General features: G+C 41.0%; 48 protein-coding genes, 1 tRNA gene and 3 rRNA genes (2 of these 52 cut by a window edge). 46 read left to right on the top strand and 6 right to left on the bottom strand.

The genetic code is table 11. The features are described 5' to 3' along the window. The 35 genes from C7E02_RS16865 to C7E02_RS16690 all read left to right on the top strand — a co-directional run. Nucleotides 1-469, top strand: partial view of a transposase gene (locus tag C7E02_RS16865; protein WP_005337336.1) — the 3' portion only. It extends 317 nt beyond the left edge of the window; the window shows 469 of its 786 coding nt (coding positions 318-786); its start codon lies beyond the left edge, outside the window; it ends in the stop codon at nucleotides 467-469. Nucleotides 470-561: 92 nt separating this feature from the next. Continuing rightward, nucleotides 562-1,893, top strand: coding sequence for a CCA tRNA nucleotidyltransferase (locus C7E02_RS16860; RefSeq protein ID WP_005337334.1), 1,332 nt, complete (start codon nucleotides 562-564; stop codon nucleotides 1,891-1,893). A 126-nt stretch (nucleotides 1,894-2,019) separates the two neighbouring features. Continuing rightward, nucleotides 2,020-3,042 carry a MarR family transcriptional regulator gene (locus C7E02_RS16855; RefSeq protein WP_105310218.1) on the top strand — a complete coding sequence of 341 codons (1,023 nt, stop codon included), beginning with the start codon at nucleotides 2,020-2,022 and terminating at the stop codon, nucleotides 3,040-3,042. A gap of 131 nt (nucleotides 3,043-3,173) precedes the next feature. Next, nucleotides 3,174-3,449: an HU family DNA-binding protein gene (locus tag C7E02_RS16850; RefSeq protein ID WP_005335218.1), complete on the top strand. Its 276-nt coding sequence runs from the start codon at nucleotides 3,174-3,176 to the stop codon at nucleotides 3,447-3,449. 155 nt (nucleotides 3,450-3,604) lie between these two features. Continuing rightward, complete coding sequence (locus tag C7E02_RS16845) at nucleotides 3,605-3,844, top strand: RNA-binding S4 domain-containing protein (RefSeq protein ID WP_005335220.1); 240 nt, start codon at nucleotides 3,605-3,607, stop codon at nucleotides 3,842-3,844. A gap of 49 nt (nucleotides 3,845-3,893) precedes the next feature. Next, nucleotides 3,894-4,190 carry a sporulation protein YabP gene (gene yabP, locus C7E02_RS16840; protein WP_029732347.1) on the top strand — a complete coding sequence of 99 codons (297 nt, stop codon included), beginning with the start codon at nucleotides 3,894-3,896 and terminating at the stop codon, nucleotides 4,188-4,190. A gap of 27 nt (nucleotides 4,191-4,217) precedes the next feature. After that, nucleotides 4,218-4,529 (top strand): spore cortex biosynthesis protein YabQ, encoded by a 312-nt coding sequence (gene yabQ / locus C7E02_RS20585; protein ID WP_005337326.1) that lies wholly within the window; start codon nucleotides 4,218-4,220, stop codon nucleotides 4,527-4,529. A 77-nt stretch (nucleotides 4,530-4,606) separates the two neighbouring features. After that, nucleotides 4,607-4,930 carry an FtsB family cell division protein gene (locus C7E02_RS16830; protein ID WP_022279681.1) on the top strand — a complete coding sequence of 108 codons (324 nt, stop codon included), beginning with the start codon at nucleotides 4,607-4,609 and terminating at the stop codon, nucleotides 4,928-4,930. Nucleotides 4,931-5,447: 517 nt separating this feature from the next. Next, a complete protein-coding gene (locus C7E02_RS16820; protein WP_029732348.1) occupies nucleotides 5,448-6,857 on the top strand; it encodes a SpoIIE family protein phosphatase in 1,410 nt (469 codons plus the stop codon). Nucleotides 6,858-7,070: 213 nt separating this feature from the next. Beyond that, nucleotides 7,071-8,621 (top strand): tRNA lysidine(34) synthetase TilS, encoded by a 1,551-nt coding sequence (gene tilS / locus C7E02_RS16815; RefSeq protein ID WP_105310216.1) that lies wholly within the window; start codon nucleotides 7,071-7,073, stop codon nucleotides 8,619-8,621. Further along, a complete protein-coding gene (gene hpt, locus C7E02_RS16810; RefSeq protein ID WP_005337320.1) occupies nucleotides 8,593-9,120 on the top strand; it encodes a hypoxanthine phosphoribosyltransferase in 528 nt (175 codons plus the stop codon). Before tilS ends, hpt begins: the two co-directional genes overlap by 29 nt. 15 nt (nucleotides 9,121-9,135) lie before the next feature. After that, nucleotides 9,136-10,974, top strand: coding sequence for an ATP-dependent zinc metalloprotease FtsH (gene ftsH / locus C7E02_RS16805; protein ID WP_022279683.1), 1,839 nt, complete (start codon nucleotides 9,136-9,138; stop codon nucleotides 10,972-10,974). Then, nucleotides 10,975-13,026 (top strand): glycoside hydrolase family 13 protein, encoded by a 2,052-nt coding sequence (locus C7E02_RS16800; protein WP_022279684.1) that lies wholly within the window; start codon nucleotides 10,975-10,977, stop codon nucleotides 13,024-13,026. After that, complete coding sequence (map, locus tag C7E02_RS16795) at nucleotides 13,019-13,828, top strand: type I methionyl aminopeptidase (RefSeq protein WP_022279685.1); 810 nt, start codon at nucleotides 13,019-13,021, stop codon at nucleotides 13,826-13,828. The genes C7E02_RS16800 and map overlap by 8 nt, the downstream gene beginning before the upstream one ends. A gap of 121 nt (nucleotides 13,829-13,949) precedes the next feature. Beyond that, complete coding sequence (locus C7E02_RS16790) at nucleotides 13,950-15,026, top strand: 6-phosphofructokinase (RefSeq protein WP_029732351.1); 1,077 nt, start codon at nucleotides 13,950-13,952, stop codon at nucleotides 15,024-15,026. A gap of 5 nt (nucleotides 15,027-15,031) precedes the next feature. Beyond that, complete coding sequence (gene dnaX / locus C7E02_RS16785) at nucleotides 15,032-16,609, top strand: DNA polymerase III subunit gamma/tau (protein WP_105310215.1); 1,578 nt, start codon at nucleotides 15,032-15,034, stop codon at nucleotides 16,607-16,609. Between the two features lie 2 nt (nucleotides 16,610-16,611). Further along, a complete protein-coding gene (locus tag C7E02_RS16780; protein WP_005335276.1) occupies nucleotides 16,612-16,953 on the top strand; it encodes a YbaB/EbfC family nucleoid-associated protein in 342 nt (113 codons plus the stop codon). Continuing rightward, nucleotides 16,940-17,536 carry a recombination mediator RecR gene (recR, locus tag C7E02_RS16775; RefSeq protein ID WP_005335277.1) on the top strand — a complete coding sequence of 199 codons (597 nt, stop codon included), beginning with the start codon at nucleotides 16,940-16,942 and terminating at the stop codon, nucleotides 17,534-17,536. The genes C7E02_RS16780 and recR overlap by 14 nt, the downstream gene beginning before the upstream one ends. Nucleotides 17,537-17,775: 239 nt before the next feature. Beyond that, entirely contained in the window at nucleotides 17,776-18,429 is a 654-nt protein-coding gene (fsa, locus tag C7E02_RS16770; RefSeq protein ID WP_005335290.1) for a fructose-6-phosphate aldolase, read from the top strand. Between the two features lie 101 nt (nucleotides 18,430-18,530). Further along, nucleotides 18,531-19,598 carry a C45 family autoproteolytic acyltransferase/hydolase gene (locus tag C7E02_RS16765; protein WP_105310214.1) on the top strand — a complete coding sequence of 356 codons (1,068 nt, stop codon included), beginning with the start codon at nucleotides 18,531-18,533 and terminating at the stop codon, nucleotides 19,596-19,598. 16 nt (nucleotides 19,599-19,614) lie between these two features. Then, entirely contained in the window at nucleotides 19,615-20,175 is a 561-nt protein-coding gene (locus C7E02_RS16760; RefSeq protein WP_105310213.1) for a TetR/AcrR family transcriptional regulator, read from the top strand. Nucleotides 20,176-20,296: 121 nt separating this feature from the next. Continuing rightward, the gene (locus tag C7E02_RS16755; protein ID WP_105310212.1) at nucleotides 20,297-21,868 is read left to right on the top strand and encodes a YfcC family protein; all 1,572 of its coding nucleotides are present in this window, start codon (nucleotides 20,297-20,299) and stop codon (nucleotides 21,866-21,868) included. Nucleotides 21,869-21,901: 33 nt separating this feature from the next. Further along, entirely contained in the window at nucleotides 21,902-22,963 is a 1,062-nt protein-coding gene (locus tag C7E02_RS16750) for a C45 family autoproteolytic acyltransferase/hydolase (RefSeq protein ID WP_105310211.1), read from the top strand. A 128-nt stretch (nucleotides 22,964-23,091) separates the two neighbouring features. Next, complete coding sequence (locus C7E02_RS16745) at nucleotides 23,092-23,553, top strand: hypothetical protein (protein ID WP_005337308.1); 462 nt, start codon at nucleotides 23,092-23,094, stop codon at nucleotides 23,551-23,553. A 117-nt stretch (nucleotides 23,554-23,670) separates the two neighbouring features. Further along, nucleotides 23,671-24,837, top strand: a complete 1,167-nt coding sequence (locus C7E02_RS16740) for a LysM peptidoglycan-binding domain-containing protein (RefSeq protein WP_022279687.1) — start codon at nucleotides 23,671-23,673, stop codon at nucleotides 24,835-24,837. A 53-nt stretch (nucleotides 24,838-24,890) separates the two neighbouring features. Next, complete coding sequence (locus tag C7E02_RS16735) at nucleotides 24,891-26,138, top strand: DUF5711 family protein (protein WP_105310210.1); 1,248 nt, start codon at nucleotides 24,891-24,893, stop codon at nucleotides 26,136-26,138. A 9-nt stretch (nucleotides 26,139-26,147) separates the two neighbouring features. Then, nucleotides 26,148-27,083, top strand: a complete 936-nt coding sequence (locus C7E02_RS16730) for a CvpA family protein (protein ID WP_105310209.1) — start codon at nucleotides 26,148-26,150, stop codon at nucleotides 27,081-27,083. Between the two features lie 651 nt (nucleotides 27,084-27,734). After that, nucleotides 27,735-29,265, top strand: a 16S ribosomal RNA gene (locus C7E02_RS16725). A 220-nt stretch (nucleotides 29,266-29,485) separates the two neighbouring features. Next, nucleotides 29,486-29,603 (top strand): 5S ribosomal RNA (gene rrf / locus C7E02_RS16720). A 533-nt stretch (nucleotides 29,604-30,136) separates the two neighbouring features. Then, nucleotides 30,137-33,025: ribosomal RNA gene (locus C7E02_RS16715) — 23S ribosomal RNA — on the top strand. The 16S, 23S and 5S rRNA genes sit together here with 1 tRNA gene alongside, the layout of an rRNA operon. A gap of 107 nt (nucleotides 33,026-33,132) precedes the next feature. Then, nucleotides 33,133-33,204 (top strand) — tRNA-Asn (locus tag C7E02_RS16710). A gap of 206 nt (nucleotides 33,205-33,410) precedes the next feature. Beyond that, on the top strand, nucleotides 33,411-34,580 hold the full coding sequence (locus C7E02_RS16705; protein WP_105310208.1) for a MalY/PatB family protein: 1,170 nt from the start codon (nucleotides 33,411-33,413) through the stop codon (nucleotides 34,578-34,580). A gap of 163 nt (nucleotides 34,581-34,743) precedes the next feature. Further along, nucleotides 34,744-35,526 carry an ABC transporter ATP-binding protein gene (locus C7E02_RS16700; protein ID WP_105310207.1) on the top strand — a complete coding sequence of 261 codons (783 nt, stop codon included), beginning with the start codon at nucleotides 34,744-34,746 and terminating at the stop codon, nucleotides 35,524-35,526. Between the two features lie 158 nt (nucleotides 35,527-35,684). Further along, nucleotides 35,685-36,788 (top strand): ABC transporter substrate-binding protein, encoded by a 1,104-nt coding sequence (locus C7E02_RS16695; protein ID WP_105310206.1) that lies wholly within the window; start codon nucleotides 35,685-35,687, stop codon nucleotides 36,786-36,788. Nucleotides 36,789-36,809: 21 nt separating this feature from the next. Beyond that, nucleotides 36,810-37,571 carry an ABC transporter permease gene (locus C7E02_RS16690; protein ID WP_105310205.1) on the top strand — a complete coding sequence of 254 codons (762 nt, stop codon included), beginning with the start codon at nucleotides 36,810-36,812 and terminating at the stop codon, nucleotides 37,569-37,571. Nucleotides 37,572-37,666: 95 nt separating this feature from the next. Here the strand turns inward: C7E02_RS16690 and C7E02_RS16685 are convergent, their stop codons facing one another. Next, entirely contained in the window at nucleotides 37,667-37,918 is a 252-nt protein-coding gene (locus C7E02_RS16685; RefSeq protein ID WP_029731039.1) for a hypothetical protein, read from the bottom strand. 11 nt (nucleotides 37,919-37,929) lie between these two features. Then, nucleotides 37,930-38,787 (bottom strand): MurR/RpiR family transcriptional regulator, encoded by an 858-nt coding sequence (locus C7E02_RS16680; protein ID WP_005340685.1) that lies wholly within the window; start codon nucleotides 38,785-38,787, stop codon nucleotides 37,930-37,932. Between the two features lie 251 nt (nucleotides 38,788-39,038). On the opposite strand from C7E02_RS16680, the gene C7E02_RS16675 reads away from it, so the two are divergent. The 10 genes from C7E02_RS16675 (at nucleotide 39,039) to C7E02_RS16630 (ending at nucleotide 52,282) form a co-directional block, all read left to right on the top strand. Then, nucleotides 39,039-40,340: an ABC transporter substrate-binding protein gene (locus tag C7E02_RS16675; RefSeq protein ID WP_105310204.1), complete on the top strand. Its 1,302-nt coding sequence runs from the start codon at nucleotides 39,039-39,041 to the stop codon at nucleotides 40,338-40,340. A gap of 85 nt (nucleotides 40,341-40,425) precedes the next feature. Beyond that, nucleotides 40,426-41,334, top strand: a complete 909-nt coding sequence (locus C7E02_RS16670; RefSeq protein WP_105310203.1) for a carbohydrate ABC transporter permease — start codon at nucleotides 40,426-40,428, stop codon at nucleotides 41,332-41,334. Nucleotides 41,335-41,337: 3 nt separating this feature from the next. Further along, the gene (locus tag C7E02_RS16665) at nucleotides 41,338-42,210 is read left to right on the top strand and encodes a carbohydrate ABC transporter permease (protein ID WP_005340679.1); all 873 of its coding nucleotides are present in this window, start codon (nucleotides 41,338-41,340) and stop codon (nucleotides 42,208-42,210) included. A 24-nt stretch (nucleotides 42,211-42,234) separates the two neighbouring features. Next, on the top strand, nucleotides 42,235-42,867 hold the full coding sequence (locus tag C7E02_RS16660) for an SGNH/GDSL hydrolase family protein (RefSeq protein ID WP_022279015.1): 633 nt from the start codon (nucleotides 42,235-42,237) through the stop codon (nucleotides 42,865-42,867). Beyond that, the gene (locus C7E02_RS16655; RefSeq protein WP_438368359.1) at nucleotides 42,864-43,556 is read left to right on the top strand and encodes an N-acetylmannosamine-6-phosphate 2-epimerase; all 693 of its coding nucleotides are present in this window, start codon (nucleotides 42,864-42,866) and stop codon (nucleotides 43,554-43,556) included. Before C7E02_RS16660 ends, C7E02_RS16655 begins: the two co-directional genes overlap by 4 nt. A 13-nt stretch (nucleotides 43,557-43,569) precedes the next feature. Next, a complete protein-coding gene (locus C7E02_RS16650) occupies nucleotides 43,570-44,463 on the top strand; it encodes an ROK family protein (protein ID WP_105310202.1) in 894 nt (297 codons plus the stop codon). A gap of 3 nt (nucleotides 44,464-44,466) precedes the next feature. Then, nucleotides 44,467-45,204, top strand: a complete 738-nt coding sequence (nagB, locus tag C7E02_RS16645; protein ID WP_022279013.1) for a glucosamine-6-phosphate deaminase — start codon at nucleotides 44,467-44,469, stop codon at nucleotides 45,202-45,204. A gap of 96 nt (nucleotides 45,205-45,300) precedes the next feature. Continuing rightward, on the top strand, nucleotides 45,301-46,455 hold the full coding sequence (nagA, locus tag C7E02_RS16640) for an N-acetylglucosamine-6-phosphate deacetylase (RefSeq protein ID WP_022279012.1): 1,155 nt from the start codon (nucleotides 45,301-45,303) through the stop codon (nucleotides 46,453-46,455). A gap of 403 nt (nucleotides 46,456-46,858) precedes the next feature. Continuing rightward, on the top strand, nucleotides 46,859-48,319 hold the full coding sequence (locus tag C7E02_RS16635; RefSeq protein ID WP_105310201.1) for an extracellular solute-binding protein: 1,461 nt from the start codon (nucleotides 46,859-46,861) through the stop codon (nucleotides 48,317-48,319). A gap of 72 nt (nucleotides 48,320-48,391) precedes the next feature. Continuing rightward, the gene (locus tag C7E02_RS16630; RefSeq protein ID WP_105310200.1) at nucleotides 48,392-52,282 is read left to right on the top strand and encodes a response regulator; all 3,891 of its coding nucleotides are present in this window, start codon (nucleotides 48,392-48,394) and stop codon (nucleotides 52,280-52,282) included. Here C7E02_RS16630 and C7E02_RS20760 read toward each other — a convergent pair. The 3 genes from C7E02_RS20760 to C7E02_RS16615 form a co-directional block, all read right to left on the bottom strand. After that, the gene (locus C7E02_RS20760) at nucleotides 52,279-52,554 is read right to left on the bottom strand and encodes a GHKL domain-containing protein (RefSeq protein ID WP_442873157.1); all 276 of its coding nucleotides are present in this window, start codon (nucleotides 52,552-52,554) and stop codon (nucleotides 52,279-52,281) included. The genes C7E02_RS16630 and C7E02_RS20760 overlap by 4 nt on opposite strands. A gap of 717 nt (nucleotides 52,555-53,271) precedes the next feature. Beyond that, nucleotides 53,272-54,540 carry a sensor histidine kinase gene (locus tag C7E02_RS16620; RefSeq protein ID WP_005340659.1) on the bottom strand — a complete coding sequence of 423 codons (1,269 nt, stop codon included), beginning with the start codon at nucleotides 54,538-54,540 and terminating at the stop codon, nucleotides 53,272-53,274. Between the two features lie 79 nt (nucleotides 54,541-54,619). Continuing rightward, entirely contained in the window at nucleotides 54,620-55,336 is a 717-nt protein-coding gene (locus tag C7E02_RS16615; protein WP_242978964.1) for a LytR/AlgR family response regulator transcription factor, read from the bottom strand. Nucleotides 55,337-55,758: 422 nt separating this feature from the next. Here C7E02_RS16615 and C7E02_RS16610 point away from each other — a divergent pair, with 422 nt between their 5' ends. Next, nucleotides 55,759-56,661 (top strand): Rpn family recombination-promoting nuclease/putative transposase, encoded by a 903-nt coding sequence (locus tag C7E02_RS16610; protein WP_105310198.1) that lies wholly within the window; start codon nucleotides 55,759-55,761, stop codon nucleotides 56,659-56,661. Nucleotides 56,662-56,776: 115 nt separating this feature from the next. Here the strand turns inward: C7E02_RS16610 and C7E02_RS16605 are convergent, their stop codons facing one another. Further along, on the bottom strand, nucleotides 56,777-57,671 hold the final stretch of the coding sequence (locus C7E02_RS16605) for a serine hydrolase domain-containing protein (RefSeq protein ID WP_105310197.1). The gene runs 920 nt beyond the window's last position; only the last 895 of its 1,815 coding nucleotides appear in the window; the start codon falls outside the window, past its right edge; it ends in the stop codon at nucleotides 56,777-56,779.

Here is a 57,671-nt window from a genome sequence, read left to right as displayed (position 1 = left end):
TATAGAAGATGAAAGGTATTTTTGGAGCTGCTTGCGTTATATTCATATGAATCCAGTAAAAGCAAAAATATGTAATAACATAATGCAATATGAACATAGCAGTATGAGGGAATATACTGGGAAAAGAAAGAATAGAGAAGTATTATGTGAAAAAGCATTAAAGTTATATGAGGAAAAATTTAAAGATGGGACATCAATTGGAACTTTTCATCAGGAAAAGGATGAAAATGTGTTTTTAGATACAGAAGAGGAAGAGTATAGGCAGTATGTAGAATTGGCGTGGGAAATACTTTGGAACATGCAAGAACAAAGACAACTTCAAGGATTGGAGATTTTACAGTTCGTAGAAAGTAGAGTGCAATTCGAAAATGCAGTAAAAGAAAAGCTAGGAGTCTCGAAAAGTTATGTAAAGAGGATTAGAAAACAAATTGAAGGTGAACTTTACACAATTCAAAAGGGGACAGGATAAGATTCAATTGGGGACGGAGTTTTTTTGAAAAAAACACGTCCCCAATTGAAAGTGTGTTATAATAATACAGATTAATAAGGAGGCATATGAGAATGGAAAACCGGAAAATTGTATTACCTGAGAATGTGAAAAAGATTATAGAGACGCTTCAGACACATGGTTATGAGGCTTATGCGGTCGGAGGATGTGTACGGGATTCCGTATTGGGACGAATTCCTCAAGATTGGGATATTACAACTTCTGCGATGCCTCAGGAAACAAAAACATTGTTTGATAAGACATTTGATACAGGGATTGAGCATGGAACAATTACAGTTTTGCTCGATCATGAAGGATACGAGGTGACGACCTATCGAATTGATGGGAAATATGAAGATAACAGACATCCGAAGGAGGTTACATTTACTAGGTCGTTAAAAGAGGATCTTCTCCGTCGAGATTTTACAATCAATGCGATGGCATATAATGATGCAGATGGACTTGTAGATATTTTTGGCGGAATGGAAGATTTGAAAAAAGGAGTTATTCGCTGTGTGGGAGATGCAACGGCAAGATTTTCGGAAGATGCTTTGCGTATATTAAGAGGAATACGGTTTGCGGCACAGCTTGGATTTGAAATTGATGACGAGGCGAGAATGGCTATGAAAGAGCTGGCTCCAACGCTTCGAAAAATTAGTGCAGAGCGAATTCAGGTGGAACTGGTAAAAACGTTAGTTTCTGATAGACCGGATATGTTACGGACAGCTTATGAGCTTGGAATTACAAAGCAGTTTTTGCCGGAATTTGATCTTCTTATGAAGACGGAACAGGAGACGCCACACCATATGTACAATGTAGGGGAGCATACATTACATGCATTAATGAGGGTGCGTCCGGATAGAATATTACGTATTACAATGTTGCTTCATGACATGGGAAAACCTGAGTACAAGACTATGGATGAGACGGGACAGGCACATTTTAAAAAACATGCAATTGGTAGTGAGCATATTGCCAAAGAAATTTTAAAAAGATTAAAATTTGATAATGAGACAATCCGAATTGTCACAAGGCTGGTGCTTTGTCATGATTATCGTATGCCGGCAGAAGCGAAAAATGTAAGGAAAGCCATGAATAAAATTGGTGAAGACATTTTTGAATATTATATGGAAGTGAGACGTGCGGATGTGTTAGCACAGAGTACATATTTGCGGGAACGAAAACTAAAAAATCTAGATGATATAGAAACACTGTATGCAAAAATTAAAGAGGCGAAGCAATGTGTTTCATTGAAAGAACTGGCTGTAAGTGGTAGCGATTTGATAGCTATTGGAATTAAGCCAGGAAAAGAAATTGGTGAAATATTGAATCGATTACTGGAAATGGTTATAGAAGATCCAGAATTGAATCAGAAAGAAATTTTATTGAAAAAAGCTACAATTTAAAAAGGGACAGGTTGAAGTTCAAATGGGGACGGGGTTCTTTTGAAAAAACCCCGTCCCCATTTGCATATTTTCGCAATTGTTTTCATAGGATAGAGAGAATATGTAGTAGAGTGCAGGGGGCTGAATATGCAAGATTATGAACGGGATAATATATTAGAACAATATGAAATTGCCGTAAATAGCACCCGGAAGACCAGGGGTGCTATTTTATGCAGCACAGATAAGGGTGTGTTTTTAATGAGAGAGGTAGGGGTATCTGAAAAGAGGCTTCCTGCGCTTATCGAATTGTATGAGTATTTTATGGATTATGATTATCAAACTATAGATATGCCAGTGAAAAACCGGGAAGGAGATTATGTAACAAAGGGGGTTGATGGAAGTATTTACATGCTTAGACGAATGCCGCCGGGGCGGGAATGCGATGTAAGAAGAGCGGCAGAACTTTTTGAGGCAGCAGGTAATTTGGCGAAGATACATTTGTTGATGAGAAAAAAAATAATGGAAAATGTGTCGGAAGCGGAGAATTTGGAGGAGGGGTATATAAGACATAATCGAGAATTACGTAAAGTGCGGGCATACATCAGAAATGTTTCTCCGAAAGGGGAGTTTGAATATTTGTTCCTGGAGTATTTTGATCAGATGGAAGCATGGGCAGACGCAGCGGTTAAAAGCCTGAAAGCTTCGGGATATAAACAGCTTTATCAACAAAGTATTGATGCAGGATATATGGTACATGGTGAATACAATTACCACAATATTTTGTTTGATGCGACTTCTGAAAAAGATAATTATGGGCATAGAAAGTTAAATGTTTACACGGTGAATTTTGATCATTTTAAAAAGAATGTTCAAGTAGAGGATTTGTATTATTTCTTAAGAAAGGCAATGGAAAAACAAGGTTTCAAAGAATGGATCAGCGATGGAATACTCAATGCATATTCAGCAATTATACCGTTGGGGAAAAATGAATTGGAGTATTTGAAAAATAGATTGATGTATCCAGAAAAATTTTTTAAAGTTGCAAATTCATATTATCATTCAAATAAAGCATGGATATCAATAAAAAATGTTGAAAAAATGCAGATGGCAGTCAGACAAATGAAGGAAAAAGAACATTTTTTAAATCACTTTTTTGATGCTCGGATTTAAATCTTAAAAATGCCTAAAAAGCCTATAAATACGCGGTAAAAAGGGTAAATATCCTTGACAAATATAGGGAAAACAGGTATAACAATATCTAGAGGCAGGGTGCCTAGATAAACAGGAGGAGGAAATTATCCATGAACAAAACAGAATTAGTAGCAGCTATTGCTGACAAAGCAGAGATTTCTAAGAAAGATTCTGAAAAAGCTTTAAAAGCTTTTGTTGATGTAGTTACAGAAGAACTTAAGAAAGGTCATAAGATTCAGTTAGTTGGATTCGGAACATTCGAGACAAGCGAGAGAGCTGCAAGAGAGGGAAGAAATCCGTCTACAGGGGAGACAATGAAGATTGAAGCTTGCAAAGCACCTAAGTTCAAAGCTGGTAAAGCATTAAAAGACGCTGTTAACGAGTAATGGATTAGTTCTAGATAAGTGTACGGGCGGGGAGTTGTTGGCTCCTCGTTCTTTTTGGTATATGGAAATTGTGTGTAAGAAGCATACAATTTAATTGGGGACGGGGTTTTTTTGAAAAAACCCCGTCCCCAATTGGAAGAAAATGGAGAAATATTATGAGATTAGATAAATTTTTGAAGGTGTCGCGTTTAATCAAGCGCAGAACGGTTGCAAATGAAGCTTGTGATGCTGGGCGAGTGCTGGTCAATGGTAGTGTTGCGAAGGCTTCGGTCAAGGTTAAAGTCGGAGATATTATTGAAATTCAGTTTGGTACAAGAACTGTGAAAGTCGAAGTCCTGGATATTCAGGAGACGACGAAGAAGGAAGAGGCGAAAGACTTGTTCAAATATCTGTAATAAATGCAGGGTACCTTTCATATGATTACTAAGAAAGGTTGTGATGTGCATGGATGAGAGAAATGTATCAAAACCAGCTATGCGGGGGCATAAACTGGTTTTGAATAACCGGACCGCAAGTCTGGTGACGGGTGTGAAGGATGTATTATCTTTTGATTTGAATGAAGTTCTACTGGAAACGGAGCAGGGAATGTTGATGGTGAAGGGGACGGACCTTCATGTAAACCGGCTGAGTCTGGAAAAAGGAGAAGTGGATCTGTCCGGAAATATTGACAGTATTGCTTATTCGGATGTGCATGCAGAACAAAAACAGGGAGAGAATTTCTTTGCACGTTTGTTTCGTTAATGTGTGCGGAAAGTTGCAGGAAAGTCAATGATTGGGATTGAAAAAGAATTATTAATTTTTCTGACTGCATTTTCATCTGGATTATTTTTAAGAGGAACATACAGATGCCTGGAATGCTTCCGGGATATTGTGAAACATTCGTTTCTCGCAGTCGGAATAGAGGACTTGTTTTACTGGATTTTTGTGGAAATGTATCTGTTTGTGCAAATTTACCACACTAGTAGTGGTAGTGTGCGCTGGTATTATATACTAGGTGTTGTAGTTGGAGCGTGCTTGATGTCATGGCTTTTGCATAAAGTTAAAAAAGTGTGTAAAAAAATCTACACCCGTAAAACTTGATAAATTTCAGGGAAAAAGTTATTATTATAAAAAAGTATAAATCGGTGTGGGAACCGAAGACAAGGGTGAGTATTAATATGAAAGATACGAGGCGTAATAGCCGTAAGAGAAGGTCCAGGAGGCGGACAAATCAACACAAGTTGAGTGTGCTTGTAATTACAGGTGTAATTTTTTTGATGACAGCACTTGTAGTGGTCGGTGGAATTTCTCTTCGGGCGAAGGAGAAAAGTTATTTGGCTCAGGAGACGGAGCTTAAGAAACAGATAGATGAAGAGAAAGCCAGATCACAGGAGATAGACGATATGGAAGCATACGTTGGAACTGACGAGTATGTGGAAGAGATTGCGAAGGAAAAGCTTGGTCTGGTGAATGAAAATGAGATCATATTAAAAGCAAAGTAACGAATGAAAAAGCTTTGGGCGAAAGCCCGAAGCTTTTTTGTATAATAGGATTAGGGTGTCAAAAGACACGTTAATTAATATATGATTTTATTTGTACCTTGAAAATTTAACACGAATTGCGTTTGAGTTTTGCCTTAGACTTGTGGACTAACGATATTGAAGATGACTTCCACCTCTATAGGTGGTGAGAAACAAGCTGGTATCAGTGGCGGGAGTCAATCCCCCAGCTGATATAGCCTCCGGCAGGGCGCACATTGTCCGGTGGACAATGGTTTTGCGCCGACCGAAACGGAGTGNTCCCCCAGCTGATATAGCCTCCGGCAGGGCGCACATTGTCCGGTGGACAATGGTTTTGCGCCGACCGAAACGGAGTGTAGACTTGCAGAGGTGCGCAGTAGAAGTATGTCATGCAATTGCATGACGCGCACCTCGCAACAAGAATGCCGAGGCATTCTTGAAAAAAAGCGGAGCAGGAATACGAAAGCTGAGATAGAAGAATTAGTAAGGGGAGATTTTTATGCAGGAATTGAAAGAGCGGGGAGCACAGATTTTCACGAATCCGTATGTGATTCAAGTAGACAAGTTTGCGGGATCTTTAAAGAAGCTGTCAGATACATTTTCAAAGCTGGAGGATTATCGCGCTACATTTACAAATGAGGAAAATGACGACATTTTTGAGCGTGTGACTCAGAAGGTGTGCCGGGAGTGCGAAAATCGAGAAAAATGTCTGGGGGAGAGACGGCAGCAAACGTATCATATGATGCGGGAAATTCTGTGTGCGGTTCAGGACTACGGTGCCGAGCTAAATGTGGAATTAAAACGCAGGCTTATGAAGCAGTGCCTTTTGGCACCGAGATTTTTGAGAGAGACACTGGAAAATTATGAAAATGTGAGACAGAAGTTGATATGGAATAATAAAATGGTACAGAACCGGGAGGGCTTTGCTGCGCAGTTAAATGACCTGGCGAAGACTTTGTGCTATACGACTCACGAGCTGGATGCCGGGATATTTGAAGATGAGCATTTGAAAAAGAAAATCCGAAATCAGTTAAAAAAGTCCGGAATCAAGATTTTGTCCTCGGTTTTTTATATGACCGCCCAGGGGAAATATGAGATACATTTGACGTTAAAGGCGTCCAAGGGGCATATTGTCGCTATGAAAGAACTGGCGTCAGAAGTTGGGAAAATGGCAGGCCGGATCATGGTTCCCGGGAGGGGAGAACGCCCAATTATCGGGGACGAGTACTGCACAGTTGCCTGTGTGGAAGGAGCAAGATTTCACACGATCCAGGGTGTGGCCAAAATAGGAAAAGGCAGCGAGAAAATTTCCGGAGATACATTTTTGACCTCGGACTTGCCGGGAGGAAGAAAAGGTGTGGCACTGTCAGACGGCATGGGTTCAGGTGAGCGCGCATTTCGGGAGAGTACGATGGTAGTGGAAATGTTAGAAGAGCTTTTAAACGCTGGATTCCCGGTAAAAACGGCAGTTCAGATTATGAATACAGCCCTCGTGACCGGTCGGGAAGAAGTAATGTTTTCCACGATTGATGTGGCGATTATTGATCTGTACGATGCAAGCTGTGAGATAGTAAAAGCAGGAGCAGCCACTACATATATAAAACGAAAAGATGAGGTGGAGGAAGTGCATTCTATTTCCCTTCCGATTGGTGCGCTGGCAAGGCTTGATATAGAACCGGAGCGGCGACAACTTGAAGATGGAGACTTTCTTATTATGGTGACAGACGGTGTATTGGACACCTTGCCGACGGGGAAACAGGACAGCCTCATGGAAGAATTCATTTGTCAGGTGGAGTCCCAGAATCCGGGAGAAATGGCACATCACATTTTGAACCGGGTCATGGAATATGCAGGCGCAGCGCCTCTTGATGATATGACAATTCTTGTGACAGGAATCTGGAAGCTTTAGAATATCATTGTAGTTGAAGTATTTGCCTCTAAGAATAAAAAAGGAATATGGTCTATATGTAAATAGTGAAATAGAGAAAATATATGGAAAACTTGCAATTTGCGGGCAAATTTTATATATTGATATCAGAGATCAAAGCCATTCTTGAATAACAAATAAGCGAGGAAATGTTTGGGCAGATGATTAGAGAGCCGTCCTAACAGGATAAAGCAGATGTATCAGAGAGTAAAAGCTTATGTAGAAGAACAGCATATGCTGGAGAAAAAGGACAGAGTAATTGTAGGCGTATCGGGAGGTGCAGATTCCGTATGCCTGCTTTTTGTGCTTACAAAGCTTCGGGATGAACGACAAAAAAGCGGAAATGGAACGTTGGAAATTACGGCGGTGCATGTACATCATGGCCTTCGCGGAGACAGTGCTGACACAGACGAGCGTTATGTGCGGAAAATTTGTGATGCGTGGAATGTTCCGCTTGTTGTTTATCATAAGAATATAAGAGAACTTGCAAAATGCTGGAATATGTCTGAAGAGGAAGCGGGCAGAAAGGCCAGGAGAGAGGCATTTCTGGAAGTAAGAAACCAGTATAGTGATGTTCCATGTGACAATGTTCAATATGGTGATATCCAGTCTCACCATGCTGAGTGTGCCAATGGCAGACAAGAGAACGCGCAAGGTTTTGGAAAAATTGCGCTGGCACACCACAGAAATGATGAGGCCGAGACCGTGTTATTTCATTTGTGCCGGGGAACAGATGTCCGGGGACTTGGCGGGATTGCGCCGGTGTCCGGATTTTGGATTCGTCCACTTCTTAATATAGGAAGAAATGAGATTGAATCATATCTAGAAAAAGTGGGAATATCTTATTGTACAGACGAGACGAATGCAGAAAATGTTTATGCAAGAAATAAGCTTCGTAATCAGGTTATTCCACAACTGGAGGAAATAAATGAACAGGCAGTCTGGCACATTTCCAGAACAGCTCAGAGCGTGCGTGAACTTTGGAGTTATGTGGATATGCAGATTGAGGAGTATAAGAAAAAAGTGTTGCAGATAGAACCACAATCATGTCGGAAAGAAACAAATCTTGCTACAGGAGCTATTAGTCTGATTCTGAATAAAAATGAATATGACAAAGTCCCGGTACCGTTAAAAAGTTATGTGATCCACCGGATCATCTGTGAAGCTGCGGGGCACGAGAAGGATATCAGTGCAGTACATGTACAGGCGGTAGAGGAGCTTTTGAACCGGCAGGTGGGTCGGAAAATAGATTTGCCTTATGCTGTGACTGCGAGCCGCATTTATGGAGGAGTGAAGTTTGAAAAGAAACCAGTCATTTCTACAAAAATGATTGATCCAAACCATTTAAATGATGAAAATATAGAAGATCCAGAGGCTTTGTTTCAGTTCCGCATTTTCGAAAGACCGCCTGGAATGAAAGCATTTCCTGAAAAAACCTACACGAAATGGTTCGATTATGATATAATTAATAACACTGTGGAAATCAGACACAGACAGGCCGGAGATGTCCTTGCAATTAATAAAAATGGAGGAACGCAAAGGCTGAAAAAGTATTTTATTAATGAGAAAATTTCGCAGGAAGAGCGGGAGAAGGTCTGGCTGGTGGCAGATGGGCACGATATTATGTGGGTGGTCGGTCACAGACAGAGCCAGCGTTATCAGATTACAGAATCTACAAAAAAGATTTTAGAAATTCACTTTTGCAAAGGAGAAAATTATGGCAGAGACAGTAAGAGTATTAGTTGAGGAAGAAGAAGTTGATAAGAGGATCCGTGATCTTGGAGAGCAGATCAGTAAAGATTATGAAGGAAAAGAAGTGCATCTCATCTGTGTATTAAAAGGTGGCGTATTCTTTATGTGCGAACTGGCAAAGAGAATTACCGTGCCGGTGTCCATGGACTTTATGAGTGTCAGCAGTTATGGTGACGGAACAGCTTCAAGCGGTGTAGTTAAGATTGCAAAAGACCTTGATGAGACACTGGAAGGAAAAGATGTTCTGATCGTAGAAGATATCATTGATTCAGGAAGAACGCTTTCTTATCTGATTGAAATTCTTAAAAAACGTGGACCAAAGAGCCTGAGACTTTGTACATTATTAGATAAACCGGAAAGACGTGTCAAAGACGTGAAGGTTGATTATGTTGGATTTAACATTCCAGATGAATTTGTTGTGGGCTACGGTCTGGATTATGCCCAGAAATATAGAAATCTTCCATACATCGGAGTTGTAGAAGGTGTGGAGTAGAAGGGAGCAAAAAGCTTGGACACTAGAAAAAATAAAGGAATCAGCGGAGCCGGTCTTTTAGTTCTTGTTGTATTTCTGTTTGCAGTGCTCTGGTTTACGAACATGTTCGAGAACCAGAGTGACAGACTTACCTGGAGTGAGTTTCAGACACTGGTTACAGGAGACAATGTAGACAGCATTTCTGTGATTCAGAATAAAAATGTGCCGACCGGGCATGTGGAAATCAAACTGAAGAAGAAAGATAAAGACGGTAAGCAGGTGCGGTATCTGTATGTTTCAGATATTAATGAAGTGCAGGATTATCTGAAAGAGAATAAGCTGGACTATGATATGGCAGATGTTCCGCAGGACACATTATTTTCAACAACAATTCTGCCGGTGCTTCTTACACTTGCAGGTGTGATGTTCATTTTTATGATGATGAACCGTCAGGGAGGAAATGCCGGAAGCAAAGCCATGAGCTTTGGAAAGAGCCGTGCAAAGTTAAGCACAGACAGCGACAAGAAGGTTACATTTGATCATGTTGCAGGACTGAAAGAAGAGAAAGAGGAGCTGGAGGAGATCGTTGATTTCCTGAAAGAACCTAAGAAATATATCCAGGTTGGAGCGCGTATCCCGAAAGGAGTTCTCCTTGTGGGACCTCCGGGAACCGGAAAGACACTACTGGCCAAGGCAGTAGCCGGAGAGGCAGGAGTTCCGTTCTTTACTATTTCCGGATCTGATTTTGTGGAAATGTTTGTCGGAGTCGGAGCTTCCAGAGTCCGTGACTTATTCGAAGAGGCTAAGAAAAATGCACCGTGCATCATTTTTATCGATGAGATTGATGCAGTCGCAAGACGAAGAGGAACCGGTATGGGCGGCGGTCATGATGAGCGTGAGCAGACATTGAACCAGTTACTTGTTGAGATGGACGGATTCGGTGTCAATGAAGGGATCATTGTCATGGCAGCAACGAACCGTGTCGACATTCTGGATCCTGCAATCCTTCGTCCGGGACGTTTTGACCGTAAAGTCGTAGTCGGAAGACCGGATGTACAGGGAAGAGAAGAAATTTTAAAAGTTCACGCAAAGGGAAAACCGCTCAGTGAGGAGATCGATCTGAAACAGATCGCGCAGACAACTGCAGGATTTGCAGGAGCAGATCTTGAGAACTTATTAAATGAAGCGGCAATTCTGGCAGCAAAAGCAGGACGCCTCTTCTTAAAGCAGGAAGACATCCAGAAAGCATTTATCAAAGTCGGAATCGGAGCAGAGAAAAAGAGCCGTATTATTTCTGAAAAAGAAAGAAGAATCACAGCTTTCCACGAGGCTGGTCATGCAATTTTGTTCCATGTCCTTCCAGACGTGGGACCGGTGTACAGTGTATCTATCATTCCGACCGGAAGTGCCGGCGGATATACGATGCCGCTTCCGGAGCAGGACGAAATGTTCAATACAAAAGGCAAGATGCTGCAGGATATCACAGTGGCACTTGGCGGCCGTGTTGCGGAAGAAATCATTTTTGATGATATTACGACAGGAGCTTCTCAGGACATTAAACAGGCGACTGGTATTGCGAAATCCATGGTAACGAAGTTCGGTATGTCTGAGAAAGTCGGACTGATCAATTACGACGATGACAGCGATGAAGTTTTCATCGGAAGAGATCTTGCCCATGCTTCCAGGGGTTACGGTGAGAATGTTGCCGGTGTGATCGACCAGGAAGTAAAACGAATCATAGATGAGTGCTATGCAAAAGCGAAGAGTATTATTCATGAGTACGATCATGTACTTCATGCATGTGCAGAACTGCTTTTGGAAAAAGAAAAGATTTCCAGAGAAGAGTTTGAAGCGTTGTTTGGAGATGAAGCATAGATGAATAAGAAAGCATTATTTTGCGACGGTACTTCGCAGTATGTGAATCCGTCCGAACCGGAGCGCAACGAAGAAGTTGCGTTCCGGTTCCGTACCGCTAAGGACGATGCAGAACATGTCTGCCTTGTTCACGAGAAAATCCGGTATGAGATGGAGAAGACACAGACGGGCGAAGTATTTGACTATTATGAGATAAAAAGACAGCTGGGCGAGGAGCCGTTCCGGTATTATTTTGAGATCCGAAGCGGCAGTGAAGTATGCTATTATAACCGGTGCGGAGTGTCAGAGCGAGTGGTGTCAGACTATGATTATGTAGTCTGTCCGGGCTTTCGTACACCGAAGTGGGCGAAAGGCGCAGTCATGTATCAGATATTTACAGATCGTTTCTGCAACGGTGACCCTGACAATGATGTGGAAGACCGGGAATATTACTATATCGGAGACTACAGTAGAAAAGTTACAGACTGGAACCGCTATCCGGCAGCCATGGATGTGCGGGAATTCTATGGTGGAGATTTAAAAGGAGTCTGGGATAAACTGGACTATTTACAGGATCTTGGAGTAGAAGTGTTATACTTTAATCCAATTTTTGTATCTCCTTCCAATCACAAATATGACATTCAAGATTATGATTACATTGATCCTCATTATGGAGTGATTGTTGAAGACGGCGGAAATATACTGGCAGAGGGCGATCATGAAAATGCCAATGCCACGAAATATCAAAAACGAGTGACGGCCAAAAAGAATCTGGAGGCCAGCAATGAATTTTTTGTTCAGTTTGTGGAAGAGGTGCATCGGCGCGGCATGAAGGTGATTCTGGATGGAGTGTTCAATCACTGCGGATCCTTCAATAAATGGCTGGACAGAGAGCGCATTTACGAGAAACAGGAAGGGTATGCGCCAGGAGCATATGTCAGCGCAGACAGCCCGTATCGCAGCTATTTCCGGTTCTTTCAGGAAGAGCGGGAACGCTGGCCATACAATGGTTCATATGACGGATGGTGGGGACATGATACTCTGCCGAAGCTGAATTACGAAGATTCACCGGAGTTGGAAGCTTATATTTTTGAGATTGCGAAGAAATGGGTGTCACCGCCGTACAATGCGGATGGATGGCGTTTGGATGTGGCAGCGGATCTTGGAAGAAGTAACGAGTACAATCACGAATTCTGGAAAAAGTTCCGTAAAGTTGTAAAAGAAGCAAATCCGGAAGCACTGATCCTGGCGGAGCATTACGGAGATCCAAGCGAGTGGCTGGAAGGTGATGAGTGGGATACCATCATGAACTACGACGCATTTATGGAGCCTGTCACCTGGTTTTTGACTGGGATGGAGAAGCACAGTGACGAGGCAAGAGAAGACTTAAGAGGCAACGCCGACGCATTTGTAAATGCGATATGTCATCACATGAGCAATATGATGACGCCGTCCCTGCAGGTTTCCATGAATGAATTGTCGAATCATGACCATTCCAGATTCCTGACGAGAACGAATCACAGAGTCGGCCGTGTGCAGGAACTGGGGGCAGAAGCAGCCAATGAAAATGTCAATGTGGCAGTTATGCGTGAGGCGGTCGTTATGCAGATGACGTGGCCGGGCGCACCAACTGTTTATTATGGCGACGAGGCCGGCGTGTGCGGATTTACGGATCCAGACAACCGACGTACGTATCCGTGGGGGCATGAAGATCAGGAGCTGATTGCATTTCACAGAGAAATGATCCGGATCCACAAGCGATACCCGGTGTTCAGGGAAGGTTCTGTTCAGATGCTTGAGTGGCGGGAAAATGTATTGGCTTATGCAAGAACAGATCAGAACCAGCGGATTGTTGTAATCATTAATAACAGTGATGCTCTGGAGGAAGTAACGGTTCCTGTATGGCAGGCAGAAATCCCGATGCGTGGACGTATGAGAAGGCTGATGTATTCTTATCATGAGGGCTACACAACTGAGTACGAAGAGTATATAGTAGAAGATGGAGAGATAGTTGTAAACATGGGTGCGTACTCCGCACTTGTTTTGAAGGAGATGGACGTTAATTATGGATAGGTTAGACGTAAAACTTTGGGCGCTTGCAGAAAAAGGACAGATTGTTCCGGACCGGTCACTTCTTAAGACACCGGAGCAGATTGCCGAAATCAGAAAGAGCGCTGACCTCAACACAGCAGTACTGGATCATGTGGCTGCACATATTAAAGCTGGTATGAGCACAGCGCAGATCGATAAGCTTGTATATGATTTCACGACAGAACACGGAGGAATTCCGGCACCGCTTGGATATGAAGGATTTCCAAAGAGTGTGTGCACATCGATCAATAATGTTGTATGCCACGGAATCCCAAGTGAGAATGAAATCCTTGTAGAAGGGGATATTATCAATGTAGACGTATCAACCATTTTAAATGGATATTATTCAGATGCTTCTCGTATGTTCAAGATTGGAAATGTGTCCGAAAGAGCAGAACGGATCGTGCGTGTAACACAGGAGTGTGTAGAGCGTGGCCTAAAGGCAGCAAAGCCATGGGGGCATTTGGGAGATATTGCATACGCGATCAACACGCATGCAAAGAAAAATGGATATTCTGTTGTAGAGGAAATTGGAGGACATGGAATTGGTCTTGAATTCCATGAAGAGCCATTTGTAAGTTATGTAACACCAAAAGGCAGTGAAATGGTGCTTGTTCCTGGTATGATGTTCACAATCGAGCCGATGATCAACGAGGGAGCACCGGAGTTCTATGTAGATGAGGATAACGGCTGGACCGTATATACAGATGATGACGGATTGTCAGCCCAGGTAGAGTACATGGTACTTGTAAAAGAAAAGAGTGTAGAAGTACTGACGAAATAATAGATAGCAAAGCTGTTTGATACTGGTTACAGCAACTGCTGCTGTGAGCAGATATGATTCCATAGACAGGAATTATTAGATGACTTTAAGATAATGACACGAGATGCAGGAGGAAAAACAGATGCTTAGAATTGGAATGTTGACAAGTGGTGGAGACTGTCAGGCACTGAATGCAGCAATGCGCGGCGTGGTGAAAGGACTGTTTCAGGCACGTAAAGACGTGGAGATTTATGGATTTGAAGAGGGATATAAAGGGTTGATCTACTCGAGCTTCAGAATGCTTAAAGCTGAAGATTTCTCAGGAATTTTAACAGTCGGAGGAACAATCCTTGGAACTTCAAGACAGCCGTTCAAACTAATGCGTGTACCGGATGAAAATGGGCTGGACAAAGTAGAAGCTATGAAGCACACTTATCACAAGTTAAGTCTGGATTGTCTTGTGATCCTTGGTGGAAATGGGACTCATAAGACAGCAAACCTTCTGCGTGAGGAAGGCTTAAATGTTGTGACGCTTCCGAAGACGATCGACAACGATCTGTGGGGAACAGATATGACATTTGGATTCCACAGTGCGGTTGAAGTCGCAACAGATACGATCGATCGTATCCATACAACAGCAACTTCCCACAACCGTGTATTTATTATTGAGATCATGGGACATAAAGTCGGCTGGGTAACGCTGCACGCAGGAATTGCAGGCGGTGCCGACATTATTCTGCTTCCGGAGATTCCTTATGACATGGATGTGATTGCAGAGGCAATAGACAAGCGTGCCAAATCAGGTAAAAAGTTTACCATTATCGCAGTGGCAGAAGGAGCTATCTCCAAGGAAGACGCGAAGCTTTCCAAGAAAGAATTAAAGGACAAACAGGCAAAGAAGAAATATCCTTCTGTAGCTTATGAGATGGCAGAAAAAGTTCAGAAGAGAACTCAGCAGGAAGTGCGTATCGCAATTCCAGGACACACCCAAAGAGGTGGATCCCCGTGTCCATTTGACCGTGTATTGTCAACAAGACTCGGTGCAGAAGCTGCCCGCGCGATCTTAGATGAAAATTATGGTTGTATGATGTCCGTAAAGAATGATAAGATTGTTCGTGTTCCGCTTAGTGAAGTAGCAGGAAAGTTAAAATATGTTGATCCGAAGTCTGAGATCATCAGACAGGCAAAGATCACCGGAATTAGTTTTGGAGATGAATAATAACCATGTCATATATGGCTTTATACCGGAAATTCCGGCCAAATGAATTTGAAGATGTAAAGGGACAGGATGCAATTGTGCGGACGCTTAAGAATCAGATCGAAGCAGATCGTATCGGACACGCATACCTGTTCTGTGGAACAAGGGGAACCGGAAAAACAACGGTTGCTAAGATATTTGCAAAAGCAGTTAACTGTGAACACCCGGTAGACGGAAGCCCGTGTGGAGAGTGTGCAGTTTGTAAGGCGATTGCCGCAGGCAATTCCATGAATGTGATTGAAATCGATGCGGCTTCCAACAATGGTGTCGATAACATTCGTGAAATCCGGGAAGAGGTCGCCTACCGTCCAACAGAAGGACGTTATAAAGTGTATATCATTGATGAGGTGCATATGCTGTCTATCGGGGCCTTTAATGCACTTTTGAAGACGCTGGAAGAGCCGCCGGAGTATGTCATATTTATACTGGCGACTACAGAGGCGCATAAGATTCCAGTCACGATTTTAAGCCGGTGTCAGAGATATGATTTTAAACGAATTTCCATCGAGACTATTTCAGCAAGATTGAAGGAATTGATTAATAAAGAAGGATGGGATGTAGAAGAAAAGGCAGTCCGATATATTGCACGTATGGGAGACGGTTCTATGCGTGATGCATTAAGTCTCTTGGATCAGTGTGCTGCATTTTACATCGGACAAAAGCTGACATACGACCATGTGCTGGAAGTACTGGGGGCGGTGGACACGGAAGTATTCAGCCGGCTGCTTCGTAAGATTTTGGACAGAAATGTACACAGTGTCGTTGAGATTGTAGATGAGCTGGTCATGCAGGGAAGAGAACTGTCGCAGCTCTCAGCAGATTTTACGTGGTATCTCAGAAACCTTCTGCTTGTCAGAAGCTCTGATGATATGGAAGATGTGTTAGATGTATCCAGTGAGAATCTGGCACGGCTGAAAGAAGAGGCTCAGATGATTGAGGATGATGCATTGATCCGGTATATTCGCGTATTTTCAGATTTGACCAGTCAGTTAAAATATTCAACCCAGAAGAGGGTCATGCTGGAGGTAGCACTGATTAAATTGTGTCGTCCGGCAATGGAGACAAATCCAGATACATTGCTTGACCGCCTGCGGGCAATAGAGGAAAAGCTGGAAAACGGTGATTTTATGGAAAATGCGGCGAGAGAACGTATTGTCTATGTAAATGAACCGGAAGGAGCAGAACAGGAACCGAAGAAAAAGCCGGAACTTCCGGAAGCTCTGAATGAAGATGTAAAACAAGTGGCAAAAGATTTCCGTAAACTCACATCGGATGCATCGCCAATGCTGCGGAATTATCTGAAGCAGGCAAGACTAAGTGCAGGAGAAGGAAACAGACTTCTGATCGTATTGCCGGATGCAGTAGGAGCCGGGGTAGTAGGAACAGAAGAACATAAAGAAGAAATCAGAAATCTGATCGAGAGTAAAATCGGAAAAAAACTGGACATCGATGTCCGTCAGGTAGAAGAAGGACGGAGATTTGAGGACAGTTTTGTAGATATAGAAAAACTAATCAATATGGATATTGTAGTGGAGGATGATTAATTATGGCAAAAAGAGGTGGATTTCCAGGAGGCGGAATGCCGGGGAACATGGCAAACTTAATGAAGCAGGCTCAAAAGATGCAGCGTCAGATGGAAGAGCAGGCAAAAGAAATGGAGACAAAAGAATTTACAGCAACTGCCGGTGGCGGAGCTGTAGAAGTCACAGTATCAGGATCCAAAAAACTTGTAAAAGTAAAACTGGATGAAGAAGTTGTAGATCCAGATGATGTAGAAATGTTAGAAGATCTCCTTGTGGCAGCAGTGAACGAGGCACTTGACAAAGTAGATGAAGCATCTGCAGCAAGTATGTCCAAATTCACAGGAGGCATGAATGGATTACTATAGTAACCAGATCAGCAAATTGATTGACGAGCTGTCCAGATTGCCGGGCATTGGTGCGAAGTCAGCATCCAGACTGGCATTTCATCTGATACATATGCCGAAAGAAGAAGTGAAACGTCTGGCAGACACTATGGTCGAGGCAAGAGAAAATGTACGTTACTGCAAAGAATGCTGCACCCTGACGGATCAGGAACTCTGCCCAATCTGTAGTAATTTAAACCGCGATCATAAGACAATTATGGTTGTAGAGAATACAAGAGACCTGGCAGCTTACGAAAAGACAGGAAAATACAACGGCGTCTACCATGTACTTCACGGCGCAATCTCCCCGATGCTTGGCATCGGTCCGGGAGACATCAAGCTGAAAGAACTGATCCGGCGCCTGGAAGGCGATGTAGAAGAAGTCATCATTGCGACAAATTCAAGCCTGGAAGGCGAGACGACCGCGATGTATATCAGCAAGCTGATAAAACCAACCGGAGTCAAAGTCAGCCGCATTGCCAGCGGCGTGCCGGTAGGCGGAGATCTGGAGTATATTGATGAAGTAACATTATTGCGCGCATTAGAAGGACGCACACAATTGTGAAAAGTGCTAAAAAAGAAAATTGGGGACGGGGTTTTTCTAAAAAAACCCCGTCCCCAATTTTTTCAACTACCGCGTATTTTCGCCTTTTTTCTCCTCTCACACCTGTCCCAAATTGATTTGTGCAGTTTTACAGCTTGACAAAATATATCTTGATATATACAGGTAACTGGTCTATAATTTGCTTAGGTGGGCAGTAAGAATGAACAATGAGTTCATAGATTAAAGGAGGAACAGAAAAAATGAAATTTTTCATCGACACAGCTAAGGTAGAGGACATCAAAAAGGCAAACGACATGGGAGTTATCTGCGGAGTAACAACAAATCCATCCCTGATCGCAAAAGAGGGAAGAGTATTTGAAGAAGTTATTGCAGAGATTGCATCTATCGTTGATGGACCAATCAGCGGTGAGGTTAAGGCTACAACTGTTGATGCTGAGGGAATGATCGAGGAAGGAAGAGCAATCGCAAAGATTCATCCGAACATGGTAGTTAAGATTCCGATGACAGTAGAGGGACTTAAGGCAGTTAAAGTTCTTACAGCTGAGGGAATCAAGACAAATGTTACACTTGTATTCTCTGCTAATCAGGCACTTCTTGCTGCAAGAGCAGGTGCTACATATGTATCACCATTCTTAGGACGTCTGGATGATATCTCTACAAGAGGAACAGATCTTATTGCAGAGATCGCAGAGATGTTCGCAGTTGCAGGTATTGAGACAGAAATCATCGCAGCAAGTGTACGTAACCCAATGCACGTTACAGAGTGTGCGCTTGCCGGAGCAGATATTGCTACAGTACCTTACAAGGTAATCGAGCAGATGACACATCATCCATTAACAGATCAGGGAATCGCAAAATTCCAGGCTGATTACAAAGCTGTATTTGGCGAGTAAGATATATATCGGGTTCAGAAAACTGTAAAGATAAACAAATAACATGTGAAAAAGTGCGTTTCTTAAGTCAGAATCGCACTTTTTTTGAAAGGAAAATTAGAATGTATAAGAAATATGTTGTTGTGGAAGGAAATGCCTATTCCAGAGGAGTACAGATTGGAAAAGAACTAAAGAATCAAATCAGTATTAATTATCAGAATCAGACGAAATATTATAGAGATAAAGAAGACTTTAACTACCGAAAATGGGGAGATATAGCGAAACGTTATATACCTGCTATGGAAAAGTGGACTCCGGAGGTAGTAGATGAGATAAGAGGAATGGCAGAAGGTGCGCAGATGGAACTGGAACAGATTCTAGCATTGACAACTGCATATGAAAAATCTTTTTCCAGAGATATGATTAGTGAAAAATGTACATCATTTTTATTGGCGCCGAAAGCAACATATGCGCAAAAGGTAATTGTAGGTCAAACAAACGAAGAATGTATATTGGAATGGATGAATGAACTGGATACAGTGATTCATCATATAGATAACGGAAAAGAGTCTCTTATCTATACCCATCCGGGAGTTCCTGCATATACAGGTATCAATAATCAGGGTTTAGCAGTGTTATGGGAGTATGTTGACAATGGAAGAACTGGAGATGGAGTACCTACTAATGCAATCATACGCCATTTGCTCGAGTGTGCAAATGTGGAGGAAGCCGTTGAATTTTTAAAAAAGGTTCCGCACGATGTGCCAAATGAATTTGGTCTTGCAGATAAAAGTGGAAAAATTGTAAGTGTAGAATGCTTTCCGAATAAAGTATATATAGGATGGGATGAACAATATCTGGTCCATACAAATCACATTGTTTTTGGAAAAGAGGAAACAGACTATACTCGTTCGATAGCAACAAAGACGCAGTATGCAGAAATGGAAAATCAGATAAAGAAAAATCTTGGTGATATAGATATTGAAATGGCTCAGAATTTCCTGAGGAGTCATGAAAATTTCCCAAATAGTATCTGTGCACATCCTTCACCGGAAAGACCATGGAACAGAGTCCTGGCAGCAGTCGTGCATGATCTTACTTGTGGAGAAATGCATGTGGCATTTGGAAATCCATGCGAGACAGAGTATAAAAAATATAGATTCAGAAAATATTTGATGAGTAGTAGATAAATGGGAAGTGGTGCGCATGAGAGAAAATCGCAGAGCAATTATGTCAAAGCGAATGATAAAAACTACTTTGACGGAGATGTTGATGCAAGAACCGTTGGAGTCAGTTTCAGTAACAAGATTATGTAAGACTGCGGATATAAACCGATCGACATTTTATGCACATTATATTGATATTTTTGATGTAATGGAAGATATGGAGGATGATTATGCTGAAAAAATAAGCCTTTTTCGATTGGGAAATGCAACAGGCATTGTGCTTGAACAAGTCAGAGATTTAGTATCTTATGTAGATAAGCATCAGGAAAGCTATCTGGTATTACTGAAAAATGGATACTTAAAAGAGAAGTGCATTAAAGAATGGACAAAAATGTTTGTAGATGCCGACGGAGAAGAGCTGAATTGTGAAAAGCAAAATCTGATAGTAAGATGTATGGTAAGTGAAGTGCTGGAAGTGTTGAGAAGGTGGATTACCGGAGAGATTACAATTCCATATCAGGAAATAATTGTGCTATTGTTTGAAATTATTGAAGGAATGGACAATATTAGAAAAAAGTATACGAACTCGACAAAAATATAGTTTTTGTCGGGTTCGTATCTTTTTCGGAATTTCTGTTTGTTGACGGTAAGACAAAGAAATTTTATAATTTTTGTATAGAAATAACCGGTTATAAATATCAAAAGAAAGATGGGAGAAAAAGATGAGCAAGAAAAAATTTAAAATGCCCAGTGCATTGATCTTATTGTTTATTGTATTGGTTTTTGTCGCGATATTAACTTGGTTCATTCCTACATCTGTTATAACAACAGATGAAAAGACAGGGGAAAATATAATTTGTTATAATGCATCATTTGATGAAAACGGAGATGTGGTAAGGGGGACAGGAACAGCTCCAGTTGGAATCTGGGATGTATTTATGGCACCGATTAAAGGATTTGCAGACGGAGCGGACGTTAACTTTTCAATTCTTATATCAGGTGCATTTCTGGCAATATTAAACTTTGCGGGAGCCATGGATGCTGGTGTGGGTGCTCTTTTACGAAAGTTTAGTGGTAAAAAATTAATTTTAATATTGTTGTTAGTATTTGCGTTGATGGGGACGGTATATGGATCATGGGAAGAACTCCCGCCATACGCATTGGTATTGATTCCACTGTGTGTTACGGCTGGATATGATGTTCTTACAGGTGTGTTTGTTTTATTTGGTGGAGCAGTAATTGGTAACATGGCGAGTGTAGTTAATCCATACTCAACAGGTGCAGCAGTTGCTGCAATTGGTAATCCGGATCTGTCGCTTGGAACCGGAATTGCAATGAGAATGTTGCTATTTGTTGTACTGTATATAGTTGGCGCATTTTTGATTATCCGTTATGCAGAAAAAGTGAAAAAGGACAAAACAAAATCAGCATTATATGGTTTAGATAATATAAATACATTATCAGCAAAATCAGATATTTCGCAATTCCCGGAACTGAATAAGAGGCGTGTGTGGTCATTGATAGTATTTGGAATCATGATTCTTGTAATTGTGCTTGGCTATATTCCATGGAGTTCCATGCCAGTTGGAGATCATACGATGTATGACGTAGTAAATGCCCCAGCTTCATGGTTGGGAGAACACATTCCATTTATTGGACATTTACTTGGCACAGCAGGATTTACATATCTTGGTGACTGGTATTTTGATGAATTTTCAATTGTATTTTTGATTGGTTCTGTGATTGTAGCAGTGATTAATAAAATGAGCCAGGATGAGTTCGTTTCAGAATTTGTAAGAGGCGCTTCCGAATTAATCAGCCTTACATTTGTAATTTCTGTATCCAGAGGTATTTCCCTGATTATGGGAGACAGCAGTTCAGGAATGAGTATTACATTTGTATATTGGATCAGGAATGCATTGGCAAATGTTCCAGCATGGGGATTTGCTATCGGAGCAATTATTGTATTTGTTATCGCTGCACTTTTCATTCAGAGTACAAGTGGAATGGCTGGAATGATGATGCCGATTCTTGGAGCAATTGCGATGGCATTATTTGCAGGTACTGCCATCGGTGCCGAGGGTGGACAGATGATGCTTGTGTCAGCATTTACTGTAGGTGTAAACTTTATGGCCAGTGGATTATATCCAGATGCAACTAAGATGGGAGTCCTGGAACTTACAAATGTTCCGTATCCGACATATTTGAAAGAAGTTTTAAAGATATTAATACCATTACTGGTCGTTGCAGCAATAATTATTATGATTTCACCTTATCTTGGATTAGTAAAATAATAGAAAGTGTAATAGAAAGTGGAGAAAAAGAGAATGTATCAAAGATATATAAAAGTTAACGGTACCGCACGGGAACGGGGATATCAGTCCGGAGTGCTGTTGAAAGAACAGATTATTACGAATTATAAAAATCAGACAGAGTATTATAAAAACAAAGAACAGTTTGATTATAAGAAGTGGGAAAAGATGGCAGAACGGTATGTTCCAATGATTGAAAAATGGGCACCGGAAGTACTTGAAGAAATGCATGGACTGGCTGAAGGGGCAGAAATGGAATTTGAACAGATACTTGCACTGACAACTGCTTATGAGAAATCTTTTGCAAGGGATCAGGTGAGTGACAAATGTACAGCGTTTATGGCATCATCTCGTGCGACAAAAGATGGCAAAGTGATTGTTGGACAGACAAATGATGAATGTTTTACAGAATGGTTATATCAATTAGATGCAGTAGTGCATCATCAGGAAGAAGAAAGGGAGGTGCTTATTTATACGCATCCTGGAATTCCGGCATATATGGGAATTAACAATGATGGTCTGTGCGTAATGTGGACTTATATTGATAATGGAGTTACAGGAAATGGAGTTCCGACAAATGTTATTATACGACATCTATTAGAGCTGAAGACGGTTGGTGAGGCAGTTAAGTACTTGCAAGAGGTGCCGCATGATATTCCAAATCAGTTCAGTGTGGCAGATTGTAGTGGGAAAATAGCTTGTGTGGAGTGTTTCCCGAACAGAGTGTATGTGAAAGAGGACGATGTGTATCTGGTACACACAAATCATAATTTGTTTGCGGAACAGGAGGAAGAGTATACTTGTTCTCTGACTACGATAGACCGTTATGAGGTGATGGATAAACAGGTAAAAGAAAGTATTGGGAAAATAGATATAGAACTTGCAAAAGAATTTTTTAAAAGTCATGAGAGATTTCCTAATTGTATTTGTTCGCATCCGTATCCTGAAAAACCATGGAACAAAACACTGGCAACGATGGTGTTTGATCTGACTGAAGGAGAAATGTACATTGCATTTGGAAATGCATGTGAAACTCCTTTTAACAGTTACAAATTTGAACATTATTATAGAAAATAGAAAAAGGTAATACAGGGAGGGGCATCGCACGAACTAAGCCAGTGCAATGTCCTTCCCTTTTTTTGCATAATAGAGATTTACAGGGGAAATGCAGAGTGCTATGATGAGGATAAACAGGAGGCATATACATGTCAAAAAATAAATATACCGCTAAACGAGAATTTTACAAGTCAATACAGGACCTGGCGGAGCATCCGGTCGTGCTGGAAATGAAAAAATATCCGCAGCATGGGAAAACAAACTGCTATAAACATTGTCTCAGGGTGGCTTATTGCAATTACTGTCTCTGTAAAATGTTTCATCTGGATGCGAGATCTGCGGCGCGGGCAGGTATGATCCATGATTTGTTCCTTTATGACTGGCACACGCATGCTGCCCAGACGGGGGAACGGTTTCATGGTCTGAAGCATCCGGAAAAAGCATACCGAAATGCGAAGAAATATTTCCCATTAAATCAGATTGAAGTGGATATTATCCGGACACACATGTGGCCGGTGACATTTCGGACATTTCCGAGAACGAGAGAAGGCTGGGTTACGACCCTTACTGACAAGTATTGCAGTCTTCTGGAGACAGGACGTCGAAAGTAGGGGCGTGATGCCGTAAAGTTTCCGGGACAGGTCTCACCGATTGATAAATTATGCATATTTTCTGTGTTATCATTAACACCGCCATAGAGGCAAATATGTTTAATGAGGTGAGAGTATATGGAACGGCAGCTTCCGAAAAATGTAAGACAGATTGGAAATGTCTGTGATGAGCCAAAGATTTATGTGGAGGATTATGTAGACACATTTCTTGGGCAATTGCAGGAAAAAGCAATGGAGAAACCTGTAGCAGCGGCACTGGTCGGGGAGATCACAAAATGTGAGGACAAGGTGGTTGTGTATATATCAGGAGCGATCCAGGCAGAAGATGTAGAAGTTGAAGGAACAAATTTAAAGATTTCCGAAGAAATTTGGGAAAAAATAGAGAAGGAACAAAAAGAGTATTTCAAAGATCAGAAATTAATTGGCTGGTGCCTTTTGGAGACAGGACATCCAATGAGCATGAATCGTGGAGCGCAGGAGCTGCACCGGAAAATGTATGATCAGGAAAATACGATTTTTATATGGAAAGATGCTTCATCAAGTGACGAGATGTATTTTGCTTATAAATATAATGAGCTGATGCAGATCGGCGGTCATTACATTTATTATGAAAAAAATCCACAAATGCAGAATTACATGATTAACACACGCAGGCAGAATGGCGTGACACCCAGTGAAATGGTTGAGGATCGAGCTACAAAGGATTTTCGTAGTGCGGTGAGGCAGAGAATGGAGATTAAGGAGCAGAGTCAGAGTTCAAAATTATTATATGCGACCAGTGCGCTTCTTGTGGTGGTGGTACTGGCAATAGGTGTCTCAATGATGAATAATTTTGAACGCATGGAATCTGTACAGCAGTCACTTGAGCAGCTCGCAAGTGCGAAAGGAACAGAGGCAAAGGTGGATGATAATGCTCAGGTGAACGACCAGCGTGTGAATGGAGAAAATGAAAATCAAATTAATGCGCAGTCTGAAGGGCAAAATCAAGAGGAAACAAAGGGAAATCAGAATAGTGAGACGGTTGCAGCCAGCGGTTCCGTAAAAGCTTCCAGTGATACAAAAAAATCAAACGACGCAAAATCAGAAGGAACGGTTCCGGAAGTGTCGACCGTACAGGAACAACTCAGTCAGTCGGACTATTATACTGTGAAAAAAGGAGATACATTGGCAAGCATCAGTAAGAAGACATATGGGGATACCGGCCATGTAGAGGCAATTTGTAAAATGAACGGGCTGTCAGACGGGAACCTGATTTTCATCGGGCAAAAGCTATTGTTACCATAGCTCGGAGTGTGGTACAATAGGGAGAAATAATAAATATGAAGGGAATCTGAATATTGAATCGAAAGAATAAAGATCTGCGGGTGGTGCGGGACTCGGAAGATGTGGACAAACTGGTCAGGCGGATCATGGACAATACAGAAGATGAAGAAACACAGATGGCGCAACTGGAGGAACAGGTGAAGGCGCATAAAAAGAAGATCAGAATAAGAATTCTGATAGTATTCATTTTGATTGTGGCAGCGTCCGTAGGAATCTATTTATTTATACATTTACAGACGTATACGAATGTGCGGGTGGCGAACACTTATCCGGAGGCAGGAAGTACGGACAGCAATTACAAGGAATTTTCGGAAGGTGTAATTCGTTACAGTAGAGATGGAATGGCATATTTGAGTCGGCAGGGGGAAGAGAAATGGAACCAGGCTTATCAGATCAAGACTCCGACTGTTGTAGCAGGAGATGATTGTGCAATAATTTTTGACAAAGGCGGTAATGACGTTGTCATTTTTCAAAATGACGGTGTAAAGGGCGAGATCCATACAACGCTTCCGATAGAAAAAGCGACAGTATCCAGTCAGGGAATTGTGTGTGCGGTGTTGAAAGACAGTTCATCACCCAAAATCGTCTGTTATGATACTGCAGGAAATATCCTGGTGGAGCATAAGACATCGCTGACCGGAACAGGATACCCGATGGATGTTGCTATTTCACCAGATGCAGAAGTGATGCAGGTCGCATATTTGTATACGCAGGACGGCAGTGTGACATCAAGGGTAGTTTACTATAATTTTGGCAGTGCAGGGGAACAGGAGACGGATCATCAGGTTACACAGGAAGAATATAAAGGAACACTGATGGCAGAAGGATTTTTTATGAACCAGAAGATTTCAGCAGTAGTCGGAGATAATATGCTGACAATATATCAAGGCGAAAGTGTTCCGAAAGAGACCAGTCAGATTAAGATAGACAAAGAGATAAAAAGCGTATTTCACGATAACAAATATATTGGTCTGGTCTTGAAAAATGAAGGAAAAGGCGGTTATGAACTCCGGCTTTACAATACGTCGGGAAAGCAGACATTGTCAAAAGATTTTACCGGGGATTATGGAAATGTAAAATTAAGCGGCGGCCAGGTGATTATGTATGATGGAAATAACTGCAGTATTTTCCTGAAAAGCGGAATACAGAAATTTGAAGGAGAGATAGAAACGAATATTCGTGAAATTTTTCCAACTATGGGAGTTAATAAATACATTGTGATAAATGCAAACGGCATGGAGAATGTCCGTCTTGTAAAATAAGGAGAAGGTATGGAGTGGAATTGGTTAACGATAGCAGTAGCAGGAGTATTTCTACTGGGATTTTTGATTGGAATCTACCGGGGAGCGATTCGTATCGCTGTGTCACTTGCGACTACGATTTTAACAATTGTCATTGTAGTTGCAGCATTACCTTATGTTTCATCGGCAATAGAAAAGCATACGCCGATTGATGAAATGATTAAAAGCCAGGTAACGAACACGATGGCGAAAGCGGCAGCTTCCCAGTTGACTGGAGGCAGTGATGACAATGGTTCAACGGGAATTTCAGCAGAAAGTGTACGAAAAGCATTGAAGGCAGCAGGGATTAGTGAAGAAGAATTGCAATCTTACGGTGTGTCGGTAGATGATATTGTAAATGGAAAGATTACAGGAGAGCAATTGGCGCAGTATGGAATTTCTAGCAGTATTTTAGACGGTGTAAATAATGACGAAGTCAGCGAAGAAGTCAAAAATGCAATTGAGGGGGCAGATATTCCAAGAGATCTTCAGGTAGCAGCTATAGAAAAAGCAGATCTTCCAGCAGTATTTAAGACACAGTTGTCTACCAATAATAACAGTGAAATTTATTCACAACTGGGAGTACAGACATTTGCACAGTATGTAGGAGAATTCCTGTCAAAACTAATTATTCATATTATTGCATTCCTGGGAACATTTTTGATTGTGACCATTATATTGCGTGCACTTGTATTTGCACTTGATATTGTGGCAGAATTACCTGTGCTGGGATTCATTAACCGGCTTGCGGGCGGAGTTGTTGGACTTGGCTGTGCACTTATCATTGTATGGGTGGCATTTATTATTATCACAATGCTCTATATGACAAGCATTGGAAAAGAAGCCTATGAGCTGATTCAGAACAATGATATAATAAAAATGATATATGATTATAATCCGATTATGCAATTAGCAGTGAAATTTTAAAGCTTTGACACGTAGTATTTTAGTGAAATGCTACGTGTCAAACTGCGTTTAATGGAAACTCTTCTTGCAAAATAAGATATTTTAATTGCAATTTTGGGTTTTAATTTTTGGGGATGTAATTCGAACTGCAAATATGAACAAGTGAAGCGAAATGCGATAACTAAAATTGTGTAAATTGTGTAAATAAAATAAATAATAAAAACAATATTGACAATTCTGGACGGGCATGATATATTATACAAGCTGTCGCGTGAGACAAGACTGGAAAGTGCTTAAGAGCTCATGGGAACGCAAAAAAATAAATGAAATTTCCTGTTGACAAATGTTGATAGAAATGATATTCTAGATAAGCTGTTTCGAACGACAGAGATGATCGAAGCGGACAGAGAAAAAGAAAAAGAAAAAAGTTGTTGACAAGCGATTGCGAATGTGATAATATAAATAAGCTGTCGCTGAGACGACAACAAGAAAAAGATCCTTGATAATTAAATAATAGACAACAACCCTGAAGATTCTTTAAGAGAAAATTCAGAACGGACATTGAATAACAATGTCGACCTTAAAACAGTAAAAGGGATAAGAAAGCTAGTAGTTTTCTTGACCTGGAACGAACTTTGATTTTAAATCCGAGTCAAATCGGAATTAAGATTTTTAAACGAGAGTTTGATCCTGGCTCAGGATGAACGCTGGCGGCGTGCTTAACACATGCAAGTCGAGCGAAGCGCTTAAGTTCGATTCTTCGGATGAAGGCTTTTGTGACTGAGCGGCGGACGGGTGAGTAACGCGTGGGTAACCTGCCTCATACAGGGGGATAACAGTTAGAAATGGCTGCTAATACCGCATAAGACCACAGTACTGCATGGTACAGTGGTAAAAACTCCGGTGGTATGAGATGGACCCGCGTCTGATTAGGTAGTTGGTGAGGTAACGGCCCACCAAGCCGACGATCAGTAGCCGACCTGAGAGGGTGACCGGCCACATTGGGACTGAGACACGGCCCAGACTCCTACGGGAGGCAGCAGTGGGGAATATTGCACAATGGGCGAAAGCCTGATGCAGCGACGCCGCGTGAAGGATGAAGTATTTCGGTATGTAAACTTCTATCAGCAGGGAAGAAAATGACGGTACCTGACTAAGAAGCCCCGGCTAACTACGTGCCAGCAGCCGCGGTAATACGTAGGGGGCAAGCGTTATCCGGATTTACTGGGTGTAAAGGGAGCGTAGACGGCTGTGCAAGTCTGAAGTGAAAGGCATGGGCTCAACCTGTGGACTGCTTTGGAAACTGTGCAGCTAGAGTGTCGGAGAGGTAAGTGGAATTCCTAGTGTAGCGGTGAAATGCGTAGATATTAGGAGGAACACCAGTGGCGAAGGCGGCTTACTGGACGATGACTGACGTTGAGGCTCGAAAGCGTGGGGAGCAAACAGGATTAGATACCCTGGTAGTCCACGCCGTAAACGATGACTGCTAGGTGTCGGGTAGCAAAGCTATTCGGTGCCGCAGCTAACGCAATAAGCAGTCCACCTGGGGAGTACGTTCGCAAGAATGAAACTCAAAGGAATTGACGGGGACCCGCACAAGCGGTGGAGCATGTGGTTTAATTCGAAGCAACGCGAAGAACCTTACCTGATCTTGACATCCCGATGACCGCTTCGTAATGGAAGCTTTTCTTCGGAACATCGGTGACAGGTGGTGCATGGTTGTCGTCAGCTCGTGTCGTGAGATGTTGGGTTAAGTCCCGCAACGAGCGCAACCCTTATCTTCAGTAGCCAGCATTTAGGGTGGGCACTCTGGAGAGACTGCCAGGGATAACCTGGAGGAAGGTGGGGATGACGTCAAATCATCATGCCCCTTATGACCAGGGCTACACACGTGCTACAATGGCGTAAACAAAGGGAAGCAGAGCCGCGAGGCCGAGCAAATCTCAAAAATAACGTCTCAGTTCGGATTGTAGTCTGCAACTCGACTACATGAAGCTGGAATCGCTAGTAATCGCAGATCAGAATGCTGCGGTGAATACGTTCCCGGGTCTTGTACACACCGCCCGTCACACCATGGGAGTCAGTAACGCCCGAAGTCAGTGACCCAACCGAAAGGAGGGAGCTGCCGAAGGTGGGACCGATAACTGGGGTGAAGTCGTAACAAGGTAGCCGTATCGGAAGGTGCGGCTGGATCACCTCCTTTCTAAGGAAGATGGATAAAGTAGGCTGCAAAGCAGCCGAATCAATCCAACTAAAACGGAAGATGGATAAAGTAGGCTGCAAAGCAGCCGAATCAATCCAACTAAAACGGAAAAAGTAAGGGCTGTTGTCTGTTATTTAGTCATCAAGGACTGAGCGCGGAATTGGACGCGCGAAGGACATAATGACAAGTTATCAGTTCCGTAAAAAGAACGAATAACATTTCCGGTGGCGATGCGCTTAGGGGTAACACCCGTTCCCATCCCGAACACGATGGTTAAGACCTAAGCGGCCGATGGTACTTTACTGGAGACGGTACGGGAGAGTAGGTGGCTGCCGGATTGAAAAAATAAACTGGTTTTACCAGTGATCAGAGAGCTGAAGAGATTCAACTTCCTGATGGCTGATAAAACAGTCAAATGCTTACATTGCACCTCAAGAACTTCGTTCTTTCGGTCGCGTGCAGGCACGCTATGAAACAGAATATTTCACAGCTTATGAATGCAAGCATTCAACGCAGAAAATATTCGTTTCGCAATGTACCTTGAAAACCGCATATAAGAAATATAGATAAGATATTAAATATCTAATCAAGACATCCGAGGTAATTGTTATAAACAGAGTAATAATTACTACACAATTCGAAGAAAACGAATCCAAAAAATTGACCTAGAAGCCAACGCATGCAACGCTATGCATGTGTCGATGAAGAAAGCAACCCGTAGGCGGCGATGTCAAACCGGTTAGCTCACAAGCTTTGCTTGTTTCGCTATCCTTTGCTTCGCAAATGATTGCAGAACTTCAGACGGTTCCAGATGAATGCAAGCATTCCTCTGAGAACAGTCAGAACTTCCGCACCGCTTTCGACATCTATTGGTTATGCTAATAAGAGCGTATGGTGGATGCCTTGGCACTAAGAGCCGATGAAAGACGTGATAAGCTGCGAAAAGCTTCGGGGAGGAGCAAATATCCTATGATCCGGAGATCTCTGAATGGGGAAACCCACCTGAGCAAACCTCAGGTATCCTAACGCCAATACATAACGTTAGGAGGGGAACCCGGTGAACTGAAACATCTAAGTAGCCGGAGGAAGAGAAAACAACATGTGATTCTGGAAGTAGCGGCGAGCGAAACCGGAAGAGCCCAAACCGGAGTGCGTGCACTCCGGGGTTCGGACCGCGGAATTGATCCAAAAGACTTAACAGAACGGCCTGGGAAGGCCGGCCAGAGAGGGTGAAAGCCCCGTAAGTGAAAGGTCGATTGGCATGGCGGAATCCAGAGTAGGTCGAGACACGTGGAACCTTGACTGAATATGCGGGGACCACCCCGTAAGGCTAAATACTCCTTAGTGACCGATAGCGCATAGTACTGTGAAGGAAAGGTGAAAAGGACCCCGGGAGGGGAGTGAAAAAGAACCTGAAACCATATGTTTACAAGCTGTGGAACCACTTTAAATGTGGAACCGCGTACTTTTTGTAGAACGGTCCGGCGAGTTACGCTGGCTGGCGAGGTTAAGTCCTTAAGGGATGGAGCCGAAGGGAAACCAAGTCTGAATAGGGCGAAGAGTCAGTCGGAGTAGACCCGAAACCGGGTGACCTATCCATGTCCAGGATGAAGTTGCCGTAAAAGGCAATGGAGGTCCGAACCCACATCCGTTGAAAAGGGTGGGGATGAGGTGTGGATAGGGGAGAAATTCCAATCGAACCCGGAGATAGCTGGTTCTCCTCGAAATAGCTTTAGGGCTAGCCTCATACAAGTCTTGCGGAGGTAGAGCACTGAATTTCCTAGGGGGCGTCAAAGCTTACCGAAGAATATCAAACTCCGAATGCCGCGTAGATGGTGTATGGGAGTCAGACTGCACGAGATAAGTTGGGTAGTCAAAAGGGAAAGAGCCCAGACCTGCAGCTAAGGTCCCAAAATGTGTGTTAAGTGGAAAAGGATGTGGGATTTCGAAGACAACTAGGATGTTGGCTCAGAAGCAGCCATACATTCAAAGAGTGCGTAATAGCTCACTAGTCGAGAGGTCCTGCGCCGAAAATGTCCGGGGCTGAAACACACTGCCGAAGCTCAGGAATGTACTTGTACATTGGTAGAGGAGCATTGTATACGGGAAGAAGCAGTACCGATAAGGAGCTGTGGACTGTATAGAAGAGAGAATGCCGGAATGAGTAGCGAGAGGAAGGTGAGAATCCTTCCGGCCGAATATCTAAGGTTTCCAGAGTAAAGCTGATCTGCTCTGGGTAAGTCGGGGCCTAAGGCCAGGTCGAAAGACGTAACCGATGGACAACAGGTTGAAATTCCTGTACCGCGATATAACAGAACTGTGGGGACACGTGTGGAGAGCACAAGCCGGGAATGGAAAGCCCGGCGCAAGCGAGGTAGGAGTCGTACTGGCAAATCCGTACGGCAATCCGAAGACGTGATGCGTACCGAATTAAGAGTAGGGAAGAGTGTGAGCCATGCGTCAAGAAAAGCCGCTATTGTTTGTATCGCGCCCGTACCGTAAACCGACACAGGTGGATGAGGAGAGAATCCTAAGGCCGACGGGAGAAGCATTGTTAAGGAACTCGGCAAAATGACTCCGTAACTTCGGGCGAAGGAGTGCCACTGAGAGGTGGCCGCAGAGAATTGGCCCAAGCAACTGTTTAGCAAAAACACAGGTCTATGCAAAACCGAAAGGTGAAGTATATGGGCTGACGCCTGCCCGGTGCTGGAAGGTTAAGGGGAGAGGTTAGCGCAAGCGAAGCTTTGAACTTAAGCCCCAGTAAACGGCGGCCGTAACTATAACGGTCCTAAGGTAGCGAAATTCCTTGTCGGGTAAGTTCCGACCCGCACGAAAGGCGTAATGATTTGGGCACTGTCTCAACAATGCACCCGGTGAAATTGAAATACCAGTGAAGATGCTGGTTACCTGCGCCAGGACGGAAAGACCCCATGGAGCTTTACTCCAGCTTGATACTGGGATTCGGTATTGCATGTACAGGATAGGTGGGAGGCTTTGAAGCGGTGACGCCAGTTGCCGTGGAGCTGCTGTTGGGATACCACCCTTGCAGTACTGGGTTTCTAACCAGCGGCCTTTATCAGGTCGGGGGACAATGTCAGGTGGGGAGTTTGACTGGGGCGGTCGCCTCCGAAAGGGGATCGGAGGCGCTCAAAGGTTCCCTCAGAATGGTCGGAAACCATTCGAAGAGTGCAAAGGCAGAAGGGAGCTTGACTGCGACACCGACGGGTGGAGCAGGTACGAAAGTAGGACTTAGTGATCCGGTGGTATAAAGTGGGATTGCCATCGCTCAACGGATAAAAGCTACCCTGGGGATAACAGGCTTATCACTCCCAAGAGTTCACATCGACGGAGTGGTTTGGCACCTCGATGTCGGCTCATCGCATCCTGGGGCTGAAGTAGGTCCCAAGGGTTGGGCTGTTCGCCCATTAAAGCGGTACGCGAGCTGGGTTCAGAACGTCGTGAGACAGTTCGGTCCCTATCCGGCGTGGGCGTAGGATATTTGAGAGGAGCTGTCCTTAGTACGAGAGGACCGGGATGGACTGGCCGCTGGTTGATCTGTTGTTCCGCCAGGAGCATAGCAGAGTAGCCAAGCCGGGACGGGATAAACGCTGAAGGCATCTAAGCGTGAAGCCCCCCTCAAGATGAGATATCCCAACGAAAGTTGTAAGACCCCTTGAAGACGACGAGGTAGATAGGACAGAGGTGGAAGTGTGGTAACACATGGAGCTGACTGTTACTAATAGGTCGAGGGCATAACCAAGTAAGGTGGATAGGTAAAGATGTTAAAAAGTTTCTTATATGCAGTTTTGAAGATATATGAAAAACCCTTGTAATTTTTGTTACTTGGGTTTATTATATATTTGTTATTCCTCGATAGCTCAGTGGTAGAGCATTCGGCTGTTAACCGAAGGGTCGTAGGTTCGAACCCTACTCGGGGAGTTAGTTAACCTGTAAGTATTATGCTTACAGGTTTTTTTAGTTCTTAATACTGCACTGATAAAAATTTATTTTATAAATTCAAATTTTCAATATAAGAGGACATTTTCTTATTAAAATGCTATTATAGTTAAAGAAATTTCGACAAAACAAAAGAAGAATGTTTTTGCCGACACAGAAAGATGAAAGGAATAGGAGAGGCAGGCATTATGGAAGAATTAATTTATGTGGACAGACGAAATTCAAATTGCAATAAATGGGACGGTCAGACAGCAATGTTCGGCGAGGAAGGTCTGCATGCCATGTGGGTCGCAGATATGGATTTTAAAATTCCACAGTGTGTACAGAAAGCTCTGCATGAGTACGTGGATTTTGGAGCAATAGGATACTACCGGATTCCAGATGGTTACTACGACGCATTTATCAACTGGGAAAAGAAACATTTTAATTTCGAAGTAAAGCGAGAGTGGCTTCGTTTTGCACCGGGAGTTGTAGCAGCGTTCAACTGGATGATCCAGATGCTGACAAAAAAAGGGGATGCAGTGATTGTCATGACTCCGGTGTACTATCCATTTCTGCAGGCGGTGACCAACAATGAGCGTAAGTTGAGTACTTCTGATCTAGTTAATGAAAATGGAAATTATACGATTAATTTCGATGATTTTGAAAAGAAAATCGTGGATAACGATGTAAAAGCATTTATCTTATGCTCACCGCACAATCCGGTAGGAAGGGTCTGGAGAAAAGAAGAACTAAAGGAAATGCTTGAAATTTGTCATAGACATCATGTGTATGTAATTTCTGATGAGATTCATCAGGATTTTGTATTTGGGGATAAGAAGCAGACACCATCCTATCTTATGACAGAACATTGGAATGAAATCCTTACAATCACTGCACCATCCAAGACATTTAATCTGGCAGGAGGACAGAATTCATTTGTGATAATTGCAGATGAAAATCTTCGGGCAAAATGGGATGATTTTGCCAAAAGAATCCGTCTGATGACAGGAAATGCATTTGGATTTGTAGCGGCAGAAGCGGCATATAAGGGTGGTCAGGAATGGCTGGATAAAGTGAAGAAGCAGATTGTAGATAATGATCAGTATCTGAGAGAACTTTTCAAAGAGAATCTTCCGAAGGTGGTAGTAACTCCACTGGAGGCAACATATCTGGTATGGATTGATTTAAGAGCGTACATAAAACCGGAAGATACGAAAGAGTTTATCCAGAAAAAATGCCGTCTTGCGGTAGATTTCGGAGACTGGTTCGGGGGAGACAGATTCAATGGATTTATCCGTATGAATCTTGCTACTTCCAGAGAAAATGTGGAAATCGGTGTGAAACGTATTATTGATGGAATATTAGGAGAAAAGTAGAAAAAAGTATAGAGTGGCAAGCTTATAGATGAAAACTATAGGCTTGCTGTTTTATTTTGAAAATCAATTTGAATAATAAAAAAGATTGATTTATTATACAATTGTATGTACAAAATAGATCAATAAAAAGAAATTATTGCTATAAAAAGAAAGGCAATTATACATGAGCGGCATTCAGATTAAGGATTTATCATTTGCCTATGAAGCAGGTGGAAAATTAATTTTAAAAGACATTAATACAGAAATCGGAGAAGGAGAATTTGTCTGTATCCTTGGGCAGTCTGGCTGTGGTAAGAGTACACTGCTTCGGCTCCTGGCAGGTCTTGAAACAGCAACTACAGGAGAGATTCTGAGTGATGATGTAGCTATCGGGGAACCAAGTCTTAATAAAGGTGTTGTATTTCAGGATTATGGATTGTTTCCGTGGATGTCAGCAGGCGAGAACATTCTTCTGGCATTGAAGCAAAGATATCCTAAGAGAGATAAAAAAGAATTAAAAGAAATAGCCGTAAATATGATAAAAGCTGTCGGGCTGGATGAAAGCATATACAAAAAGCTTCCGAAAGAATTATCAGGTGGTATGAAGCAGAGATGTGCAATCGCACAAGCATTCAGTCTTGATCCGCCGATTCTTTTGATGGATGAGCCGTTTGGTGCTCTGGATGCGGTAACGCGTGCAAGACTTCAGAATCTGGTACGGGAACTCTGGACACGGGATGAAAAGAAGAAAACCGTGTTTTTTGTTACCCATGATGTGGATGAGGCACTTCTTCTGGCAAACCGGATTCTTGTTTTGGGACAGTCACCAAGTCATATTATTTATGATGTTAAGATTACAGAAGAACTGCATCCGACGCGTGACACATTATTTGAGAATATTGATATGATGAAGCTTCGTATTACATTGATTAATCAGATAAATAAAGATGTCACGACACATATTTAAAATGGAAAGCCATGCAAATAGTGGGATTGATATGTGATATATACAGGCAGGCCCGTTATATATAGTGTTATCCATATACTGACGGAATTGCTGCCTGTCAGGAAATGGTTAATGCAGAGATTCTAGTATAAGTAGTAAAAACAGAAAAGGAGAAGGGTATGAAAAAGAGAGTTTTAGCACTTATGTTAGTGCTCGGTATGACGCTTAGTCTTGCAGCATGTGGAAGCAGTAATGACAAAAAGTCTGACGACACAAAAACAGAGACAACTGACAAAGATAGCAAGGAGAAAATGACAACTGTAAAGTGGAATTATGGTTCAAGTGGTAACGTCCTTGTAACAATTGCAGAAGAAGAAGGATATTTTGAGGATGAAGGAATCGAGATTGAGCCGGTAGAGGCAACTCAGAATATGGATGCAATGGCTCTTCTTGCAGCAGGCAAGGTTGATGTCGTATCAAATGCGGGTACATCTAATCCGCTTCAGCAGATAGCACAAGGTGTAGATCTTACAATTTTTGGCGGACATATGGTAGAAGGATGTATGCCGGTTGTTGCAAAAGCTGGAACAGAGTGGAAAGGTATTGAATCATTTATTGGACAGTCCGTTGCAGTAAATCCAAGTTATTTCGCATTTACAGGTGCAGTTATGGATCTTGGATATGATAATCCGTTAGATGTAGTTGACTGGAAAGTATATTCAAGCTATGATGACGCATTAGCTGCTGTTCAGAACGGAGAAGTAAAATATGCGCTTATGGGAACACAGAACAACTATGGTGTGAAACAGCTTGTAGACTCAGGTGACATCGAAATCGTAAGCTATCAGAGTGAAATCATGGAGAACTATTCTTGCTGCCGTATGGTTGGACAGACAAAATGGGTAAATGACAATCCTGATACAGTCAAAGCAATTATCCGTGCATTACTCCGTGCACAGTCCTGGTATGAGGCAAATAAAGAAGAAGCAGTTTCTCTTCATGCAAAACGTATCGGTCAGGAAGATGACTATGTGGCAGCTTACATGATGGACGACAAACATTATTTTGTAAATGTAGATCCTCTTAAGAACAGTGTGGTACGTGCATGGAACATTCTTGAAAAAACAGGATACCTCGGTGATGACTGCAAGATTGATATTGAAGATCATATCAACACAGAGCTTTATGAAGAAGCACTTGCTGAGGCAACAAAATCTTATGGTGATGAGGCACCGGATTTCTATGAGGCACAGCAGAAATTCTTTGACGAAAACGATAAATAGCAGATTTTAGGAGATGGGTAAATGAAAACAATTAAGGGCTTTGTGAAAAAATACTGGATTACAGTATTGATATTTGCAGGATTAGTACTGTTATATCATTATGTGGCAGATGTGAAAATGCTGAATCCATATTTGTTTCCAACAACGGAAAAGATTGCAGCAGCCTTTGAGTCGAATAAAGAAGTAATGCTTACAAATATGCTTGCTTCTTTCAAATTACTCATCCCATCAGTATTTCTTTCTTTAGTGATCGCAGTTATATTTGGTACAATCATGGGATTAAATAAGAAAATCAGGGAAGCGCTGCATCCGGTTATTTATGCCTTTAGCGTAATCCCGTCAATCTTATTGTCGCCGTTTGTACTGTTGTTGTCACCAACATTATTATCAGCTTCCATATTTTTGGTTGTATATAATATTGTCTGGGCAACATTATTTGCTACAATCACAGGAATCATGACCATTGATAAGCGCTATTTGGACAAGGCAGCTACATTGGAACTGACAGGTATAAAGCGGTTCATGAAAGTAATTCTGCCGGCAGCAAGTCCATCTATTCTGGCCGGTTTTGTAAATTCACTGAGAAGTTCTTTTGTAATGCTTGTATTTGCCGAAATGTATGGTGGCGGTTCAGGCATGGGCTATTTTGTAAAAAAGAATTCTGAACTTGGTGTATTTGCCAATACCTGGGTTGGATTTATCTTTATGGTAGTTGTGTTAGTAGTTGTAATGCAGATATTTGAAAAGGTGAAAGAACAGCTGCTTAAATGGACAATTGATTAAAATTAAATGAAGATGAAAATATAGGGAAGTTGTGGTACATGGATGTGCATCACAGCTTCCCTTTTTTAACAAAAGCTTAATGCGTTTCATAAGTTTTAGTGCAACATATGGAGGCCGCCGATGACAGCGTAAACTTTCTGATTCCCCAGTGCCATTTGCACTTCTTTTACAATATTGACGATTCCGCCATGGGAGCAGCTGTTGAGTAAAATCAGTCCTTTTGGAGTTTCGAATCCGCCGGCGTCCAGAAGATATTTCATGCCGTTATATTCGATATAAACGGACAGACCGTGCTCAGCACATAAGGAGCATTTGGATGTGTTTTCGATTAAAACAATAACTTTCATAATGTAACCTCTTACATCATTTTCTCTGTGATTATCTGAGCTGTTTTTTGTTTATTATCTAATGCTTTTTTACCAAGTGTCTTGTACACTTCAGCATATAGAAGGTCTATTAAGAAAAGCTGGGCTGTTTTAGTAGCAATAGATCCTCCTTCCATTGGTCCTTCATTAGCACCACATAATAGAACAACGGTAGAATATTGTGCGGCAGGAGTTTTTGCAAATTTAGTAATAAAAACAACTGTTGCTCCGGAAGAGTAACAGATTTTGGCAATTTCAATACAATCTTTTGTGATGCCGGAATTGCAGAAAATAATTGCTAGATCATCATTTCCTAATAAAGCTGCTTGTGTTAACTGAATATGAGCATCAGCATTATAGATTACATTAGGCATGATTTTCATAAATTTATTCTTAAATTCATTTGCACTTGTACCAGAACCACCAAAGCCAAAGAGATTAATAGTTTTTGAATTAAGAATATAATCAACAACTTCAGGAATTGCATTAAAATTCAGTGTTCTGCAGGTAGTTTCTAATGCTGTTATATAAGCTTGCATAACATTATAAGCAGTGTCCTGACAATTGGTAGTATTGGAAATATTAATTGTATCTTTTGGCGTAGAGACTCCATTAGAAGAAGTGCTTACTGCCAGTGAAAGTTTAAAATCTTGATAGCCTTTTAACTCTAAAGTGCGACAGAAACGGAATACACTCGTTTCACCTACACCGCAATGCTTAGATAAGTCGGTAATTGTAGATGCCAGTGCTTCTTGCGGGGAGGATAAAACGAAGTCGGCAACTTTTTTTTCGGCTTTTGTCATTTGAGAATAATATAAAGTGATTTTGTTCATTAGATTATTGGTTGCCATGTAACACCTCCTATTATTAATGTTTATAGTATAAATTTTAACAAAAAAACAAAACTTGTCAATTAGATTGAAAAAAAACATGTTTTTTATACAAAATAAAATAAAAATTATTTTTGCCATATTGCACAAAAATAGTTTTGGCCGCAATAAAGCAATTGACAAATATATATGTAAGTGTTATTTTATGAAAAAGAAAACATTTTTTATTTCTGAAAAATAAAAAAAATTTCCAAAAAGAAAGGAGAACGTTAATGAAAAAGAAAATTGTAAGTGCATTGCTGTGTGTGGCAATATTATCCACAATGTTAGTTGGTTGTGGAGGATCAGGAGGAAAGAGCAGTAAGGCAGATGGAGATAAGCCATATTCTGGTGAAAAGCTAACAGTACTGTACATGTCAGGTGTATATGCTGAAGCGGCAGAAAGCATGGTAGATGAATTTGAGGAGAAAACTGGTGCAACAGTAGAAGTTGTTGATTTCCCTTATACTACATTGCATGAAAAGACACTCTTAGATTTAACTAGTGGCACGGGTTCTTATGATGTTATTGATGTTGCAAGTCAGTGGGATGGAGAATTTGCTCCATACTTGACAGATCTTTCCGATTTTATGGACAAGGATAATTATAAGACGGATGAGTTTATTGAGAAGGTTCTAGAGAATAGTGGAGAGTGGCAGGGAGTTCAGACAGGTATTCCGAATGCAAGTACACCACAGTTATTTGCCTACAGAACAGATTTACTACCAAATGGACTTCCAGATACATGGAAAGAATACAGAGAAGTTGCAAAAGAACTGACAGATAAAGATAAAGGAATGTATGGAATTTCTGTATCAGCCACAACAGGACAACTTGGTGGCGTATTTGATTATATTTTATGGTCCATGGGTGGTGCCTGGGCTGATGAGGACTGGAATGTAACAATTGATTCTCAGGAAACAAGAGATGCATTAAACCACCTGAAAGAGATTCAGGATTATGCAGATCCATCTATTCTGTCTTGGGGAACAGAAGAATCCATCAAAGCATTCCTTGATGGAAATGCAGCAATTTGTGAAACATGGCCTACACTTGGATTGGTTCAGGCAGCAGATGATGAATCACAGTCTAAAGTTGCTGGAAAATGGGCTTTAAGTACAATTCCATATGATAAAACAGGAACTACATTATTAAGTGCATGGGATGTATCTATACCAGCAGCATCTAAGAATCAGGAGCTTGCATGGGAATGGGTTAAGATGTATACGAGTGCAGAAAAGCAGAATCAGTTCTATGATGACTTTGGTATTCTTTCACCGAGAAAAGCATTTTGGGAGAGGGATGGAATTAAAGGAACATATATGGATACTGTTCGTGAGGCTCTTGATACAGCAAATATTTGGTGGAGAATTCCAGCATCTACAGAAGTTGATTCTATGCTCAATACAGTAGTTAGTCAGTATATGACAGGTGAGATTGATCTTGAAACAGCTGTTAGTAAGATGAAAAAAGGAATAGAAGAAGCATTGAAAAATGCACCGCCTGAAGAAGGAACTAAAAACTATAACATGTAAAACATCACAGGGCACTGGCCGTTTTCGTGCTGGTGTCCTGTCCTTTTGAACAAGTTACTATTTTCGTATGGAGGTGTGATGCGAAATGAGCAAGAAAAATAATACGCAAGGGATGCTAAAAAAGAGTAAGAGTGATAAAGTGGCTTCATGGTGCTTTATGTTACCAACGATGATTTTTTTAGGAATCACGGCGTTACTGCCTCTTCTATATTCTTTATATTTAAGTTTTTTTAAATTGAAATTAAATTTACCAAATGCAACTCCCGAATTTGTAGGACTTCAGAATTATATTAAGATGCTTACGGATGAGACTGTGAGAACCAGTACATTGAATACATTGTTTTTTGCAATTATTTCTGTAGCATTAGAAGTTATTGTAGGGCTTTTTGTTGCAATGGCACTGTGCTCAGATAAAATGTGGGCAAAAATTGCAACATCTATATTTTTGATTCCAACCATAATGGCACCTGTAGCAATCGGTACTTTATGGAGAATGATGTTGGATTCTACGACTGGTATTATCAATTATTTCCTAAGTTTCTTTGGAATTCCGAGTATTACATGGCTTAGTAGCCCGAAAACAGCTATGTTTGCAGTTATTTTAGTAAATGTGTGGCAGCTTGCACCATGGGTTACAATTATTTGTGCAGCAGGTCTGAAAGCTTTGCCACAGGATTGTTTGGAAGCAGCATGTGTTGACGGGGCATCTAATGGAGTGATTTTCAGAAAAATCATTATACCTATGGTTGCACCTTTACTTACTATTGTTGTTATGCTTCGATTTGTAGATGCATTCAAAGTATTTGATACAGTTTATGTTATGACCAATGGAGGCCCTGGTACAGCTACAGAGATGTTGCCAAACTACATATATAAACAGGGACTGCGATTTTTTGATGCCGGATATTCAGCGGCACTGGCAATTGGATTTGTTGTCGTTATGACGGTTGTAACTATAGGATTTTTGAAATTAAGAACAAAATTGGAGGCGTAGAATATGAAGAGAAAAAAGCATAATGTGCCTACCGTTGATAATATTATTGGTAATTTTGCGGGAAGACCCGTCAGAGTAATTATTGTAGCTGTTTCATTAATTGCTATTATATTTCCGTTATACTGGCTTTTGACTAGTTCAGTGAAGATCGAAGCAGAATATTTGTCTAATCCACCAGTAATATTTCCATCTAAATTCACGGCAGCAAGTTATCAGGAAATTTTTGGAAAAGATCAGTTGTGGTTGAATTTTTTTAATACAGTCATAGTTGCAGGAGCCTCTACCATTATTTCGGTTATATTTGGAAGTATGGCTGCATATGCAGTTGCAAGAGGAAGCCTTGGAAAGCGAGCACGCAAATATTTTGGATTGTGGTTTATGGTTCAGAAGATGTATCCAGCAATTGCCACTGCAATTCCAGTATACCTCGTAATGAGAACAATGCATCTGATTGATACAAAGACAGCGCTGATAATTATGAACACAAGCTTTAACCTTCCACTTGTAATTTGGTTGATGATGGGATTCTTCGAGCAGCTCCCGAAGGAACTGGAGGAATCAGCAATGTTGGATGGTTGTGGATTTACAAAAAGATTTTTTAAGATTATCTTCCCATTGACAAAACCTGGAATGATTGCGTCTGCAATACTTGCGTTTGTTGGGGCATGGAATGAGTTCTTATTTGCATGTATATTAAGTGTCAATAAGTCTAAGACATTGCCGGTTGTAATTGCGGGATTTATTACAGACCGCGGTTTGGAATGGGGACCAATGGCGGCGACAGCAGTTATTACATTAGTGCCAGTACTGATTCTTGTATGGGCACTGCAAAAACACTTTGTTCAGGGACTGGCAATGGGTGCGGTCAAAGGTTAAGTTGAAGTGGAGGAAAATAAGGACATGAAAAAAAGGATTGTGTGTTATGGAGATTCTAATACATGGGGATATGATGCAATCACAAATGGAAGATTTTCGGATGAGGTACGTTGGACAGGAAAACTGCAGAAAAAATTAGGAACAGAATATACAATCATTGAAGAAGGGCTGTGTGGAAGAACAGCAGTTTTTGAAGATCCATTAAATGAAGGCTTAAATGGTCTCCCATATCTGTATCCATGTTTGATGTCTCATGGACCTATTGATTATCTTGTAATTATGTTGGGAACGAACGACTGTAAGGAAAGATTCAGCGCAACACCAAAGAATATTGCAGATGGAATCAAACGTCTCATAATTAAGGCAAAACATACAGAAGATGCTTGGAGAGATACGCCAAAGATATTAGTTGTAGCACCAGCTCCAATTGAGAAAGAATGCGAGCAGTCGCATGTTGCAGGAGAGATGGGAATATGTGCTGACAAATCGAAAGAGTTGGCTGTAGAATATCAGATTTGTGCTAAGCAGTATGGCTGTGACTTTTTAGATGCAGCACCATTTGTGAAAATGAATGAAATTGATTTTATGCATTTAGATGCAAAGAGTCACGAGAGACTTGCAGAACAAATTGCACAAGTGATTCGAAAGAAGGTATGAAAGTGAATAATAAAATAGAAACTGTACATAAAAAATTAATCGTATCATGCCAGGCACTGCCGGAAGAACCACTACATTCTTCCTTTATTATGGGACGGATGGCATTGGCCGCAAAAGAAGGTGGAGCAGCAGGAATACGTGCGAATACAAAAGAAGATATTGCAGAAATCAGAAAAAATGTCGACTTGCCGATTATCGGAATTGTTAAGAGAGATTATCCAGATTGTAAAGTATACATTACACCAACGATGAAAGAAATTGATGAGTTGATGGAAGTAAAGCCAGAAATTATAGCAATTGATGCAACAAAAGATCTTAGACCTAATGGGGTTGCACTAGACGAGTTTTATGCGCATATTCGTGAAAAATATCCGAATCAACTGTTAATGGCAGATTGCTCTACCTATGAAGAGGCAAAACATGCAGATGAGCTTGGATTTGATTTTATTGGTACAACGCTTGTAGGATATACAGAACAAAGTAAAGATATGAAAATTGAGCAAAATGATTTTGAATTGATTAAAAAAATTGTAAAAAATGTGAAACACAATGTTATTGCAGAGGGAAATATTAATACACCGGAAAAAGTAAAAAGAGTTATGCAATTAGGGGTTTTTAGTATTGTAGTTGGTTCAGCAATTACAAGACCACAGTTGATTACAAAAACATTTGTAGATGTATTAAAGTAAGACAGGAGACATTATGAGTCGGTACATATGTGTAGATATAGGTGGTACATCCATTAAGCATGGAGTTTTGAATGAAAATGCTATCATAGAAGAGAGCAATCAGACAAAAACAGAGGCATGGCTTGGTGGAGCAGAAGTTCTAGATAAAATAAAGGCAATCGGAAAGCAGTATATGGAACAATATGAGAATATAGAAGGGATTTGTATATCTACTGCTGGAATGGTAGACCCGGAAGAGGGGAAAATTGTTTTTGCAGGAGAGCTGATGCCGGACTATACTGGAACTTGTATAAAAAAGGAACTAGAAAAAACACTAGGAATACCTTGTGAAGTAGAGAATGATGTGAATTGTGCCGGTCTGGCAGAATATATTTCCGGGGCAGCAAAAGAGAGTCACATTATGTTCTGTGCGACTGTTGGAACGGGGATTGGCGGCTGTGCGATTGTAGATGGAAGTGTTTTTCATGGAGCAAGCAACAGTGCCTGTGAGATTGGTTATATTCCAATGGAAGATAGTGATTTCCAAACATTGGGAGCAAGCAGTATTTTAATCAAAAAAGTTGCAGGAAAAAAGAGGGAGCCATTAGACATGTGGGATGGAAAAAAAATATTTGAACTGGCAGAAAAAGGCGATGAGGTTTGCATTTCAGCTATTAAAGAAATGTGTGATGTACTTGGCAAAGGTCTGGCAACAATCTGTTATGTACTGAACCCAGATACAATTGTACTTGGTGGAGGCGTTATGGCTCAGAAAAAAATTCTTGAAAATGAAATCATAGATTCATTGAAGCGGTATTTAAAACCGATTCTGGCAGAACATTTACAAGTATGCTTTGCAGAATATGGAAATGAAGCGGGTATGGTAGGAGCGTTGTATAATTTCCAGAATAAGTGTGGGAGGAAATAGCGCATGAAAATTTTAAAAACCCAAAATTACCAGGATATGAGTAGAAAAGCTGCAAATATTATTTCAGCGCAAATTATATTGAATTCAGAATCTGTTCTTGGTTTAGCAACTGGTTCATCTCCAATTGGAGTTTATGAACAGCTCATCGATTGGAATCATAAAGGAGATGTAGATTTTAGTTCGATTAAAACAGTGAATTTAGATGAGTATCAAGGACTGGATAAAACTGATAAACAAAGTTATTATTATTTTATGCACAAGAGATTGTTTGAACATGTGAATATTCGATTGGAAAATACACATATACCGGATGGTATGGAAAAGGATGCTAGAAAAGAATGTGCACATTATGAAGATGTAATAAAATCTCTTGGAGGCGTTGACTTGCAACTTCTGGGTCTTGGACATAATGGACATATAGGATTTAATGAACCAGCAGATGTATTTGAGGAAGTTACTCATTGCGTTGAATTGACACAGAATACAATTGATGTAAATAAACGTTTCTTTTCATCGGAAGAAGCAGTTCCTAAAAAGGCTTATACGATGGGAATCGGAACAATCATGAGAGCAAAACAGATTGTTTTAATTGTCAGTGGTGAGGATAAGGCGGATATTTTAAAGAAAGTGATTGAAGGACCAGTAACGCCAAAGGTTCCGGCTTCTATTTTAAAATTCCATCCATATGTAACGATAGTTGCAGACAAGGCAGCACTTTCGTTATGCAATAAGCAATATTGAAAACAGATGTTGTAAATGTTATAGTATAGAAAATACGAAAGTATATACAGTTAAATCAAGACATAGAGATATTTTAATCTAAGGGAGTTATTTACTATGATCATAGATAATGTGAAAGTTTACACGGAAGAGAAGACATTTGTAAAAGGTGGAATTATGCTTGACGGGGACAAGATCCAGAGAGTATATGCAGAAGAGGAAAAGACACAGTTTGGTGAGAAAGAGGTATTGGACGGTGAAGGTGCATATGCAATTCCGGGCTTGATCGACCTTCATTTTCATGGCTGCAAAGGAGATGACTTTTGTGATGGAAATGAAGAGGCGATTGAGAGGATCGCACAGTATGAGGCCTCCATTGGTGTGACCGCTATTGCTCCGGCGACCATGACACTTCCGGTGGAAGAACTAAAACAGATCTTAAGTGTTGCAGCAAAATATAAGAAAAACGGGACAAGCCCCAAAGCAGCAGATCTTGTGGGAATTAACATGGAAGGTCCGTTTATCAGCAAAGTAAAAAAAGGGGCACAAGATGAGAGAAATATTATTCCGTGTAATGTAGAAATTGCAGGGCAGTTTCTGGAAGCTTCCGATGGACTGGTGAAATTTATTGGGATTGCTCCGGAAGATAATGAAGATTATCTGAAATTTATCGAGGAAATGAAAGAGAAAGTTAACATTTCTCTGGCTCATACGAATGCAGATTATGATACAGCGAAGAAAGCATTTGACGCGGGAGCAAACCATGCAGTACATCTCTATAACGCGATGCCGGCATTTAATCACCGCGCACCGGGAGTGGTTGGTGCTGTTTATGACGGTAAGCATGTGATGGCAGAGATCATCTGTGATGGGATTCATATTCATCCGGCTATGGTCAGAGCAACTTTTGAGATGATGGGGGCTGACCGTATGATTCTGATCAGTGACAGCATGCGTGCGACCGGGATGCCGGACGGACAGTATACACTTGGCGGATTGGATGTTAAGGTCGTAGGAAAACGTGCGACATTAGTATCTGATGGTGCAATAGCTGGTTCAGCAACGAACCTCGCGGATTGTATGAGAACAGTTGTAAAAGAAATGCAGATTCCGCTTGAGACAGCTATTGCCTGTGCAACTATTAATCCGGCGAAGAGTCTTGGAATTGATGATCAGTATGGTTCAATTAAGGCAGGTAAGAAGGCAGATATTGTACTTCTGAAGGATAATCTGGATCTGCAGGCAGTCATAAAAGATGGTGTAAGACTGTAAATATGATGCTAGGATTGTGGGAGTGCAAAGCACGGAACAATCCGTAGGCATCATAGTTGGGGCTTTTGCCCCAACTCATAAATATAAATGTAGGAAAGTTCGCCAGTTTGTGAGAGTACAAAAATGGCGGACTTTTTCTGTTGCCAAGCATACGACAAAAAGGTCCGGTGGACCTTTTTTAGTAGATTTTTTCAGTTCGTGAAAGTTTGTTAATATGTTGCAAAGTCCATAGTATAAACTTATAATAACAGATAGTAGACACCTCTCACCTTGTACACACTCCATGAGAAGGTTCGGAAATTTATGTTGGAAATGTTTCTGCGAAGCAGATTAAATTGTGCGCGCAAGATTCGCAGGCGACTCTTGAAAAAAGGTGAAATGGGAGCGCAGGAGGAAGTATCATATGAAAAAGAGAATAGTTGCAACATTATTGACATTGATGTTACTGGCATCGCTTGCAACAGGTTGTGGTAAAAATACGGCTAAGGCAGTGAAATTAGACCCGGATAATCCAGTATCATTGAAGATATGGCATTATTATAATGGAACACAGCAGGCAACTTTTGAAGATTTGCTGGAAGAATTTAATGCTACTGTAGGACATGAAGATGGGATTTATGTAGAAGCATATAGTTATGGATCGGTTTCAGATCTGGAGCAGGCAATCACAAGTGCGATAAAGGCAGAAGTAGGAGCAGAGAATTTACCGGATATATTTTCTTCCTATGCAGATACGGCCTATGCGGTGCAACAGGAAGGAAAGCTTGCTGATTTGTCAGAGTATTTTACGGAAGAAGAAAAGTCCAAGTATGTAGATGAGTATCTTGAAGAGGGATATTTGGAAGATGATCAGTCGTTATATCTTCTTCCGGTAGCAAAGTCTACGGAGATATTAATGCTTAATAAGACAGACTGGGAGCCATTTTCGGAAGCAACAGGAGCAAAACTTGATGATCTGAAGACGACAGAAGGAATCACAGAAGTTGCTGAAAAATATTATGAGTGGACGGATAGTCAGACACCGGATGTACCAGATGACGGAAAAGCATTTTATGGAAGAGATTCCATGTCTAATTATTTTATCATTGGCATGAAGCAGATGGGAAAAGAGATTTTCGAAGTGAATGATGGAAAAGTGACGGTGAATACAGATAAAGAACTGATCCATCGGCTATGGGAGAACTATTACGTACCATATATGAAAGGATATTTTTCATCTTATGGGAAATTTGCCTCAGATGATGTAAAAACCGGCGATATTTTAGCGTATACTGGTTCGACAGCTTCTGCATTTTATTTCCCGGATAAGGTGGAGAAAGAAGATGACAGTTATCCAATTGAATATGTTGTACAGGAGTCTCCGATCATGGAGGGCGGCGAAAACTACAGAGTACAGCAGGGCGCAGGAATGGCTGTTGCGAAATCAGAGGAAGAGCATGAATATGCATCTACCGTATTTTTGAAATGGTTTACGCAGAAAGAGCAGAATTTAAAATTTGTATGTGAATCTGCATATATGCCAGTTTTAAAAGAATCTAATAATATAAAAGCCTTGGAGCAGATTATCAAAGAAGAGAAGATCGATATGAATCACAAGGCATATGATTGTCTGAAAACAGTGTTGAGAGATTTTGATAATACGAAGTTTTACACGACAAAAAGCTTTGAAAATGGATACAGCATGCGTAAGATTATGGATTATAATTTAAAGGATCGTGTGACGGCAGATAAAACAGCAATGGATGAAGCAATTGCGGCAGGAGCTTCCAGGGAAGAAGAGCTTGAAAAATATATATCCGAAGAATCTTTTGAAAGTTGGTATAAAGAATTTTACGAGGCACTTTCTCAGGTGCAAAGCAAGTAAAAGTTGAAGTGCAGAAACGAATAAAACGAACAGGAAAGTGCATACAGGAAAGTATGTACAGGTAATGTAGGCGTGAAAAAGAAAAAAGCGTTATTGAAAATTATTTTAATACCGGTATTAGTGATTGTACTCATTCAGGGGACAGTTCCTTTTATGACACTTGTTTTTAGCGGGATAAAAGAAAATCTGGAGAATAATACAATCCAGATGGATGAGCATATGATTGAAAAAAGTCAGGTCGTACTTCAAAATGACATGATTGAAAAATGGAGAGCGGTCTATAAGGAAAGTGATGAGCTGGACGAAAAGCTATCAGAAATCTTAAAGATAAACGGAATATCGGTACAGGAATTTCTTGGTTCGGAAGAACTTCAAAAGAGTTATTTAAGCAAGGTTTTTCCCGGACTGGTGGAGTCACTTCAATATGGTACAGCTTCCGGAATCTATCTGATCATGGCGAATGAACAGCCAACAGATCAGGCGGCAAAATATCAGGGATTTTTTGTCAGAGATTCTGATCCTCAGACACGAATTTCGTCAAATACAGATCTTCTTTTAGAGAGAGGAAATAAACAACTGGCACACAGTCTTTCAATTTCGCTGGATAATGCATGGTCAACAGATTTTGAATTTCAAGGAAATGAAGTACGTGCCTCCGATAATTTTTTCTATAAACCGTATCTTGCAGCACTTGAATACAAAGACAGCAATATGGTCGATCTTGGGTATTGGGCAGAACCGTTCATTCTGGAAGATAATTATATGGACAATCATGAAATGATTACGTATTCTGTTCCATTGCTGCATAATGGAGAGATTTATGGAATTCTGGGTGTAGAAATTTCCTTAAAATATTTGGAGCGGTATTTTAATGTAAAAGATCTGGACAACTCTTTAAACGCCGGTTATGCGCTGATGGAAGATCAGGGGGACGGTCAGTATAAAGTGATTCTTGGAAAAGGAACGTTATATGATGTGGCTGCCCGGACAGGAGAGACATTAAAGCTGAAAGAAAGCAACAAAACACAATTATATCAGGTTGCAGGTGCAACAGTTGGGAAACAGAATGTTTATGCAATTGTAAAACCACTGAGCCTGTATAGCAATAATGTGCCATATGAAGATACGAATTGGTGCTTATGTGGACTTGTCACGGAAAAATCCATATATGGTCTGGGAAATAGTGTCTACAAGATTATACTGGCAGCTATAGTGGGAAGTACAATGCTGGCAGCTTTCTGTGTATATTTTCTGGTTACTTATGTTACTAAACCAGTAAATCGTCTGGTAGAAGGTGTGCGCGGAGGTGTGGAGGGAATCCATGCATTTGCCCCAGCGAACATTGCGGAAATTGATGAATTGCATGATGTGATCGAGAATCTGACCGATGCCCAACAGCAGGCAGAAGAACAGCTTCTGGAAGAAAAAGAACGTTACAGGATTGCGGTTGAGACATCTGAAGATATATTCTTTACGTTCTGGAAGAAAAAAAAGAAACTGGAGATTGTCAATAGTATCGAGCATGATGGAATTTGGGATTGTAAGGAGCATCCGGAATTTGTAGAAAATGGTTATATTTATCCGGACGACATAAAAAAGGTTCATACAGTATTTCAAAATCTGAAGGATAAAGTTTTTCTTGAATTTCGGTTTCGGCGCACAAAAGAGGAGCCATATTACTGGGTTCAACTGACTGGAAGTATCTTTCGGGATGAGAATGGAGAGTATGACAGGCTTGTTTGCTGCATACACAATATTCATCAGCAAAAGATGTTAGAAGAAGCGCAGCGGACACAACAGCAATTCGATTCAACGACAACATTTTATCGATGGTCTTATGGCATCAAAGCCATTGCGAAGGCAAGAAAAGAATATCCGCAAAGTGTGCTGGCAGTTACAAATATTGAAAAATTTTCTGCGATTAACGAGAAATATGGACTTGTATATGGAGATCTTGTATTAGAGATGGTTGCACATCTTTTGAAAGACGAATGCAAAAAAATCACGAATTGCGATAGTATCGGAGTACGGGGAGGTGCGGATCAGCTACTGATCTGGGTTCCGTGCATTACGGCAGATCAGATGGAGGATTTGATGAAATGTGTGAGAGAAAAGGTCGCACACATTGTAGATGAAAACTATCTGGTACTTAATTTCCAATGTGGAATAAGAATTTGTGAAGAGGACCAGGAGCTTTCAGATACAATCCGTCAGGCATTTGTTGCATTAGAGGCAGTGCAGTCGGGAAGAGAGAATATCCTGTGTTATGAAAATCTTTCGGAATTTGAGAAGAAACTTCATATCAGAAAACTGAAAAAAACAGAACCATTTGAAAAGCTCAAGCAGATGAGCCTGCCGTCTTTAGCATTGAATTTATTTGACCGGAGTGGTGAGATGAAGGTGTCCATGGATATGCTGGCACTGAAGATCCAGGAAATATATCATATGGAGAATCTGATCATCACAAGATTTTACAGGGATACGCTTGTGAATCTGTATGGATATAATTGGAAAGAAAAAGATAACAGCTGGGATGGAATTCTGCGCTGTACTGGTTCTGACTATAAGCGGTATGTAGAAACGAAAATAGTACAGAAGCTTATGCCTGTTACAAAGAGGGAACAAAACGATGTGACGATTTGTCGATTTTTGCCGTCAAAAGATAGTTGGATATTTCATATGGCAGATGAAGGCTGTTATTCCGGAAGTATTATATTTGTCGGGATAGATAATGAAATTATGAAAGAAGGACATAATCAGAAACGACTGGAAGAAGTATGTACCATTATCCAGAACCGGATGAATCTGGAAAGACACGATCTGTCTGCACAGGCGAAATCAGAGTTCCTTGCCCGTATGTCTCATGAGATACGTACACCGATGAACGGAATTATCGGAATGACGGAAATCGCACTTCAGAATGAACAGACAGAAGAAAAACGAATAGACTGTCTGAAGAAAATTCAAAGCTCTTCGGGATATTTATTAAATATTTTGAATGATATTCTGGATATGTCTAAGATTGAAAGTGGAAAGATGCAGCTTGTCTATGGCAGATATAATCTCAAAAAGTTGCTGGATAATGTTGAGGCATTGATGGAATCTCGAATGTCAGAACGTCAGATTTGTTTTACGAAGCAGATCAATCTTATTCATGAATGGTTTTACTGTGATGAACTGCGTATCAATCAGGTGCTTTTGAATTTACTGAGCAATGCAGTGAAATATACGCATAAAGGTGGAAATGTATGTCTGACTGTAAAAGAAATCTGCGATGAGAAGGAAAAAGCCAGCCTCTACTTTTCAGTGAAGGATGATGGAATTGGCATCGAGGAAGAAAAGCAAAAACTCATTTTCCAGAATTTTGAGCAGGCAGATGAATCTGAGATAGCAAGAAGGCAGGGAACAGGATTAGGTCTGGCAATCAGCCGCAGACTGCTCCATATGATGGATTCCGAGATTAATCTGGAAAGCGAATTACATAAAGGAAGCAATTTCAGCTTTACACTGAAGTTAAAATATCTAGAGAACGTAGAGGAAGTAAAAGATTCGTCAGAAAAGTCATTGAATCTGAAAGAAAAGCATATTCTGATCGTGGAAGATAATGAATTGAATATGGAGATTATCCATACCATTCTGGATAAGTACGAAGCCAAGATCGAGGAAGCATATGACGGGCAGCAGGCTCTGGAAAAAATACGTCAAAGCAAGGAAGGAGAATATGATCTTATTCTTATGGACATTATGATGCCAGTCATGGATGGACTGGAGGCAGCCAGAGAAATTCGAAAGCTTCCACGTAATGACTGCAAAACACTTCCAATCGTTGCGATGAGTGCAAATGCGTTTGATGAAGATGTTAAAAAGTCTTTGGCTAGTGGTATGGACGCTCATTTGTCTAAGCCAATTAATATGGAACAGTTGGAAAAGACACTTGCCAGATTTGTGAAAGGACCATGCTAAGCATGGTCCTTAAAACACATTACAGAGGCATAGAACATACCGTTGTTGGCTTCAAACTTGCAAACACCGCCATATTTTTCGGCAATACTTTTGATGGATTCAGTTCCAAGACCAAGGCCCTCATGTTTGGAGGAAACGAAATGTCTTTCTTGATCGATATCCAGGGAACCGGAAAATGTATTATCGATTGTGACACATAAAGAATGATCGTCTGTTTTAGCGCGGACGATTATTTTTTTGTCTTCACCAGATTGTGCATTGCAGGCATCTATAGCATTTTCCAGAAGATTTCCAAATAGAATGGATAAATCTGTCTCTGAAATAGAAATATGTTTTGGAACCGAAGCGGAAACAGAGTAAGTGATCCCAAATGTACGTGCCTGCTCGGAAAAATATGAAAGAATTGCATTGACGGCAGAATTTTCACAGAAAAAAATATGTTCGTCAGGAATACCTGCAGTTTTTCATATTGGAGAGTCTGGGTGGACAGCTGATGGTTTCTAGTCTGTAATTCTATAATTTTCTGCTGTTCCAGTACAAGCTTAGATACAACTGAGTAAATCAGAAATGCACCGGCGGTGATGAAGAATAAAAACACAACATTGCCTGGACGCATTGCTGATTCCAGACTGGAGCGGCTGGCATTTCCGTAGATTGTATAATTCCACATCAGATAAAATGTACAAGGGATGATCCAAAGATAATGCCATTCCATTCCGGAAGATTTCTGTTCTACCGCAGGTTTATATATTTTTTTATTGTAAAAAAATAGCGAAACACACAAAATAATTTCTACCAGAAAGAACACGAATGAAAATGACCAGCGATAGGACTGGCGGGCTAGTTCCGGGAAAAGGTATCCTTCGATACATTTGGAGGAGATGACAGCCAGACATCAATAAAAGCGACTCGCATATGCCCAGCTCCTGATGGATATGTTTTTGTTGTTTTTATCATAGCAAAATCCGATAAAAAACGCAAACCATGTGTTATAGAATAACGCGCAGAATAAAGTAAGTATCTGTCACCGAAAACTGGCAGCTTCCATTCAGTTTTTCAGCAACATACCAGATACTTTTTGTTCCAAACCCGTGTCCGGCTTCGGAAGTATATGGAAGTCCATTCATAAATTCTGGCTTATCAGCATAAGTATTTTTCAGAAGAATCAGTAGTTTTTCTTCATTCAGACGCATATCCAGTTTAATTTCACGTCTCGCTTCTGGAAGTTTCAGGACTGCATGGATCGCATTTTCCAAAGCATTGGAAAGAATTGCAGTCATATCCACATCAGAGACTGCAAGAGTCTCCGGAAGTTGGATAGAGTATTCAAAATGAATATAGTTATGTTCCAGTTCACTCTCATGAGAAGATAGAATTAAGTTTATAATTTCATTTTTACAATATCGCTGTGTTACGGTTTTGTCAGAAGTATGGATGACTTCATTAATATATTCCAATGCTTTTTCATTGTCGTTATTTTCAATATAAGAAGAAATGCTTAATAAAAAATGTCTCATATCATGGCGCAGAATAGAGACAGCGTGTTCGGAGCGGCGAATCGCGTCCAGTTCCTTTTCAGACTGGATCCGCTTCATCTCCATAATCTGGTTGCGCTGTTCTGCTTCTTTATTGGCTTCGTATTCCTTGAAATAAAGAAACAAAAACATCAGATAAGTGATGCAGAGCACGAATCCAAGAAATTCGCCAACTACCTTTGAGCCGGAATAAAGAAGTAAAGTATATTTACTTGTCATATAATCAAAAATGTAATAGACAAAAGGCATAAATCCGAGGATAGCCAGTGAACGAGCCGGCTTCTGCAGAAGCTGTGCAGTAATGTCGGAAACGTAATGGACAAGCAGGATAAATACGATAATGGTCACACAGATACGGACACTGTAATAGATCCATTCCTGACTGGTCAATGTCATTGCTGCAATTCCGGTCCAGTTACTGATCTGGCAGCAGAGGTATGCAGTCAGAACAGCCAAAATGGAGTTGGCCATTTTATATTTGTAATAAAAAGTAAGAAACAATACAAGCGGAATGTGAATAATGAAAGGATAGACCTGTTCCGTGAAACTGGTTCCATGCAATACAAAAAAAAGCACATAAAAAACACCTGTAATACACGAAAAAGTTAACAAGGCAAGGATATTCTTCCGGTTCATGCGGATGCCGAGAAATGCAGCAGATGCGTAGACACCGAACAATAATGTAGTTGTGTTATGAATCAGGCTTAAAATATTTACAAGCATCGTAGTTTCCTCTTTTGTTCGAAAATATGTGGATAAAATCCAGATCCGGTGTACAAATCGTGGAAAACATATCCATATATCAGGAGTCCTGGAACATCTGGGCAAAATAGGCCTCTTTGAAAGCTTTTGCGTAGCCTCTGGAAACCGGAATGTTCCGCCCGGATTTCGTAGTAATCTCAGCTGCGGTAAAATGATCTACATTTTGCAGATATACAAGGTAGCTTCGATGACATTTGAAAAATCCATCCTGCGAAGAGAAACGCTCCTCAAAGGAATGAAATGGTTCTGCGGACTCTATGATATTGCCGGAGCGCAGATGAAAGAAAACTCTCTTATTCTGAGCTTCTGCGTATTCAATTTCATGAAAATACAGTTTCTGATAACCGGTGACAGTTTTGATCACCATGTTCTTTGGTTCTTCTGCAAATGATTGGGCACATTCGTCCAAAAGTTCCTTGAGCTTATCATAGGCAATTGGTTTCAGCACATATCCCTGAGCTTTGACCTCATAAGACTCTAAGGCAAATTCCGGTGATGAAGTCAGAAAGATGATTTTAACGGACTTATCGCGCTGGCGAAGTCCCCTGGCGGCATCCATACCATTTAAAAGAGGCATGATAATGTCCAAAAAAATAATATCCAGCCGTTCTTCTGTATTGGCAGCGACTAGCTTATCACCGTTATTAAAAGTGTATATCTTTACCGGAATCCGGCGTTCATCGGACCATTTCCGAATTAATTTTTCAGCACAGATCAGGAATATCTTGCTGTCATCACAGATGCCTATTTTCAGCATATTCTCACCCCAGTTCATTTTTCTATAAATATATTTTAATATAGAAACACTTTTCTTTCAATAAAATCAAATTGCAGTTCGCGCCGTATAAATGACAACTCGCGCCGGAGACAAAAATAGGACAGGAAAATGGGTATAATGTTAGGTGGGATTAGGATAATTAATTTAATAAAACAGGAATGCATAATATACGCCCCGTAAAATATTCACATTTTGCGAGGCGTTTTTCCTTAAGAAAAACATAAGTATTTTCTTGTTGAGAAGATAGGAATGTTATGATATGATAAGTCCACTCAAACATTCGAAATAGTGATCATGATATTTTAAGAAGCAGTTCTGCTTCGATCAAAAACGGACAGAATCGTCCGGAATTCCATGTTTGAAAAAGTAACTGTAGATGAGTATAATAAAAGGAGAAGCGTATGGTAAAAAACGAAAATTTCATAATGCAGGCGAAGGAAAGCAAGACATTGCAGGAACTGAATCTTACAGACGATTTCTTGTTTGATGTGGCAACGGAAGAACTTGAAAATTGTAAGGCAATTATCGAACTGACTACAGGACTCAGGCTTAAGAGTTTGAAGTGGAAATCTGGACAGAAAGTAATTCACAATCTTCCGGGAAAGCGTGGAGTTAGACTGGATTTCATTGCAGAATCGGAAGATGGAAGGATATTTGATGTAGAAATGCAGAATCGTAATGAAGGGAATATTCCGAAGCGGACCAGATTCTATCAAGCACTGATAGATGCACCGATACTCAAAAGTGGAGAGCGAGGATTTGATAAGATGAATCCACTCTACATTATTATCATTTGTAATTATGATCCATATGGAAAGAAGAAATATTGCTATACATTTGATAATCAGTGCAAAGAAGTTCCAGGACTGCGCTTAGGAGATGAAGTAACAAAACTGCTTTTGAGCACAAAAGGTGAGAATAAGGAAGAAGTGTCGAAGGAGTTGGTTGATTTTCTTCACTATGTAACGGAAAGTAATGAAAATGGACTTTCAGATGAATGTGATGAGAGGCTGAAACGTCTGCATGAGAGCATACGAGAAATCAAAGCCAGTGTGGATATGGAGGTAGAGTATATGAAGATGGAAGAAAGAGAACGGATTATACGAGACGAGGGAAAACAGATTGGAATTATTAATGGAAAAATAGAATCTGTTTTGGAATTACTTGAGGATAAAGGAGAAGTTCCGGAAAAGGTGAAGGCAGAAATTTTCGCAGAAACGGATCCGGAAGTATTGAAGAAGTGGCTGCGTTTGGCAGCAAAATCGGAAACGATAGAGGAATTTTGTAAAGAGATAGATCATTAAATGGAACTGTAAAATGCATAATATACGCCCCGTAAAATATTCACATTTTGCGAGGCGTTTTTGTATGAGATAATAATCAGAACAGCTACAGTTTCAAGGAATGGTATGTCAGATATCAAATATCCACGTCTTCAGTATCGGATTCAGCTAATGTCCCACGTACAGTTGGTTCTATGGTATTGACCATTAAATGTTCCAGGAACTGCATTCCGCTTCCTTCGAGAAAGCGCCCGTAAAGTGGAAGCTTCGTCATCTCCCCTGTGATGGAAGACAGACCTTCTAAAATAAGCTCTTTCCCGGGAGACTCGGACCAATGTGCCATTAATTCGTTGCTTTTGAAATGTAAATAAAGCTTTCGGCGCATGGCTTCTTCCAGATAGACCATATCAAGAACAAGAACCGGAGCGTGATCTGCATCAGTAGTATACTCACATTTTACAGCTACAAGGTAAGTTTCTCCATGAAGTGTAATTAGGTTATCGATATAACGATCAAAACTTGCGGTCAGCGTACAATTTTCTTCTCCTTCCAGAAAGTGAATATAAAATTTGTCTGGACAGTTGATTTTGTCATATTGAAAAGAAATCTGTCTGATTCCGTTTGTCAGATTATTATGGAATACCTGAATAATCAGCGGAAACAGGCCAACACTTGCGGGATTTATATTGTAGCATTTTCCGTCTAAATCCTTTAGCAACCGGACATATTTGGGATATATTGCATGGCTTCTGGAATATCCGTTTTTCTTTGCCCAGCCGCCGCGCCGGATCTGCGGCATGCAGGAAGGCCCATGGGAAAGTGAGTGAACCAGGTGTGTCAGTTTGTGATACTCGGCAGGATTTTCAGGGAGAGCATATTCAGATGCCTGATATTCCTGTGGAAATGCATCACGTATCAGATCTAGCATGACGTTATTCTGGAAGAGTTCATTGTTTCCAGCGCAGGTGACAATGACCATGTCAAGGTCAGGATATACGATCACATTTTGCCCGAGCATACCATTGAATTCG

The sequence above is a fragment of the Dorea sp. Marseille-P4042 genome (assembly GCF_900290215.1).
GTDB classification, from domain to species: domain Bacteria; phylum Bacillota; class Clostridia; order Lachnospirales; family Lachnospiraceae; genus Dorea; species Dorea formicigenerans.
This window is presented reverse-complemented; position numbering and strand designations above follow the sequence as displayed.

What these genes read in the sequence shown, in the direction of transcription:
- C7E02_RS16860 (WP_005337334.1), top strand. Translation starts at nt 562, where the DNA reads ATGGAAAACCGGAAAATTGTATTACCTGAGAATGTGAAAAAGATTATA.
- C7E02_RS16855 (WP_105310218.1), top strand. Translation starts at nt 2,020, where the DNA reads ATGCAAGATTATGAACGGGATAATATATTAGAACAATATGAAATTGCC.
- C7E02_RS16850 (WP_005335218.1), top strand. Translation starts at nt 3,174, where the DNA reads ATGAACAAAACAGAATTAGTAGCAGCTATTGCTGACAAAGCAGAGATT.
- C7E02_RS16845 (WP_005335220.1), top strand. Translation starts at nt 3,605, where the DNA reads ATGAGATTAGATAAATTTTTGAAGGTGTCGCGTTTAATCAAGCGCAGA.
- yabP (WP_029732347.1), top strand. Translation starts at nt 3,894, where the DNA reads ATGGATGAGAGAAATGTATCAAAACCAGCTATGCGGGGGCATAAACTG.
- yabQ (WP_005337326.1), top strand. Translation starts at nt 4,218, where the DNA reads ATGATTGGGATTGAAAAAGAATTATTAATTTTTCTGACTGCATTTTCA.
- C7E02_RS16830 (WP_022279681.1), top strand. Translation starts at nt 4,607, where the DNA reads ATGAAAGATACGAGGCGTAATAGCCGTAAGAGAAGGTCCAGGAGGCGG.
- C7E02_RS16820 (WP_029732348.1), top strand. Translation starts at nt 5,448, where the DNA reads ATGCAGGAATTGAAAGAGCGGGGAGCACAGATTTTCACGAATCCGTAT.
- tilS (WP_105310216.1), top strand. Translation starts at nt 7,071, where the DNA reads ATGTATCAGAGAGTAAAAGCTTATGTAGAAGAACAGCATATGCTGGAG.
- hpt (WP_005337320.1), top strand. Translation starts at nt 8,593, where the DNA reads ATGGCAGAGACAGTAAGAGTATTAGTTGAGGAAGAAGAAGTTGATAAG.
- C7E02_RS16800 (WP_022279684.1), top strand. Translation starts at nt 10,975, where the DNA reads ATGAATAAGAAAGCATTATTTTGCGACGGTACTTCGCAGTATGTGAAT.
- map (WP_022279685.1), top strand. Translation starts at nt 13,019, where the DNA reads ATGGATAGGTTAGACGTAAAACTTTGGGCGCTTGCAGAAAAAGGACAG.
- C7E02_RS16790 (WP_029732351.1), top strand. Translation starts at nt 13,950, where the DNA reads ATGCTTAGAATTGGAATGTTGACAAGTGGTGGAGACTGTCAGGCACTG.
- dnaX (WP_105310215.1), top strand. Translation starts at nt 15,032, where the DNA reads ATGTCATATATGGCTTTATACCGGAAATTCCGGCCAAATGAATTTGAA.
- C7E02_RS16780 (WP_005335276.1), top strand. Translation starts at nt 16,612, where the DNA reads ATGGCAAAAAGAGGTGGATTTCCAGGAGGCGGAATGCCGGGGAACATG.
- recR (WP_005335277.1), top strand. Translation starts at nt 16,940, where the DNA reads ATGGATTACTATAGTAACCAGATCAGCAAATTGATTGACGAGCTGTCC.
- fsa (WP_005335290.1), top strand. Translation starts at nt 17,776, where the DNA reads ATGAAATTTTTCATCGACACAGCTAAGGTAGAGGACATCAAAAAGGCA.
- C7E02_RS16765 (WP_105310214.1), top strand. Translation starts at nt 18,531, where the DNA reads ATGTATAAGAAATATGTTGTTGTGGAAGGAAATGCCTATTCCAGAGGA.
- C7E02_RS16760 (WP_105310213.1), top strand. Translation starts at nt 19,615, where the DNA reads ATGAGAGAAAATCGCAGAGCAATTATGTCAAAGCGAATGATAAAAACT.
- C7E02_RS16755 (WP_105310212.1), top strand. Translation starts at nt 20,297, where the DNA reads ATGAGCAAGAAAAAATTTAAAATGCCCAGTGCATTGATCTTATTGTTT.
- C7E02_RS16750 (WP_105310211.1), top strand. Translation starts at nt 21,902, where the DNA reads ATGTATCAAAGATATATAAAAGTTAACGGTACCGCACGGGAACGGGGA.
- C7E02_RS16745 (WP_005337308.1), top strand. Translation starts at nt 23,092, where the DNA reads ATGTCAAAAAATAAATATACCGCTAAACGAGAATTTTACAAGTCAATA.
- C7E02_RS16740 (WP_022279687.1), top strand. Translation starts at nt 23,671, where the DNA reads ATGGAACGGCAGCTTCCGAAAAATGTAAGACAGATTGGAAATGTCTGT.
- C7E02_RS16730 (WP_105310209.1), top strand. Translation starts at nt 26,148, where the DNA reads ATGGAGTGGAATTGGTTAACGATAGCAGTAGCAGGAGTATTTCTACTG.
- C7E02_RS16705 (WP_105310208.1), top strand. Translation starts at nt 33,411, where the DNA reads ATGGAAGAATTAATTTATGTGGACAGACGAAATTCAAATTGCAATAAA.
- C7E02_RS16700 (WP_105310207.1), top strand. Translation starts at nt 34,744, where the DNA reads ATGAGCGGCATTCAGATTAAGGATTTATCATTTGCCTATGAAGCAGGT.
- C7E02_RS16695 (WP_105310206.1), top strand. Translation starts at nt 35,685, where the DNA reads ATGAAAAAGAGAGTTTTAGCACTTATGTTAGTGCTCGGTATGACGCTT.
- C7E02_RS16690 (WP_105310205.1), top strand. Translation starts at nt 36,810, where the DNA reads ATGAAAACAATTAAGGGCTTTGTGAAAAAATACTGGATTACAGTATTG.
- C7E02_RS16685 (WP_029731039.1), bottom strand. Translation starts at nt 37,918, where the DNA reads ATGAAAGTTATTGTTTTAATCGAAAACACATCCAAATGCTCCTTATGT.
- C7E02_RS16680 (WP_005340685.1), bottom strand. Translation starts at nt 38,787, where the DNA reads ATGGCAACCAATAATCTAATGAACAAAATCACTTTATATTATTCTCAA.
- C7E02_RS16675 (WP_105310204.1), top strand. Translation starts at nt 39,039, where the DNA reads ATGAAAAAGAAAATTGTAAGTGCATTGCTGTGTGTGGCAATATTATCC.
- C7E02_RS16670 (WP_105310203.1), top strand. Translation starts at nt 40,426, where the DNA reads ATGAGCAAGAAAAATAATACGCAAGGGATGCTAAAAAAGAGTAAGAGT.
- C7E02_RS16665 (WP_005340679.1), top strand. Translation starts at nt 41,338, where the DNA reads ATGAAGAGAAAAAAGCATAATGTGCCTACCGTTGATAATATTATTGGT.
- C7E02_RS16660 (WP_022279015.1), top strand. Translation starts at nt 42,235, where the DNA reads ATGAAAAAAAGGATTGTGTGTTATGGAGATTCTAATACATGGGGATAT.
- C7E02_RS16655 (WP_438368359.1), top strand. Translation starts at nt 42,864, where the DNA reads ATGAAAGTGAATAATAAAATAGAAACTGTACATAAAAAATTAATCGTA.
- C7E02_RS16650 (WP_105310202.1), top strand. Translation starts at nt 43,570, where the DNA reads ATGAGTCGGTACATATGTGTAGATATAGGTGGTACATCCATTAAGCAT.
- nagB (WP_022279013.1), top strand. Translation starts at nt 44,467, where the DNA reads ATGAAAATTTTAAAAACCCAAAATTACCAGGATATGAGTAGAAAAGCT.
- nagA (WP_022279012.1), top strand. Translation starts at nt 45,301, where the DNA reads ATGATCATAGATAATGTGAAAGTTTACACGGAAGAGAAGACATTTGTA.
- C7E02_RS16635 (WP_105310201.1), top strand. Translation starts at nt 46,859, where the DNA reads ATGAAAAAGAGAATAGTTGCAACATTATTGACATTGATGTTACTGGCA.
- C7E02_RS16620 (WP_005340659.1), bottom strand. Translation starts at nt 54,540, where the DNA reads ATGCTTGTAAATATTTTAAGCCTGATTCATAACACAACTACATTATTG.
- C7E02_RS16615 (WP_242978964.1), bottom strand. Translation starts at nt 55,336, where the DNA reads ATGCTGAAAATAGGCATCTGTGATGACAGCAAGATATTCCTGATCTGT.
- C7E02_RS16610 (WP_105310198.1), top strand. Translation starts at nt 55,759, where the DNA reads ATGGTAAAAAACGAAAATTTCATAATGCAGGCGAAGGAAAGCAAGACA.